This window comes from Fodinibius halophilus (assembly GCF_011059105.1).
GTDB classification, from domain to species: Bacteria; Bacteroidota; Rhodothermia; order Balneolales; family Balneolaceae; genus Fodinibius; species Fodinibius halophilus.
The window spans coordinates 1-57,671 of the sequence record NZ_JAALLS010000024.1 but is presented as its reverse complement, the minus strand read 5'-3'; the positions used below and the strand labels follow the sequence as shown (position 1 = coordinate 57,671).

Below are 57,671 nucleotides of genomic sequence, written 5' to 3'. Positions count from 1 at the left end.
TTCCTCCCTGGACTCCTCCTCGGAGCAACATGTCCAACAAACGACAGAACTTTTAACTGAGCAGGGTAAAACCATCATCCTTATTGCACACCGCTTAAGTACTGTCTTTCAAGCAGATAAGATCTGTGTGCTGGATGAAGGGAAAATTGTGGAACAAGGCACCCATCAAGAGCTTATGGAACAGGAAGATACCTATTATAAACTCTGGCAGAAACAGTTTCCCATTTTGAATGGAAAATCTTTATCTGAATTAGATCAAACCGTCAACTAAATATCATTTATATGTCACTCCGCACTTACTTGACCCGTATTCGACGTCTCGATGCAATGATACGCCGTAAAAGCACTGGCCCACCGGAAGAACTTGCAAACAAGTTAGATATATCGGAGCGCTGGCTGTATAAGTTTTTACGAGAGTTGAAAGAAGAGTTTGACTGCCCCATCACCTACGATCACTATCGAGAAAGCTATATATATGAAGAGAAAGGAAAAATTATTGTAGGATTTGAAAACATTTCAGAGGACCAACAAAGAAAGGTTGGAGGAGGTTTTTTAAGAAAAATAGGTCGCTGTATTTATTTATTCAGTAAGGGCTATAAACTTTAAGTCGAGCCATCAAGAGATGGCTTATTAACTCTACATTAATTAAAATTGGTGAATACTATGGATAATTTAAATGAGATGGGATTATCCCCAGTCAGTAAAAATCAATTAAAATATACAAATGGCGGTCTTATATTAGTAAATGCCGAGCTTACAAAAGCCCTGCTAAAACCTTTAGTAGGAGCATATCAAAGAGGATATGATGAAGCGCAAAATAATTGTGATTGTGAAAGTTAAACTTTAACCCAAAAACTTTTAATGTCATGGATTATCCAAATCTAAACCTAGAGAAGTTAAATCAATCCGAAATAAAGAACATAAATGGTGGAGGACCCTTACTCGCTGCAGCTGGTGTAGCTATAGGAGTCGCAAGTTTAGCTGCCGGAGCTTATGCCACAGCTATGTCAGCAGCCAGTAATGCGGGATATGCGGATGGCAAAGCTGATTGCCTCCCGCCTCCTTGTACTGAATAATTAACTTATTTTAAATTAGGTAAGTTACATTAATTTTGAAAGGCTTTGTGAACCCACAAAGTTTTCCTATTCGGACTCAAACTTTTAAAAGTGTATTCCTTGCGCTTATAATTTGAGCTGGGTTTTCAAAGCTTTTCTTTAATATTTTTTCTATGGAGATACACCTTAGCCATCAATATCTTTTTATAATCACATTTAGCTCTGTTATCATATTTTTTGTTCTCCATGTCATTGAACAAATGGATGATAAAACAAGTAAGCTGTCATATGTTATCTTTGTTATCCTGTTAGCATTATTCCTGCTGTTAATATATGAGGTTATTTGGTGGTTTGTTATTCCAAATATTAATTACTATAAAGGCTGAAAAAATAGAAGAATATCGGGATACCACAGAAAAGAGCCAAAATGAAGAGATGAACAGTGGTCGTTAATATTGCCGAAACAGTCAAAGATATAGGTGATGACGTCAAATAGTTTGGATAAATTGGAAATAATGGTCCAATTTAAATTCTTCTCAAGTAGTAATGAGTTCAGGCTCATTACCAATTTTTTTAAGTCGGGCTAAATGTTGAAACATTACTAATGTTTCAACATACCTTTCACAAAAATTCAATAAATACAAAAGGTTATTGAATAGTTCGGAATAGCAAAATAACCTCTTCTAAAAACAAAAGATTAGTGTGAAGTCTATGAAGGTATTGGAAACTGTTTATTTAATCATGAAAGCTGCTTTTATGGCCTTCTTTTTCATGTATATAATAGCCGTAGTATGGATTATTCCATTTGATATTTTACTACCGCAACATTTTGATGAATCGATTGCACCCACTACTCTCTTGGGGCGTGTGATAGTAGGGATAGGTTTTCTGGTGTCTTTTCTTGCCGTTACATTATATATTCATCAGTATCAAAAGGATTTAAAATCATTATTTTCTTCCTCTCCCTTAAATTGGAAAGCCAAATTGAAGTGATTTGTTATCAGTTCCTTGCTTACATTCTTGGCTTTGACGATTATATTATCTATATCTATAACCTTGGATTTTATCGATTATCAGGCTACCGAGGGATACTTTCCTTTTACTCATCTTGTTCAAAGTTTAGAATTTACATTTTTTGCGGGAATCTTGACCTATTGCTTTTTGGCTTTAGCTGAAGAAATGGTATATCGAGGGCTAGTATTTCGCTACCTATTTAAAAATACATCACATCTACAATTTGCTCTTATTATTTCCTCTATTATTTTTTCTCTACTACATTTTAATAAGAGTCCTTTATTCTATATTACTGCATTCTTGATTGGTTATTTGTTAGCCCTAATATATTATCACTCAGGTTCTCTCCTTTACAGCATCAGCATTCACTGGTCTTATGACTTATTTATGTTCATAGGGAAAAATTTTCTTGATGATCATCTTAACATGCAATCACAAATAATAAGCGGATGGGGAGACTATTCTAACCTAATTAAAATCCCTTTTCTTATACTAATAATCTTAGCTATTCACATGTTTATGAAAAGAAATAAATCTATAGAAAAATGAAAGATCAGGCTATCACTTATATGAACAATTTATTCCAAAGTTCAATGACTAATTAAACGCCGTATTCAAGTGATTAATGCAACACAGTTGTGTTTTAGGGTTTATTGGATAGGGTAAGGTAATCAAATGTTACGAATCGGTCGAAAGTTCAAATACTGCTCAACGGTTTTGATGCGCTGGCGGGATACTTTTCCTAGATCTGTTCCCTGTGGCAAGAAACGCCTGATCACCCAAATAGGGTTTTATATGGTTCCTTTGTCCTGAGAAGTGTACGGGCGGGTAAAGTAAGTATCGGCCTGGAGGTCTTCGATAATATGCTGATGACGGTGGCACAATGATCTCCGAAATAGCCAGGAAAAGCCCTTATCGTTATCAAAGGTCAGAGTTTTTGATGAAAGCTGATGAATCTTGCCCAGTCGCTGGGAAATCCGGTCAACTATCCCTTCGGCCTGCCGGCTGGTAACTTTCTGGAAGGCCGTTGGCAGTGTGCCCCGAAAAATGGGGAAGCTTACAGTTCTAACAAAAAAATTATATCAGTGTATTTATTTATTCAGTCGCTCCCTTTTTCTTGATTGTGGATCTAATGCTTAGATCAAAATAGAGCAATAACTTAATCAAGAAATCATGGATAATTTAGATCACATGGAACTCGTAGAACTAGATGATGACACATTAACAGAAGTTGATGGAGGATTCATCGCTTTAACTATTCTAGGAGTTACTTATTCAGCCGCTACAGTAGCCGGAGCAATAGGTGCTGCAACAGCAGCAGGAGTTGCCGCAGGAGTCGCCGCTGCAGCCGCCTCTGATAAATAAGCATATAATTTCATTCATTTTAACACCTTTGTTTATGGAATTCTCAGAGTTCACGGCTCATACCATAGTACTTTCCTGTTATCTAGCATTAGTGGCAGGTATGGTCTTAGGTGTTATTACTGCTATCAAAACTGATAGCGACAAATAAACTATTCATAACTAATAATTTCTTTAACTATGGAAACAGCAGTAAAACAACACTCTACCTTTAATAATCTTGATGAATTCGGACTTACCGAATTAAACAACCAAGAAATCACTAATACCAATGGTGGTGAACCAGTAACACTTTCTGGTGCTGCAGCAGTAGCAGCAGGCGGAGCTATGGTAGCCGGAGCTTTTGTCGTAGGTGTCGCAATTGGTGTTGGCGTTTATTATGGTGTAAAAGCACTCACCAGTGATGAATAATTCATATTGGGTCTGTTATTTAACAGACCCATTTTTTTCTTTAACAACTAGTATTGAACATTCTATGTTGCATCTAAAAGAATAGAACGTTCAGCTAATTCCTATTAAAGAGTGTAAAGAGATTGATGGCAGTAACCCAATATCAACCCTTTTGATCACCAATTATTTATTTAACAACGATGATACCTCTGCTGCTACAGCCGATAAAGCAGGAGGAGCATCAGCCAGCGCTGGCTAAAAAACTAACACAGAAACCCAACGCTATGTCCACTGATAACAATTTTTTTATTCAAATAGGCCAACTTTTGTTCAAAAAAGAATCCAGAACAACTATACTATTCGGCGTTCTGTTGCTGGGAGTTATGGTTGGATTATTGAGTATCATACATATCGATAATCCGGAAGCTACATTAACAGATACCCTCCCCCTTTTCTTCGGTACTGTTATTCCAATTCTTATAATCATAAGAGGGTTTAAAAAAACCGCCTGAAATTAGCACCATCAGGTAGCATCTTTAAAATCTGGTTAAAGCTTATTTAGCAGTTCACAATTCTTAAAATTGTATTAGCCTGTTGCCCTCTGGAAGCTGAAAATATTAATAAGGGAATTCTTTTAAGATCCTCAAGCCACTCCATTAGAATTATTACCAGATCATATCACATCATACACTCAATAACTCCCTGTGTAATATTCCCCATTTTTCGGACCACTCAGAAGTGGAGGATTTGAACTAAGTTAGTAGTTCAAGAAGTGTTTTCTATCCCTGCAATTTGAGAAATCGACTGTGGCTATAATCGTATTTCCATTAAGTAGCTTTCTCACCTACTTCACCTAGCCTTATTAATATCAATAGCTCTAAGTGAATATTACTCTTGCCTATTAAACATGAAAATGGTTTGTGATTCGCTAAAACACGGTTATATAAATTGAGAGTATTCTTTTTTACCTTCACATAGTCAACTTTCAGAGGAGCCCACAATATTGTTTTGTATGAATGCCATACAAAAATATTACATTCGGAGTTTAAACTACTCAAAACATAGATTCATAGTTGAATTAGTAGCGATGAGTATAATCTTGAAACTGTTTTTGGGGGTTGTTTGGGGATTACTTGCCACAATAATTGATGTACCTTCTTTGTCAAAACAAAGTGTTTCTTATCAAAATGATAATATTGCTATTCTAATAATAGTTTTAGGCATCTTAGCTCCCCTTATCGAAACTTTTACTCAGTGGATACCGATCAAAATACTTAAAAAGGTTACTACTAATTATCTAATTATAATCTTTATCACAGCATTACTATTTGCCTCTCTTCATCTTTCCTATAGTCCGTTTTATGCAACGATGGTATTCCCCGTTGGCATTGTCTTGAGTTGGAGTTTCTACTGTAAATACAAAAAATCGTTACGAGAAGCTTTTTTAACAACATTTTTGATACATGCTTTTCATAACCTATTTACAATTAGTTTCATTATTCTATAGTGATAGTAAAGGGGGTTAAATAATACGGGCAAATAGGTAAAAGTTAAAAATTCTAGATTAGCTCTATAAAAAACCTTCAAACTAAGCATTATAAAAAAGACTGAACATACACCAACAGTTTAACTTCCGGGCCCCAAACCTTCTACCAAAAATCAGTGTTACGAATATTATTATTTTTTAATCCCACCCTATTTTTTAGATAAAGTACGCGAAACCTATAATTTTAGGTTCTATTATAAATCATCAAAAAATCAAAGGAGAAATAATGCTACGACATACCTTAACAGCGCTCACACTTTTGGTGCTACTGGCCGGCTTTTCTATGCAGCCAGCAAATGCACAATCATTGAGCGAATTCGAAGATAAAGTCACCGAATTTACCCTCGATAACGGCCTAACATTCATCGTTATTGAACGCCCGGTAGCACCGGTCGTAAGTTTTGCTACCTACGTTAATGTAGGCGGTGCCAACGAACCAGTCGGCCATACCGGAATGGCCCATATTTTTGAACATATGGCTTTTAAAGGCACCCATACCGTTGGTACTAACAACTGGGAAGCCGAAAAAAAAGCACTAAAAAAACTTGATAACACCTATCAACAGTGGCTGGACGAAAAATATGAGCCCGAGCCTGATACAGCCAAGATGAACAAGCTTTGGGACAAGTTTAAAAAGCTGCAAGAAAAAGCCGGTGAATATGTCGTTAATAACGAGTTTTCTCAGATAGTGGATCGTAACGGAGGTACCGGTATGAACGCTACTACCAATCAAGATCGGACTAATTACTTTTATAGCCTTCCGGAAAATCGCATGGAGTTGTGGTTTAGTCTGGAATCGGATCGATTCAAAAATCCCGTCTTCAGAGAGTTCTACAAAGAAAAAGAGGTAGTACGTGAAGAACGACGCATGCGTACAGAATCGCGCCCTGTCGGTCGCCTTTTTGAAGAATTTTCTGCCGTTGCCTATACCGCCCATCCATACGGACGGCCGACTCTCGGCTGGGATTCTGATATCACAGCAACCACCATGGAAGACGCACGAGAGTTCTACAACACCTATTATGTACCCAACAACATCACTTTTGCCATTGCCGGTGATGTTACTGTTGAAGAAGCTAAAAAGCTGGCCAACAAGTATTTTGGAGACCTAAAGGAAGGGCCCACTCCTCCGCCTGTTTATACCCAGGAACCGGAGCAACGTGGGGAACGTCGGTTCACTATCAAAGGGAAATCCCAACCCTTTTTACTGATGGGCTACCACACTGTTGCCCAAGATCACCCCGACGCAAAAGCCCTGGAACTTTTAGGATCAATATTAGCTAGTGGTCGCACATCTAAGCTATATAAACCACTTGTTGAGGAAAAGGAGATCGCACTGGGTTTCCAATTATTGAACGGAGTGCCCGGACAAAAGTATGAAAGCCTTTTTGCCCTTTTGGGAGTACCTAACAGGGGATTTAGTGCAGATACACTTGAAAGTGCAATACTGGAACAAATTGAAAAAATAAAAGAAGGGAATATTAGCCAGGAAGAGTTAGATCGTGTTCGTACCAAAGCACGTGCTAGTTTAATCAGAGGTATGGACTCAAATATGGGGCTCGCCAGTACCCTTGCCTCCGCAGAATCTATGCGCGGCGATTGGCGAAAAGTATTTACTGACTTAGAAAAACTTCAGGATGTCACTGTTGATGACGTCGTACGTGTTGCTAACGAATACTTGACAAAGGACAACCGCACTGTTGGGGCTATTGTCACTAAGTCTGAAAAGAAAAAAGAAGTGGCCGATGCCAACAAATAGTTCATCAATCCAACAAATATTGAACACTAAGTACCCTAAGATTATGAAGAAACTAAGTATATTATTTTTGCTGGTTGCATTTATTGCGTCCTGCACCGGTACCGAACAAACAGCTAAAAAAACATCAGGAGATTCCACTGATTCCCAAGAGCTCAGTGCTCACGAAAAACTTGAATTTCCAGAGTTAGATGAGTTTGAAAAACCTGAGGTAGAAACCTTTACGACTGAAAATGGTATTAAGTTCTTTTTGGTAGAAGATACAGAGCTTCCCCTTATCAACGTTAATGCTCGTATTCGTACCGGGGGAGTGCAAATACCCAATAAAAAAGCGGGCCTGGCCTCAGTAACCGGTTCGGTAATCCGTTCCGGAGGTACTGAAAATATCGCAGCTGACTCTCTGAATACCCTGCTCGAAAACAAAGCGGCCAGTATCGAAACCAGTATTGGTCTCTCCTCGGCACGGGCAAGCATGGGTGTACTCAAAAAAGATTTTGATACCCTGCTTCCGGTCTTTATTGATGTATTGACGAACCCGGCCTTTCCCAAAGACAAAATTGAACTGGCGAAGACACAACAGAAATCTGGAATATCACGTCGAAACGACAATACCCAGCAAATTGCTGTTAGGGAATTTATGCGCCTTATTTACGGTAAAGATTCAGTCTATGGCCGAAATACTGAATATGCTACCATCAATAATATTAAGCGAGAAGTTCTGGTAAACTTTCATGAGAATAACTTTGTGGCTGATAATATGATGTTAGGCGTTGTAGGAGACTTTAATGCTTCTGAAATGAAAAATAAACTTCGCAAAGCTTTTGCGGAGATACCGGCCGGCGATGAGAATGAGCTTGACTTCCCCGAAGTTGACTATAAGTATAAAAGTTCTATCAATTTCATCAATAAATCCGATGTTAACCAAAGTTTTGTTTTATTGGGTCATATTGGTGGAGTGCGTGACAATCCTGACTACCCGCAAATCCAGGTAATGAATCGCGTATTAAGTGGTGGATTCTCGGGACGCCTGATGCAAAAAGTACGTACCGAGATGGGACTTGCGTATGCAGTATTTGGTCAATATGGTATGAATAGTTTTTATCCCGGTGCATTTTATGCAGGGGTGCAAACCAAAAGCGCAACTACCGCTGAAGCTATTGATGCCATTATTAAGGAGATTGAGCGTCTGCAAAATGAGCCTATTACGAGGCAAGAGCTGCAAGATACCAAAGATCAAATTCTAAACTCTTCGGTATTTGAATATGACAGTTATGAAGAAGTACTGCGTAAGCAGATGTCCTACAACTACAGGGGACTGCCTAAAGATGCTTTTGAGCAGTACATCGAAGGAGTTAAAAACACCACTATTGAAGATGTACAAAAAGTAGCCCAAGAGTATCTCAAGCCTGACAAGTTGGAGATCCTGGTCGTAGGTAACAAAGAAGAAATTGGCGATCAGCTGCAAAAGTATGGTGATGTGAATAAAATCGACATCTCTATTCCAGAACCGGGCAGCGAACAGAAAGTGGTAGAAGGTGATACCCAAAAAGGCCAGCAACTACTTAATGCTATGGCTGATGCAGTCATCAAAGGGGATACTGAGCTCAATACCTTATCCCTAAAAGGGGAAGTAACTATGCGAGGACAGAAATTACCTGCTGAAGTTACCATCGATTACCCCGATGCTATTACACGGATCATTCAGGCCCCTATGGGTAAAATCAAAGTTGTCTATAAAGATGGATCAGGTACAATGAAGATCGGTGAACGGGAACGTCCACTGCCTGCACAAACAGCAAAGGCACTTAAACAATCGCTTAATAGTAGTTTCCTGGCCATTGCTCAAAATGTGAACAAAATGGATCCTAAATTCCTGGGAACAGAAGAAATTGACGGTACCACATACAATAAGGTCAATGTTTCTGTGGATGGGAAAAATATAAAACTGTTACTCAACCCATCAACAAGTTACCCGGATATTGTTCGATACAAGCAATTTAATCCCCAGCTGGGCAAGCAAGTAAATGTCGAACTCAAGCATTCTAATTGGAAGGTTAAGGACGGAGTCGCCTACCCTTACTTGGAGGTAACTATGCAAAGTGGTAAAAAGATGTCAGAAACGACCTATGAAAACCACGAAGTAAATAAATAGTAGTTCTACTTTTTCGAATCCAAGGCCGGAGCAATCCGGCCTTTTTTATTTTCTATATATTTTCATCTGAGTTTTTAAACTGCTAATATTGGCAATAATAAGAATGCTAACTCATCTTTTGTTATGCCGCTTTTTACGTGGGAAGAAAACACCCCCTCTCCCAATGAATATGGGGAATTTTATAAAGGATATATTGAACTGGTTACTGAGCCCAATGTTTTACAGGCCCTCATCAATCAAGGACAAAAAACGTATGCCTTTATGCAACAGCTTGCCCCTGAAGAGGCAGACTATCGTTACGAAGAAGGTAAATGGAGCGTTAAAGAAGTTATCGGACATCTTATTGATACCGAACGTATTATGGCGTACCGGGCTCTCAGCATAAGCCGTGGGGAAGAGCAATCACTGCCCGGCTACGACCAAGATGACTATGTGGAAAATGCCGATTTTGATAACCGCAGTATACAAAGTTTGTCTACAGAATATGATGCGCTTCGAAATGCTAATATTAGCCTGTTTAATAGTTTTGATAAGGAACAGACATTACGAAAAGGTACGGCCAATGGTGTAACGGTTTCAGTGCGGGCACTGGTTTACATTATTGCAGGCCATGAACAGCATCACCACAATATATTAAAAGATAGATATGGGTTTGACTCATCACTGCAAGACACCTAGAGCTGAGCTTCTGCTGTCTTCTCGCTGAACACTGCGCTTTCCCTTGTCTGTGAAAGTATATCTTCAACAATAGTCGCTGGATCTGCAATTTCATTTAGAGTAACCGGTTCGTTCTGTTCCAGCCACTTTTCCAATTTATCTTGCTGTTGGGTTAAGCCAGGCAAAGTAGTAGCCCCCAACTGTTTTAGCGCCGCAACGTTACATTCCTGCTCATATTGATTTCGGATGGGCACAGCCAGCAGTTTTTTTCCCAGGTACATCGCCTCAGAGCATGTTTCAAAACCCGCATTACAGATAATTCCCTCACAAGAGGCGAAACTATCCAGAAACTGCTGATGACTGATAGGATGGATCGAAACGTTTTTATCCTGATAATACTGATTGCAATGCGGCGAAAAGATATGCCAATCGACATGCCTAAACGGCGTAAAAACTTCTTGTAACACCTGATGGTGATATGCAGGCAAGTAAACGGTAATATGAGTAGATTTGTTGACCTGTAATTCCCGAATGGCCGATCGGATGAGGGGTGGCTCTATAAAATCATCATAGCGTCTAAAATGAAATCCTAACGTATTAACAGTGGGAGCGAAATGCTTTAATAGGGTCTCTGCTATTAACGACTTTTGTAACGGGCGCGGCGTTTGGGAAGATAAAAAGGCGGCTTGATGACTCAACCCCACTGCCGGCACACCTTCCAGCTTGGCCGACCAGGCTGATACCGGTTCATAATCACTTATAACCAGATCATAATCGGTAACTGATATTGACTGTACATCATTAATAAAACGAATGGGTCGAAAATCACGGAGGGTATCCAACACTGCAATCCCCCCGTTATTATCATATGAAAGACTTACTCCATACTTCTGATATTTAATATCTCCATCAATTGACAGCTTGTTGGTGTGCCCGCTGACCATTACATCCACCGATGCATGTTTTTGCAGTTCGGGGAGGATCTCGCGGGCCCTGCTGATATGCCCTTGGCCCGTACCCTGTATTCCATAAAGTATGTTCATCCTATTACTGCTACTTCTTTATAACGTTGGCGCACCGGTATGGTGACCGACTGTTCTTTGTCGATAAAATCATCTTCAGCGTATTTATACATCTCCCACTCTTTGCCATTATACTCGAGGGCCGTCAGGTTTTCTATCCAATCACCGGAATTCATATAGATGACTGATCCCTCCTCGTTTTCATACCCTTTAATTTTAGGCTGGTGGATATGCCCGCATATCACATAGTCGTATCCATTTTGGATAGCCAAATCCATGGCCGAAATTTCAAAATCATCAATAAACTGAACCGCTTTTTTAACGCTGTCTTTAATACGTTTGGAAAGAGAAATTTTGTCTTTGCCCATCTTTTTGAGCAGCCAATTTACGGCCCGATTTAACAGAATGAGCATATCATATCCTTTGCCCCCTATTTTGGCAACCCACCGGGTCTGCTTCATAGTGATATCAAAAATATCGCCATGGAAAATCCAACACTGCTCGCCATTGAGATTCAATACGAGCTTATCTTTGACGAACAGTGGCCCCAGTTGAAGGCTCGATATTTTTCGGATAACTTCGTCATGATTGCCGGTCAGATAATAGATATCTGTACCATTGGCCATCATGCTGAGAAAACACTTTACCACCTGCATATGCGACTCCGGCCAGTAGTATTTTTTGAAATTCCAGATATCAAAAATATCTCCGTTGAGCACCAGAATACGGGGTTCAATGGAGTTCAAGTACTGGGCTAGTTCTACGGCATGGCACCCTACCGTACCCAGATGCAAATCAGAAAGCACAACAATATCTACTGGTCGTTTATTTGTCATAGATGATCGCGGTTTTTCTTTAAGAAAGGGATCATATATTAACAGACCGTGGCCTAACTTTTAATTCTTAATAACATTTATGTTACCCTAGTTTGATCTGCCAGAGATAAGAGATCAAAACATGGCATCATCTTTTGTACATTATGTATGAATAAATACCGTCAATATTCATCCTTAAACCATTAGTACTATGTCAGCAGATTCCAATAAGAAAAAGATTGTACATGCTCATTTACCTGCGGATGAAGAGTTTACCACTACCCTTACCGCCGGCAGCCACGAACTTTTGGCCGATGAACCTACATCAGTAGAAGGGGGGAAAGATAAGGGCCCCGATCCATATGACTACCTGTTAATGTCGCTGGGCACCTGCACCGTTATGACGGTGAAGATGTATGCCAACAGAAAAGGCTGGGAGGTGGATGATATGTATATGGAGCTGCGCCATAATAAGCGACACGATGAGGATTGCGAAAACTGCGACGACCCGAAAAGTAAGATCGATGTCATTGAAAAGGAACTCATTATTGAAGGGGATTTCACCCAAAAACAACTGGACCGTATGCTGGATATCTCAAAAAAGTGTCCGGTACATCGTACGTTAATGAGCGATATGAAGATTAAGAGTTTTATAAGCCGAAAATAATTTCAACGAAATTATATAGCCATTCACCTTTCCGCCTGACGATGAATCATCAGGCTAAAAAGAAAAACCAAAGCCCACTTTAAGTAGGCTTTAAAAAGATGCTTAACCTACGGATTCATCCCTAGATAAAATAGCAGCAGACTCTTCCATGAAGAAAATTTTTGTAAGGATTTCTTTTCAAATCGATCATACTCTTAAAGGTCAACAAATCAAGAGTATGATATGAGCAATACTTATTCACAAATTTATATTCATCTTGTTTTCAGTACAAAATATCGAGCACCAAGCCTGAAACAAGATTTCGAGCATCAACTCCAATCTTATATCCGAGATCATGCTGAAGATCAGGAACTAAAAATATTAGCCATTGGTGGTACTCAAACTCACCTGCATATTTTATTAATTATGCCACCTAAATTTCCGGTCAGTAAAGCAGCTCAAATTATCAAAGGTAGTTCCTCAAGATGGCTCAACAAGTATCATTTTGATAAAGAAAAGTTCCGGTGGCAGAAAGGATATGGTGCTTTTAGCATTAACAAATCGCTGCTTCCGACCACCATCAATTATATCAAAAGGCAGAAAGAACACCATTCAGAAATAACGTATAAAGATGAATTCGCAGCTTTTTTAGATAAGCATGAGATTGATTATGATAATAGAAAGCTGTTCCCCTCTCCGCCTGAAGATGAAGCACCAGGCTAAGAAGAAAAACCAAAGCCCACTTTAAGTGGGCTTTAAAAAAGGTGCTTAGCCCACGGATTCATCCGTGAACTCAGTTTATTCCACAGCCTCCGGCTCTTGTCCATCAGCATAGGCATCCATCGGCACACAGCTGCACATCAGGTTTCGATCACCATAAGCATCATCCACACGGCTCACTGCCGGCCAGAATTTATCGAACCGGAGGAAGTCGAGGGGGAATATTGCCTTATCACGACTGTAGCCGTGATCCCAATCTTCTACCATCGCAACCCGCATAGTGTGGGGAGCATTTTTAAGTACATTATCCTCGGGATCCGCTTTTTCTTCTTCGATCTCCTGAATTTCTTCCCGAATAGCAATCATCGCCTCACAGAAACGGTCGAGCTCTTCTTTGGATTCGCTTTCTGTAGGTTCAACCATCAGCGTACCCGGCACCGGGAACGACATGGTAGGAGCATGAAATCCGTAATCCATTAACCGCTTCGCTACATCAATAGAACCAATATTGGCTGATTGTTTAAAGGGACGCAGATCCACAATAAATTCATGAGCAGTACGACCGTTCTTACCGGTATACAAGATCGAGTAATGATCTTTAAGCTGCTCTTTCAGGTAGTTTGCATTTAGTATGGCATACTCCGTTGCCTGTGTTAGTCCCTCGCCCCCCATCATTTTGATATAGGCATAGGAGATGGTAAGGATACTGGCACTACCCCATGGTGCTGCTGAAATAGCGGGAATACCATGCTCTCCCCCTGTTTCGATAACAGCATTGCCGGGCAAAAACGGTCCCAGTTCTTCAGTAGCAGCTATTGGTCCCATTCCCGGACCGCCACCGCCATGTGGAATACAAAATGTTTTATGGAGATTCAGGTGACAAACATCGGCCCCAATTTCTGCGGGACTTGTTAACCCTACCTGGGCGTTCATGTTGGCTCCATCCATATAAACGAGCCCGCCATTATCGTGGATAACCTGGCAGATCTCTTTAATATCTTCTTCAAACACCCCATGCGTGGATGGGTAAGTTACCATTAAGGCCGCAAGATTCTCTTTATTGGCCTCCACTTTTTCTCGCAGATCATCGAGATCAATATTACCATGTTCATCACATTTGGTAACTACGACTTCCATCCCGGCCATAACCGCACTGGCAGGATTTGTACCATGGGCAGAATCCGGTACGATAGTAACATTACGATGCTCTTCGCCGTGGTGCTTGTGATAAGCCCGAATCGTCATCAATCCTGAGAACTCTCCCTGCGCGCCGGAGTTGGGCTGCAGCGATACGGCCGGAAACCCAGTAATTGTTTTAAGCTGATCTTCAAACTTTTCAAAAAGTTCGTGATATCCTTGGGCCTGCTCTTCCGGGGCAAAAGGATGAATTTTACCAAACTCGGGCCAGGTCAGCGGTATCATTTCAGCCGTGGCATTGAGCTTCATCGTACACGAGCCGAGTGAAATCATGGAATGAACCAGCGATAGATCCTTATTCTCTAACTTTTTGAGATATCGAAGCATCTCATGCTCGGAGTGATACAAGTTGAAGACCGGGTGTTCCAGGTAACTGGACGTACGATTCAACACATCCGGGAAATCGACTTCAACTGACTTTGACAGAGCCGAAACGTCTACATCATTTTCGCTCTCTTTTAGAGTGGCAAAAATATCCAGTACCTGTTCTACGTGATCCAGGTCCTTAACTTCATCAAAAGAAATTCCTACTGCGGCCTCATCAAAATACCGGAAATTAAACTCCCGGTTCAAAGCAGCCTTTCGAAGCTCCTCTTTTTGCTGCTGGCTATCCAGTGCTATCTTTAAGGTATCAAAGTAGTGTTCGGTCTCAACATCAAAACCAAGCTTCGCCAGTCCTTTATCAGTAATTTTTGTCAACCCGTGAATTCGCTCTGCAATACGCCGTAACCCTTCCGGACCGTGATATACAGCATAAAAGCCAGCAATAACAGCTAACAGCACTTGGGCTGTACAAATATTGGAGGTCGCCTTTTCCCGACGGATATGCTGCTCCCGCGTTTGCAACGCCATTCGATATACAGGATTCTCCTCCGTATCCTGAGAAACCCCAATAATACGACCCGGAATCTTGCGCTTATACTTTTCGCGAGTGGCAAAATAAGCAGCATGTGGACCGCCATAGCCCATAGGCACTCCAAAACGTTGGGTAGATCCCACAACCACATCAGCTCCCATCTCGCCGGGAGGAGTAAGTAAGGTAAGGCTCAACAAGTCAGCAGCTACAACCGCTTTTACCCCGTTTTCGTGTGCTGCTTCAATAAGGTTAGTATAATCTTCTACTGAACCATCCGTAGCCGGATATTGTAACAGGATTCCAAAAAGTTCTTCATCAGTAACATCGAGCTCATTATGATCTCCGACAACCACTTCAATATCCAGTGGCTCTGCACGTCCCTCTACAACTTCTATTGTTTGAGGATGACACTTTTCAGACACAAAAAACTTCTCTGCCTTCTTTCGTTTTGCTCCTCGCCGGGTAGAATAGAGCATCGACATCCCTTCAGCGGCAGCTGTACCTTCATCCAGCAGCGAAGCATTGGCAAGTTCACGTCCTGTTAAATCGGAGACCAGTGTTTGGAAATTAATTAATGCTTCCAAACGCCCCTGTGCAATTTCGGCTTGGTATGGTGTATAGGCCGTGTACCAACCCGGATTTTCAAGAACATTCCGTAGAATTACATTGGGCGTTAACGTATCATGGTAGCCCATTCCAATAAACGACTCATGAATCTCATTTTTCGAAGCCAGCTTATTGAACTCTTCCAGGAACCGATACTCACTCATCGGCTCCTCAAGTCCAAACTCCTCACTAAGTCGTATTCCCTCGGGAATAGTTTCATCCATCAATTGTTCTAGTGACGAGGCATCGATAGCAGAAAGCATTTCTGCGCGTTGCTCTTCGTCGGGTCCTATATGGCGATGTAAAAAGCGTTCCTTATCAAAGTTGATGCTCATTGAAAGCAATGATTTAGTTTTAAAATCGTATTGGTTTGGGTAACAGTGAAGCAGCTGAAACCATTCTCTAAAAAAGAGATTTGTACTGCTTTATTTCACAGGAAAATCAAATGAAAGAAGGTAAGCAAAAACCGCTACAATAAACAGCCAATATCTTTACGAAAGATGGAGTATTACAGCATATTGGATTATATCTCTTTATAAATGTAAAAGAACGTAAGGGATGGGGATGAATCAGGCTCAGCGAAATTTTCAGCTTCATTTTCGTCCCAAATTTCACTTACTTGACCACAAATTACACATTAAAACCTGTTCCTATGAAAAAAGCGATTTCTCTTGCCATCACTCTCTGCTTTATAGCCCTTATTACGGTACCGACGTGGGCTCAAGACAGTTCGTATCAAATTGTTCTACAACCTTCAACGCTGAGCCTCGAGGTCGATGACACTACAACAATAAATGGCAGCATTCTGGATCCCGATGGAAACACCGTTCAGGATTCTGTTGCATTCTACTCACGCAACTCTAAAAGTGTTTCTGTCTCTTCTGATGGAAAACTGAAAGCATTAAAACCGGGAACTTTTGAAATCATTGCCTATGCCATGGCTCCAAATGATGACAGGCTCACCAAAAAATTAACGGTTGATGTTGCCTATCCCCCGGTTACGGACATCAAGTTTGTTAAGATGCCGAAAAAGGTATACACCAAAACCGCTCTCTCTGTAGCATACAAGATCACAGATGCTAAAGGATTTAACAGAGAAAATGTAGAGGTCGAATTCTCCTCTTCTAATAGCAATGTTGCTTATGTAGACCAATTTGAACGTTTACAATCTAAGAAACCGGGAACAACGACCATTACGGCCACTGCAAAAGAGGTGAGTGCAAGCTGGGAAGTTACCGTTATTGAAAACCCTGTAACTTCCATTACTCTGGATCATGAAAAGTCTCCGGTCCGAACTGGTGATGTCGTGCATTTTAAAGCGATCCCTAAAAATAAGAACGGAAAAGCAGTTAACGATGCTCCTGTGCAATATTCTTTTATCTCGCAAACCGATGACAATCTCGGCGAAGCGGCAGCCGGTCAAATTCAACCTGACGGCCGCTTTGTTGCCAATCAGCCGGGATTATATACCATCACCGCGAAATCCGGTTCTGCCGTATCAGAAAGTACCATCCGTGTTAATGCTCGCAATGTTCAACAAGAGCTACAAGTAGTTGGCAAAGGTATTATTAGTGACGTTCACACCTCTGACCTTTGGGTTTGGGAAGGAGTTGATGGAGGCGATTATGCTATTACCGGTACGTGGGGAGGCAATGGAGAGGCCTATTTTTGGGATGTCAGCGATCCGGCAAATATGTCCATCATAGATACCGTTACCGTTGATGCCCGAACGGTCAATGACGTAAAAATATCTAAAGACGGTCGTATTGGTGTGATTACACGCGAAGGGGCATCTGATCGCAAAAATGGAATTGTCATACTCGATGTTAGCGACCCGCACAATGTGAGTATTATTTCGGAATACACAAAAGGACTTACCGGTGGCGTGCACAATGCGTTTATTTATAAGGATCATGTTTTTGCCGTAAATAACGGACGCCGATATGATATTATCGATATCAGTGATCCCAAAAATCCAACAACAGTAAGCCGTTTTGAACTTGATACGCCCGGCCATTCCATTCATGATGTGTGGGTTGAAAACGGTATCGCTTATTCTTCGAATTGGGATGATGGTATTGTTGCTGTAGATGTGGGAAGTACCCCAGCGGCACAATCACCTGAACGACACAGCACCGGGGTGGGTTCCTTGGATAATCCCGTTAAACTGGGCAGTTACAGCTATCCCAGTGGATGGAATCACGCTGCGTTCCCTTTTAAAAGTCAATCTACGGATGACTTCTATGTTATCGCCGGCGATGAAGCCTTCCCCAATGGACTTAATATTGAAGACGGCCCTACCCAACCGGCCGGCTGGATACATTTTGTAAAATTTGAAGACGGATGGGATGCCCCCAAAGAAGTAGCGCGCTACCAAATTCCCGAAGCAGGCACCCATAACTTTTGGGTTAAAGACGACACGCTCTATATCGCTTACTATAATGCCGGACTCCGTATTGTCGATATCTCCGGTGAATTAATGGGCAACCTCTACGAACAAGGAAGAGAAATTGCCAAACATATTCCTACCCATCCCGAAGGCCGCATCTCCAATGCTGCAATGACCTGGGGGCCTCAACCCTATAAAGGATATATCTTTGTATCAGACTGGAACTCCGGTATCTGGGCTTATAAATTACAGGACAGTAATACACAAGGAACAAATTAAGCTTTAGCGATTTAATGGGCACAATAATCAGCCTTATTGTACCCATCATTACTTTCTCTCAGAATAATGTAACCATTATGAAGCTGATCAAATACAGTTCTATTTTTGTAGGAATTATTACCATTTTGGTAAATCCTCTCTGTGCTCAAACCTATCATGCCTATGTAGCTGCAGAATCTGATGACCAAGTTTACCAAATCGCTTTTAATGCTGAAACGGAAGAAGGATCTGTTAGCGATATTATTCCTGTAGGACAGTACCCGACCGAAACAGAAGGGCCCCACGGCATAAATGTGGGTCTTAAAGGAGAATATTGGTATCTCTCCATTGCGCATGGAACTCCCTACGGTTGGCTCTATAAATTTGAAACGGGGTCCAACAAATTTATAGATCGAACAGAACTGGGTATGTTCCCCGCCAGCCTGGAAACCTCAAAAGCAACAGGCCTGCTCTACGTGGTAAACTTTAACCTGCATGGCGATATGGAGCCCAGTACTGTTTCCGTTGTTGATCCGGAAGCAATGAGTGTAATAAAAAATATAAAAACGGGTATAATGCCTCACGGCTCTCGCATTACTGGCAACGGCAAATTCCAGTATCATGTATCGATGATGACCGATGAACTTATGGAGATTAATACCACAAATATGAAGCTTAGCCGTCGTTTGTCGTTATCTCAAAAAGATGACAATCTACCCCGTGTTAAGCCTACCTGGGCTGATCCGCATCCCCAAAAGAACCTGGTTTATGTAGCGGGCAACGGCTCTGATGAAATTATTGAAGTTGACACCGACAACTGGAAAATTCTCCGTCGTTTCGAAGCAGGAAAGGCGCCCTATAACCTGGAAGTCAGTAATAATGGAAAACACCTGGTCGCCAGCTATAAAGGAGAAGCAGCCACCGGCATATGGGATCTGGAATCAGGTGAAGAGGTGGCTAAAGTGGCTAACAGCCGAAAAGTCACTCACGGTGTTAGTATTACTCCCGACAGCAAATATGCATTTATTTCTGTAGAAGGCATTGGCGGACAAGCCGGATCGGTTGATGTTATTAACCTTAACACTCAGGAGCGCGCTGATGTCATAGAAGTAGGTAAACAAGCGGGCGGTATTATCTACTGGAAAACAACATCAAAGTAACAATCTTAATGGGACCTTTACAAAACCAGGCAGTCATCCTGAATGTAATGAAGGATCTCCCTCTCGACGGCAGCAGATGGATACTGGAGATTCTTCGACAAGCTCAGAATGACAAAATCAAAGGTTTTGCAAAGCCCTCTTAATACGGATTGAAAGCAATACATACTTAGCCCCGCCTAAACTTTACTTTTGATTTAGCTTACCTTTTCCTATTATTGCTGATCAAATTTTCACTGTCTAGTTAGTTAAAAGTAGCAATGTTCGAACTCTCAGAACTTAAAGATCTTTTTTACGGCCTGGGCCCCATAACTCAAAGCCTGATTGGCGGTACCTTCACCTATACTCTCACCGCTTTGGGAGCGGCCCTCGTATTTTTTACGAAGCGAGTAAATTACAAACTTCTTGATGCGATGATGGGCTTTGCCGCCGGCGTTATGATCGCCGCCAGCTTTTGGTCCCTGCTTGTGCCTTCTATTGATATGGCCGGTGCTCAAGGGATGATTGAATGGCTGCCTGCTGTTATTGGATTTTTAACCGGTGGTATCTTTCTTCGAATTTGTGATGCCTACCTACCTCACTTACATATTGGATTACCCGTAGAAGAAGCCGAAGGCGTACCCACTACCTGGCGCCGGGCGACATTACTAGTTTTGGCTATCACCTTGCACAATATACCCGAAGGATTAGCAATTGGCGTGCTTTTTGGAGCCGCTGCTTCCGGTATTGAAGCAGCAGGTGGGGCTACGGTAGCCAGTGCTGTTACCTTAGCTATAGGTATTGGTATTCAAAATTTTCCGGAAGGTACTGCCGTATCTATGCCCCTTCGCCGAGAAGGACTTTCGGTAGGTAAGAGTTTTTGGTATGGCCAACTTTCGGGTATTGTCGAACCTATATCAGCTGTTATAGGAGCTGCGGCGGTCTTATTAATTCAACCTTTGCTACCTTATGCTCTGGCCTTTGCTGCCGGTGCCATGATCTATGTTGTGGTAGAAGAGCTCATTCCCGAGTCACAGCATCGGGGCAATGCTGATATCGCTACCATTGGTACTATGGTTGGTTTTAGTGTTATGATGATTTTAGATGTTGCATTAGGATAATTAGTTTAAAACTTCCTATATTCGTATCCTTAATTTTCTTTATGGTAGAATTATACCACAATACTTTTGAGATAGTCTTAAGGAAAACGAATGAGTGAATCTATTCCAGAAAAAAATGTACTTATCGTAGAGGATGACATGATCATCTCTATGGTATTAGAACGAATGATCTTAAAGCTCGGGCACAATGTTCTAAACAAAGTGATAACCGGGCGAGATGCCATCGACAATGCCTTTGATCTCGAACCTGATCTTATTTTGATGGATATCCAGCTTAAGGATGATATCGATGGTATTTCTGCGATGCAGGAGATCAGGAAAGAGTCTGATGTGCATGTCATCTATATTACCGGTAATTCAGATCAATACAATCTATCCCGGGCCAAAAAAACAAATTTTGTAGACTATCTTATTAAGCCCATCCAGATGAGCCATCTCAAAAAGTCTATTCACAAGGCTTTTACATCTAACGGTTCGGAATAATTTTTTTCCCGCTCGCAATTTGTTTTATTACCCCTTACTAATTAGGACCACGGCTTAGGGTATAAACATAAAATGTCAGCAACTCGCATATCTTTTAAGGGCACAAGACAAGCAAAATTTTGCGCGTGAACTGAAGCAAAAGGTGAATGCCTATTTTGAAGAAAACAATATCTCAAAGCATGCAAATGCTCAAATGGTTGCCAAAACCATCATTTTGCTTACCTTCTACTTTGGAACATATGGGCTTATCATAAGTGGACAATTTGGGTTATGGGGCATGGCTCTTCTGTGTGTGCTGCTAGGCATAGGCATGGCAGGTATCGGCTTTTCAATATCCCATGATGCCTTGCACGGGGCCTACTCACCGAACAAGTATGTGAACCAAATACTGGGATATACCTTTGATATGTTGGGGGCCAACAGCTATATCTGGAAAATAACCCACAATATCATCCATCATACTTATACCAATATTTATGAACATGATGAAGATCTGGAAGTAGCTGCCTTTATTCGGTTGTCTCCCAATGCCGAATACAAACCGGTACACCGGGCCCAACATATACTCGCTTTTTTTGCCTATGGATTTGCCAGCCTTTTTTGGGCTTTTGTGAAAGACTACAAATACTTCCTGCAATCTAGCCTGGGGCCGTATGAAAACAAGACTCACCCTATTAAAGAATGGATTATCCTTTTTGTAACAAAAATCATGTATTACGGGTACATGCTTGTGCTACCCTACCTTTTGCTTCCCATTACGTGGTGGCAACTGGCTATAGGCTTTCTGATTTTCCAATTTACTTCTGGTATTATCCTGGGAGTTATTTTTCAGCTGGCCCATGTTGTGGAAGAGACCGAACACCCTACGGAAAATGAAGATGGAAATATCGAAAATGCATGGATGGTCCATCAGCTGGAAACGACTTCTAATTTTGCGCATGACAATCACCTGTTATGCTGGTATATCGGGGGACTTAATTATCAAATTGAACACCATCTCTTTCCAAAAGTGTGTAGCATTCACTATCCCGAAATCAGCCATATTGTTCGTGAAGTTGCAGAAAAGTATGATGTCCCCTATAACTACCACGAATCGTTGGGAATTGCCATTAAGTCGCATTACCAAACACTTAAAAAGTTTGGAAGCCCGGCTACGGCTTAAAAAACTGTTGCATTACTGCCCTGCCATTACTATTTAACATATATGTAAAAGACGAGTCGCTTTACCTTTTTCGTCTTTTGCTGCTCCGTTACATATTCAGCCGCAATACCGATTATAATCGGAAATAAAAGGAGGAATTATGGAAGCGAATTTATTAATGGCAGCATTTTCTGGTTTCATAGGGGCCGTCATACTCACCTTGCTAATCTATCTGCTCAAACTTTTTGGTTACGATCTGGATATCCCCTATCTCATTGGTTCTCGTTTTGTTGGAATCCAAAATAAAAGTCGAACATATACTGTGGGTGTAATAGCCCACCTTCTTATTGGGGCAGGATGGGGTGTTTTGTATGTCTTCTTAATAACTGCGATGGTTGTTACCCCCAACTGGCCCATCGGTATTTTATGGGGCTTTGGCCACGGTATCTTCGTGGGTTCGATGATGGGCATTCTTGCCGAAAACCATCCCCATATCGGTGAGGATAAAACAATTTCAGATCCGGGCATACTCGGTCGGCGATGGGGAGCGCTTATGCCTTACTTTATTCTTGGGCTACATGTTATCTTCGGTATAGTTACCCTGGCGATCTATCACAGCATCGTCTTTGCCCAGTAACAGTTACTCAATAGCTGACGGGGAATCTTCCTCATAACTGTCAGTTTCCAATGGCTGCTGAAGTTCATTATTACCATTAGACAACCAATGTTTATAGGTAGCTGCTTGTTTCTCTAATAGTTCCCGTACCTTAAATGAACGTCCCTGGTTACCGCTGGCTACATGAACAATCAGGTCCGACAGATCAAGCCGTGTCTGAAAAGGATTCTGTTTTATCTCTACAGCCTGTACCCGGTATTTTTTAATAATGGCTGTCGTTTTTTTCAACAACCGCCAGCTCAAAATGATGGTATCTTCTCCTGATTTCACTTCAGCATCACGATATTGCTGATATCCCAGTAGTAACATAAGCGGTAAAATAAGCCACGAGTAAACGCCATAAGGAACCATACTCCAAACTACGGCAATGATAATCAATGAAAGCCATACCATCCGCAACAGATATCTTCGCAATCCTTTTTTGCTGATTTGTACCCTTTTATCCACGGGTACATGATACTCCGGTATCACCTCATCTATAAAGGTACGCAGGCGCTGTTTGGAAATAAGAGGAAAAAGTGTGCTTGAATTCCCCTGATCTTCACCATAGCCTGCACTTTCAATCACGAGAGCTGCATACCCAAACGGTTGACGCAGAATGCCCTCCTTAACCTGTACTGCCTGAATACGATTGAAAGGAATAGTCAATTGCTTACGTTCGAAAAGCCCCTTGGATATGTGCAAATCATCTTCTCGTACCTCTACCTCAAAATCATAATAGGTAATAATGGTACTAACAAATGAGAGTACCCAGGCTGCCAAAACCATCCCCACAACAGAAATAGCCACAATAGAGAAAGAAGTGAAGTTAGGCAGGTGGGTTTCAATAAAACGAAGAATCTGTTCGTCAGATACAACCTGATCCAGCTGTGAAAAAACTGCACCCACTACTGAAAGAGCAACTCCCATTCGTCCAGACGTTGTAGCTGCAATAACAAGATCACGATTATCAAGGGTATAAGTTTTATTCGCTTTTTCTTCACCTGAGACTGTGGCAGTCTGCTGCTCGCTCCCTTGGCGTAGCAGTTTTTTTAGTTTCTCTGCCTCTTTTCGACTGATAGCGTTAATTTTTGCTTCTTTTGAACTACTTCCGGCTGTTTTTACCTCTACCGCTACCAGGCCAAATACCCGTTGAATCACTCCGGCTGTAATATCAATAACCTGTATACGATCGGAAGTTAAGTACAGTTTTTTGTGAACAAATACGCCCTGTTCAATCTTCAACTCTCCCTCGTTGACACTGAAACGAAAACGAAGCCATGAGATGCCCCCCCAGATTAGCAAAGCTATAAAAGTGCCAAATATCCAGTAGAGAGTATAATCTCCTTGTTTGCCTCCACTCCCTACAAAGATAAGAATCAAAATAGTAATGAAGTTAGCCTTAATAATATCGAAGGCATTGGCAAGAGCAGCAACCGGATGTTGGCGTTGTGCGTCAAACATCTTCTTTGGCAAGTCGGGCAAATTTTGAAATTCTATCGCGTACTATATCGGCAGTTTCTTCGTCCAGAGCCGGAATACGGTGTGTTGTAGCGGCCGTTGAAATCGTGACATCAGCCAGACCATAGGAACGCAAAATAGGTCCCTGTCGGGTATCGACATGCTGTACGCGCTTTACCGGTATTAAGGTGCGGGTGATAATAAAGATTCCGCTTTGAAGATCTACCTCATGTTCATCAACCTGGTAGTACCAGTGTTGCCAACGAATCTCCGGTAGAAAAAATATAATTAATCCCGACACAATAAGCAGTACTACAGAGATGCTCACGATTACCCATGTAGAAAAGCCCATTTCGTTGGGACTGAAGGTATTATAAATCCAAAAGAAGAGTGGCACTAATATAAAAAACAAACAAGCAATTGCCGTAGAGAGGCGCCATGCCTTAATAGCCGATTTTGATAATTTATGCTCGGGCGAAGTACGCATATATTATAAGATCTAAAATAATATTAACTACTAGAAAGCAGATACAAAAAAAGCCACAATAAAGTGGCTTTTCAATAAAAATCGGATAAAAATTATCCGTTATTTTTGATATCCTGGATTTCAAGACGTACTTCCTGGGAAAGCTTTCGCAGGTTTTGGAGCCCCTTACGAGTTCTGGTACCGGCTGCTTTGTTTCCTTTTTCGTAGAACTTTGTCATATCTTCTTCGACACCTTCTACGATATTTTTTAATTCATCAAATCGGCTCATTTTTTTATCCATTATGTTGTTGTTAAGAGGAAAGGACTTTCTTTCCCTTGAATGCTTTCATTCAAATAATAGGCCTAATGTAGCATATTCTACGTTAAAAGGCCGTAATTATTTTAATTTTCTTTGTTACCAATCTTCACATCCTTGGCATCGGGCACGGTGTACAGAATGGCAAGCCCCACTATAAATAGCAGAACGATAAAGCTCATGCCAATACGCTGGCTGCTAAACATGTAGGTTAACCACCCTACCAGAGGCGGGCCCAAAAATGCCGTTACTTTACCCGAAAGTGCCATAAGCCCAAACATCTCGTTTTGCAGATCGGGAGGAGAAACACGAGCCATATACGTACGACTTGCTGCCTGAACAGGACCTACAAAAATCCCTAAAGCCAATCCTAATCCCCAAAACCAGTTAAGTGTGGTCACTAATAATACCCCTGTTGTGGTAATAATCAATCCTACCAGGGCGAACATCATGGTCTTCTTACTTCCCAGCTTATCATCAAGCCATGCAAACAGAGCGGCACCAATACCGGCGGTTACATTTAAACCGATACCAAACATAAGCACATCGGTCTCATCCATATCAAAGGTGCCGGCGGCGTATATTCCTCCAAACGCAAATACCGTAGCCAGTGCATCAATAAAAATCATGCGTGCAATCAAAAAACGAACGATATGCCGATATTGTCTTACATTTTTAATGGTATTTACCAGCTGTTTCCAGCCCGACTTTGCCGCACCTAAAAAGGAGATTCCACTTTTGGGGCGATCTTTCGTAAACAGAAACATTGGAATAGAAAAGATAAAGTACCAAACAGCCACCAATATAAAGGTAGCCCGCACGTGTTCTGCTGATGCTTTTTCTAAGCCGAAAGGAGGGTTTTCAACATCCACAAATACGAACAGAGCCACTACCAAAGCGGCAAGTCCGCCGGCATACCCCAACCCCCAGGCCCAGCCCGACCATCGGCCCATGCGTTCTTTCGTAGCCAAATCGGGGAGCATAGCATTATAAAAAATGATTGCAAATTCAGAACCCACCGTACCCAGAAATACCAATGCGAGACCAAACATCGCGAACTCTTGTGATGGTTCTACCCACCACAGGCCTGCTGTGGCAAATATGCAGAGCAGCGAAAACCAGCCTATCCAGGGCTTTCTGCGCCCCAATTGATCGGCAACAGCGCCAATAAACGGTGCTGCCAGCGCTACTAACAGCCCGGCAGCCCCGATGGTATACCCCCATTGAGAGCTCCCAAGCGTATCGTTTTTGGCTACCGAGCCCATAAAATAAGTTGCAAACACAAACGTTTGTATGACCACAAAAAAGGCACTGTTGGCCCAATCATAAAGTGCCCACGAAAAGAGCCCGGCAAAAGAGTCGGGTGTTTTTTTAAACTTGTTCATCTGTCATTTTTATATAAAATTCATACCAAGTATGATTGGAATAATTGGGAAATGCAATTTGTTATAGCAAGCACATATCCATCGACTAAACTGACCGACTATTATGAAGTCTAAGCAACAAGATCTTATTTACATTTACGATTCTGATCATCAGAAAATTATTATGATTGATAGTGAAACCGGCGAACAGGTAGATAAAAAGGATGATCAAATTACCTCGATGCTCAAATACCTGCACCATGAAGGGCGGCAAATACTATTGCGGAAATTTGCTGTATGGTGTACCCGGCAGATCAACGATAAGCTCAAACCAATGCAGAAGAAGATCCTAGATCTGGCAGAAGAAGCTATCAGTCAAAAAGCCACAACCGAAGAGCTGGAGGAGTTATATAAAGAAACCGAAGGTGCTGCGGTGGCAACGGATTCTGTGGGTCTGCGACAAGGCAAAGAAAGTGCCCCGGCATACCTTGCTGCTCGTGAATGCATTAATCCCGACCCCCTGGAAGGTGCTATACAGGCTGCTCGTTTTCATCGTATTTGGAGTGAAATGCAACAGAAAGAGGATAGCAAAAAAGTTCTCAAAGAGGTAAAGGCAGAGGCAAAAAATGATACCATTATACAAGTAGAACAGCAACAAACAGATTATTTGCTTGATCTGATGAATCAATAATCAACAGGACGGCACTCAGGCGAGAATACCTTATTTATTTAGTGCAAAAGTAAATTTAAAAGCAGCACCACTCTCGCCATCAGTGATAATCTCTGTCTCTGCTTCCAGCTGTGTTGCAAATGTTTGTATCAGCATAGACCCTAGGGATTCGCCGGAACCAAAACTAAAATCGTCGGGCAGGCCCGGGCCGTTATCAGCTACCATCAGTTCAACCTTACCATTTATTTTTTTTAAGGATACCGTCAAGACGCCTTTTTGACCGGCTGTAAATGCATGTTTAAACGCATTTACAACCAGTTCATTCACAAGCAATCCGCAAGGAATTACGTGGTCGATATCAATATCAGCAGGTTCTAGATCAAATTTTAATTCCACGTCGCTACTGTATTCAGTAAACGTGCCATGGATCGCTTCCACAAGTTCGTGCAGGTAGTTATCCAGCTGAATATCAGATAGCGACTCCGTTTGGTACAGTTTATCGTGGATAAGCGCCATCGACTGAATACGCGACTGGCTATCCTTTAATACATCCTGTGCTTTTTCATCTTCCGTACTGTCCAGCTGTAATCCGATGAGACCGGATATTATGGATAAGTTATTTTTTACCCTGTGGTGAATTTCACGCAGAAGTACATCCTTTTCGTCCAGTGATTCCTGGATACGTTCCGTTTTGTGATCAACCTGCTGACGTAAGCTCACAATCCACGCCCCAATTGCCAATAAAATTACTACCAAAGCTCCAATACCTATAGAAAAGTAGTAGCGAGGAACACCGGCATATTCAAGTCCGGCAGGAGTTCGCAAATATATTGGATAATATATTGCCCCGGTCTTACTTCTATACCTTCCAAGTATTCCCTTCACCTGAACTTTATCTCCGATACTTAACAGTTCAAAGTCAAACTCATTGAATTGTTTATGGAAGTTGGACAAATAGATTACCAACGGTTCATCGATCGAACCTTCAGTCGACACCTCTAGGTATTTCCCATTATCAACTTTGCCTTTATCAATAATCTTTGCTGTTCCCCCTACCAGCATGCCGATATATTTTTCGGGCTTGTCAGCAACATCAGAGAATGAAACAGGTGTAAACGTTTTATCTACTTCGGAAAAAACTCTGTAAGACTCCACATATATCTCATTCATTCCGTCATAATTTTGCAACTCCCCGGTTACAACAAGACTATCTCCCACTTCAAATGAAGCCCCTATATCTTTACTAAAAAGGGGGAACCCGGTGTGCTCGTTTTGCAGAAAGGCTTTCAAATTATTGGTATGGATTTGACCCGAGGCCGTATTAACTATGCCGCCTACCGTTACGGTAGAGCCAAGATAGTCAAGCGTATCATCCTGGTTAGCGTCCATCCGCAGGGTAGAATATGACCACAAAGAATCACTCTTATTCTGAGACAACGCACTTTGTGAAAAACTCAACATCATTACCAGGTATAATAATGATACCTTAGCTGTCAGAAACAGTAAGCCACTATTATTCTGCAAATAATGTTTCATACTTTGAGAAATGAAGCAGAACAAAAGAAATAATCTCCTTAAAATACCTTTTTTAAAACCTAAACACTTTTTATTTCTTGCAAAGATACAAACTTTAGCCTGAAAACTATAACACATGTGGTACTATTTTTTGAACCTTTTATCATAAAACTCGTGTTACTATCCTCTAACCTATAACCAGAAAAAAGTTATGGCTAAAGATATACACTGTTTAGTTACGGGTGTCACCGGTTATATCGGCGGACGGTTGGTTCCCCGTTTACTTGAAAAAGGATACCGGGTTCGGGTACTCTCCCGGGATACCTCACGCCTGCAAGGCCGCCCATGGATCAATGAGGTTGAAGTCGTACAGGCCGATGTATTACAACCCCAAACACTGGGGCAAGCGTTCGAAAACATTGATGTCGCCTACTACCTTATCCACAGCATGAGCGGAAATAACAGTTCCGGCTTTCACAGTCGAGATATCCAAGCTGCCCGAAACTTTAGCCATGTAGCTGAAGAAGAGGAGGTCGAACGTATTATCTATCTGGGGGGGCTGGGAGATCCTGAAGATCAATTATCAGAACATCTCGCTTCAAGGCAGAAAACAGGACAAGTCCTGCATGATTCTAACGTATCAGTAACGGAATTTCGCGCTGCCGTTGTGGTGGGCTCGGGCAGCAAATCTTTCGAAATGATACGATACCTTACCGAACGCGTACCAATCATGATCTGCCCTTCGTGGGTATACAGTAAAGTTCAACCCATTGCAATTCGTGATGTGTTACAGTATTTAGTTTCAGTACTGGAAAAGCCGGAAACCAAAGATGAGATCATTGAAATCGGCGGCAACAGTGTTATTACCTATGGGGATATGATGCAGATATATGCCAAAATTAATGGTCTGAAACGCCTTCTTATCCCCGTTCCCGTATTAACCCCCTCACTTTCCTCGCATTGGGTGCACTGGATGACTCCTGTCCCTGCATCCCTGGCACGTCCTCTTATTGAAGGTCTCAAAAATGATGTTATTGTCAAGGATGACAAAGCAGCTAAACTATTTCCGGAAATCAATCCCCTGACCTATGAGAAAGCTGTAGAACTGGCAATGGTTCGTATCAATACTGAGGATGTAGAAACGACCTGGAATGATGCGCTTATCAGCAGCAAAGGAAATGAGAAGCCTGTTATGCTCAAGTCCAAACAGGGACTCAACATTGAACGTCGCATGCGAAAAGTTGAGGCGACACCACAGCAGGTCTTCGATACCTTCAGCAGCCTGGGCGGCGAAAAAGGGTGGCTTGCTTATGAATGGGCCTGGAAATTGCGCGGTATATTAGATCGATTAGTGGGAGGTGTAGGATTCCGGCGGGGACGACGTCATCCCACGGAGTTGCGTGTGGGCGATGCCCTCGACTTTTGGCGGGTAGAAGCCATAAAGCCGGGTCAGCTACTGCGACTGCGTGCGGAGATGAAAGTACCGGGCCGTGCCTGGCTGGAGTTTCAATCCCTCGCCCAGGAAGACGGGAAAACAAAATTAGTACAAACTGCGTATTTTGCCCCCAAAGGACTTCTGGGGCTGCTATACTGGTATGGTCTATATCCCCTGCATGCACTTATTTTTTCCAGTATGATCGACAACATTGCCGCAGAAACAACTTCCTCATAATAACATACTTCATATTTGAAAGCCCCTTTACCTTTTGTAGTTTAATAGCCGATAAAAATTTATGCTCTATTATAAAACATATCACAAAAGTGAAGACGCCGAATGGGTTGTGTTTGTACACGGTGCCGGTGGTAGCTCTTCTATCTGGTTTAAGCAGCTCAAGGCTTATAAAGAGGCGTTCAATGTATTGATGGTGGATCTGCGCGGCCATGGCAAATCGAAGGGCATGCTCCAGCAATATTATGAGGACGAATATTCTTTTAAGATGGCCAGCCAGGATATTATCGACGTTATCGATGATGCCGGTATCGAAAAGGCTCATTTCGTAGGCGTTTCTCTGGGTACTATTATCATACGAACAATCGGTGAAATGGAGCCCGACCGCGTACAATCGATGGTGATGTGTGGGGCCATTATGCGACTGAATATCCGGTCGCGCTTTCTTGTCTCGCTGGGACATCTTTTCAAAAAGGTGGTGCCTTTTATGTGGTTGTACAAACTCTTTGCCTGGATCATCTTGCCTCGAAAACGCCACTCCGAATCCCGTAATTTGTTTATCCGGGAGGCAAAGAAACTCTATAAAAAAGAGTTTATGAAATGGTTTAATATGACCCATGAAGTCAATCCACTGCTAAAGTATTTCCGTGAAAAAGAGCTGGAAATACCTACACTTTATGTGATGGGCAGCGAAGACTACCTGTTTCTGCCCCCTATTAAGAAGATGGTTGACGACCACAAGGAATCGGTCTTAAAGGTCGTGAAGAAATGCGGACATGTGGTGAATGTAGAACAGCCTGATACTTTTAATAAGGTCTCCCTCAACTTCCTTAAGTCCGGTAGCCTGTCGCCCCAAGGTTGAACAATATGGCACGAGCGAGACGCTCGTGCCATTGGTTACCAATAATTCTTTGAAACTAACCTTGGCGTCAAGGTTAAAAGGGAGCCAAGTATATACAGATGATATTTCTCACCACCTTTCGGCGGTTCGAAATGACTTATGGAGAATTGGCTGCTCGAAATCACCAATCCCCCCCCAATCAATAGATAGCGCGAGCGTCTCTCTATACAATATAGGAATTGATCATTCTCCTGCACCTCCTCCAAGGAGGAACGCCGTGTTAAAAAATTCAGTCGCCGAACTCCCGATCTTACTTAGTTGCTTTTCACTCAAAAAAACACCCCTCCCGCTACGCGGGGCTCCCCTCAAGGGGAGATAAGTAACGGTTTACAGTCCTTCCTCACCTAATTGCCATTCACACAGTCACTCTTTATAAAACCTCTCCCTATACCTGTCGGAACAACCGATTTCAGAATTTTCAGGCGGTTACTTTTTCATCACTGAAAAAACAAACTAAATATTCTCAACGCCTGTCATCGCGAGCGCAGTGAAACGTAGCGCGGCGATCTCCAAGATATAGCTCCTAATAGTTTGAAGGTTTCCCTTCAGATACTACGCGATCCTGTTCAGGGAGATTACTTCTTCGGCAAGCCTCCTCCCCGTAGAACGGGGCACAGCGTAATGACATTGCTTTTACTTTTGAAAAACGTTTCCCTCCCTGAACTTTTAGGGAGGGAAAAGGGTGGGTCAATAATTGTTGCCACGAGCGGGCCCTCGCTCCAGACAAAGCAAAACAAGGATTTCGCACTACGTTCGAAATGACTCCTAGATTTAAAAATAAGTATCCCTCACCATAACTCCCCAAAGTCATCTAGAGCCGTTGGCTGGCGTACCGACTCAACACAACAGTTTTTACCGCTACGCCTTTTCTATTACTTCTTCTACGTCTCTTCGCTCAGAATAGGGCATCGTATCAGAATAGCCGAAACGAATGAGCATCAAAGGAGTTAACCCCACTAAATTAAGCCGGTATGCCAGGGCCTCACGTATCTTTGGTTCTTCACACGGCATATTAACGTGAGCATGACTAATTCCCAACTTAGTGGCCGTAAGAGCAAAACGCTGGAAAGCACGTCCCAGGCGAACCCAGTGAGTGATATTGTTATGAGTAACTGCAAAAAGCATTAAGCCGGCAGAGGCATCAATCAGCTGTGACCACCGCCGGGCTTCACTTTTCGCTGAAATAAGATGCTTCATTAGTGTTGTCCCAACAAAAGAAGGCATACTGGGCAGCCCCAAACATTTTGCACGTAAGCCGTCTCCTTCTAGCTTTGCATTCTGATCAGAAAAGCGTGTCCACTGCAACAGCTCTTCGATAAATTTACGATCCTCGAACTGCTTACTACTGGCGGATAGAATAAACGGCTTAATCTCTTTCATCTCTCGTTTACCGACAAATGTTAAGACTTCTACTCCCCTGAAATCAAAAGAGTTCTCTAACGCTTGCAGCTCTTCTTGAGGTACTTCTTTATCTTCATATTTATTCCTCCTGGTTTGACGTATTTTGATAGCATCCACTAACTCATCAACCTCAATAGTGGAATCTCGTTTTAACGCAACGGATATATAATCCCTATCCTCTTTCGATCGCATTACCGTTATGCGGGGACGTAATCCCATAGAAGTCGCAGCAATAGCTATATTTTCGGCGGCACACCCTAAGCTTATAAATAGTTCGTGGTGGTCACTGTCTACAACCGGCATTGCACGATCGAAATCAGGATAAATACGAATTTCGCCCTCTTTAAGTGAAAAGAGCCACGGTTGGGTATTATGTCCGGAAGGTGCTTGTATGCCGTATTCTACCAATCTTTCAAGGGTTATTGAATTAATCATAGTCTTATTTTTTTAATGGATTCACAGGTAATTGAATGATAGATTCAATGCTAAACAGCAACATTGCTATCCCCACCGAACCGTAAATCAGTTGCAGAGGTGGATTAGGGTGATAACCGATCATCAAAATTTCTACCCCTATCCAAATTATAAGAGCCCCGCTTAACAAAAGGGCACCATAACTACCCCAGGGATATCTTTTGATGAGACCATATAATACTATTGTGGGATAGATGCCGAGCACTGTAAGAAGAATTGCTCCGGGAATGCTATAATCACTGAAGGGGGAAGATTCCAGTAGATTCAACGGCATCTGAAGGGTAGCTCCCGACGGATCCCAAACTAATGCTCCACCTCCGTATAGTCCACTCACGGCTTGGAAAAAAACCAAGAACATAAGGATATAAAGGCTTAGAAAACCACTATCATTATTTTTTTCCATAACGAATCCTCCTTTCACTTTGATATCGTTTTTCGGATTGATCCGGCATTCTCTTTTACTATTGAAATAACTGTGCCAAAGGTATTATCAGCCCCTAAAAAGCAACGAAGACCATATAACAGAAATGGATACCGCCTTAAATCTTGCACTCATGCTACTCTCTTTGCAACCCTGCAATAGTTATTTGAATATTTTTCCCGTTGATAATTATTGAATTAATGCTACTTTCTACTTGAGTCATTCACTCCCAGAAAATTGATAACCTATGAACACGACCTTTTCGACCTTTATACTACTCATTCTATTTTTCATAACCGCTCCACTCAAAGCCCAGGATGCTTCTGCGGATGCAGTGATCGATGACCTTTACAACACGATCTCATTTAGTCCCGATAATGACCCGGACTACGATGCTTTCGAAACGCTCTTTACCCAAAACAGCAGATTAATCAGCGTGGGAGATACCAGCTCGGTAACACTGACACCGGCTGATTATAAAAAAGCGATGCTCCGACAGCGTGAGGAAGGCAAAATTATTGCTTTCAAAGAATATGAACTGCATCGCAAAACGGAACAGTACGGTCCTATCTTGCACCTGTTCAGTACCTACCAAGCGGAGTTGCAAACCCCCGATGGTGATACCATCCTCCGGGGCATCAATGGCATACAGATGATGAAAAAGGATGGGCAGTGGAAGGTAGTTTCTTTAATATGGCACGAAGAAGATAAGGCCCATCCACTTCCCAAGAAATACCTCCCTGAAGAAAAATAGCTACAGCTAGCCTAGCAGGTAATTGAGTACCGCATCCCAATCGTGAAAAGGGGCTTTGCCATACTGGATATGTTCGCCTTCGAAGTCTTCTGCTCCGTTGGCGGTACGATCGTCGATCAGGTAATCTCCTTTGTTGAGATGCTTGTTGTGACTTAGAATCAGCCGTTTGTAGCCGACCTCGGGCAGGTGCCGCTGTACCCACTTGACTTTGTCGATCCAGGCCGTGGGATTGCCCCAGGGTGCTGTAGATAGAATATAGGTATCGTAATGGTTGCTTAAGGCCCGGAAGCCCTCAATGGCTCCATCAATGGGAGGCAGATCGCTAAAGAAGTTGGGAATTTCATCAAGATCGCCCTCGTACTCTTTTTTGAGCTCTTCGGAGAGCTGCTCTACGCCCCAGGGGAAATCCACAAGGACGTTATCCATATCTACATATACAATTTCCATCTGATTGATCTGTTTCTTTTCTGGTCTGTTGCCTTATAATAAGGAATAACAAACAGCGACTCTATTTCAATTGTTTTTGTTCTGATGAGATCTGCTTTTAAAACCAAGGGGGGATATCACTTTTCAATAAAGTACTTAATTCTCTGGTCCTGCTACCCAACAAACGGATGAGTTTCTCTCCCCCTTTTCGGCGGTTCGAAATGACTCATGGGCTATTTGCTGTTCTATACTATCAACTTTCCCGGACAAACTTGTACCAGTATCGGGATATATTCGTTCCGACGCAAAGCATCGGAACGAGATCGAAAAGTATCTTTTTAGATGCTACGCACACCTACGCTAGGGGGAAGCCCTTGGCGTAGGTATGACTTCGGTGCACTTCGCAAACCTATTCAAGGAATCCTTTGACTTCACTCCGTTACGTTCGGGATGGTACTGCTTTTATAAGGTTTTCAATTGGGGAGATTGGTGCTTTATAAACAGATAAATGGTATCATCCCCCTTACCCCCTTCTGATTACACCCAACGCCTTTCATTCAGATAATGCCCGAAGGGGGACTTTTTCTTGCCCTTCAACACAACTCGGAAAAGGAATCCCTCCTCGAGGAGGGTGGGCAATTCGTGGGTTTCGAATTGGTCGGGAGGTGTTCCGTTCTCGAAAATAGCTCTATGATATATGCCCCCTTTAGATACTACGCGAACTTGTTCAGGGAGATCCCTCGGCTTCACTCCGTTGCGCTCGGGATGACTGCTTTTATAAGGTTTTCAATTTTGGAGATTGGTGCTTCATAAACAGATAAATGGTATCATCCTCTAAACGAGCAGATGTTTCAAAGGACCATCAAATGCTCCCGCAGAATGTTCGGAGCCGGGTTCAGAATTCACAGCCGGTAACTTTTATCCTGTTTTTTGGTCGATCAAAAAACGGGAGCATACAAGATCAATGCTACCATCTTTTTCCACCTTTTGGCTTGATCCAAAAGGCTCGTAAAAAATCAAGACTAAGAATTGTGGATCAACTCCGGTCTGCAGTATGCGCGTATTTTGATGGTCCTCTCACAAGGAGAAACCGTTTCACCGAAGATCACCGGTACAAAATACACACCCGCATACTTTGACCTTCGTTCACAATTCTAATGCCGTTTGGGAAAACCATTTAGAGATGGGCGATTTCAAAATCAGGGGGGGGGGCAATACTATGCTCCCAGTACCTTTTTTGGTGTTTCCAGCTTTGCTGGTGCGCCTACCGGGGGATCGTCACTGAAAAATGAACCTGCCCTTCCTGGCAAATTCGTCCCGACGCAGAGCTCAACTATGCTAAAGTGCTAATCTGCCGGAGTTTCTAACGCAGGTAGGCTTCGTTGAACAAGGCATCCGAACGAGATCGAAAAGTATCTTTTTAGATACTACGCGAACTTGTTCAGGGAGATCCCTCGGCTTCACTCCGTTGCGCTCGGGATGACACTGCTTTTATTAATACTCATAATACTCAAACAACAACGCTCGTCATTGCGAGGAGTGCCGTGGGTTAGCGGTACGACGTGGCAATCTCCCTGAAACGATTTATTAGTGTGTAGAAGGTTATCCTTTAGCTACTACGCTAGCTCATAAAGGGAGACTGCGAGCGGAGTGGAACACAGCGGGGTCAGCCGGTTGGTTTATGGAGACTCTCCTGTTGTTAATAGCTGCCTAAGAAAAGATAATCTCTGTGGTTTTACGATAGCCATTGCAACCCACCCCGCTCCGCCTGCCGGCCGAGCACCTCTCCCGTGGAGGGGGCTATTACGGAATATAATTTAGAAAACTGCTGAAATTTGGTATTTCACCGGATAGTATTAGGGCTGATAGCCTCAGCGAAAAGGCTACTTAACCAAATAACAGGCACTACGAAATCCCCTCTGGGGTGGGCTTCCGGCGGTTGCCCGGAAGGTCGGGGTGTGTTTAGTAGAGATGACTGGAATTGCAACAAAAAAGTGGAATTGCCCTTCAACGGCTAAATTAAGGGACTAAAATCACCTTGCCGATATTCTTGCGCTCCTCGATATAGCGATGCGCATCGCCCACCTCATCAAAAGTAAAGGTTGTATCCACATGGGGCCTCAGCCATCCCTCTTCTACCCCTTCCAACAGCTTATTAACCCAGACATTCGCCTTTTCCGGTTCATGCCACAGGTGCCCCAGGTTAACGCCAAAAACACCTCTGTTTTTATTAAGCAACGGTAACGGATGATAAAACGGCATCTGCACTACCGTCTTTAGCATATTCCACATCGCCTTGATACCGCCCGAACTACTGTCACTGGCCGTGGAAATCCCAAACATCCCCAGCCGACCGGTCGCCCGAAGTGCCTTATAGCTGCGCTTCCACTCCTTACCGCCCAACGGATCCGTAATGAGCTCTACGCCCCTGTCGTCGGTAAGTGCCATAAGCTCTTCGAACCAATCCTTATTGCGATAATCAATTGCATAATCCAGTCCGCGCTCTCGCAAAAAGTCGTGTTTGCGACGACTTGCCGTACCGTAGGTGGTGGCCCCGATATGCTGGGCAATATCCAGGGCTGCAATCCCCACGCCGCCGCCCACATTGTGGATCAAAATAGATTCATAAGACTGCAGCGAACCCATCACCTCGATCAGCAGATAGGCCGTAATGTAGTTTACCGGGATCGCCGCCGCATCCACAAAAGAAAGAGATTCCGGCTTCTCAAACACCTGGTTGGGCTTCACGGCCACCTGCTCGGCCTGTCCCCCAAAACGAGAAGTAGCGATTACCTCTTTGCCAATCCAATCTTCGCGGATGCTGTCGCCGACCTCCCGCACCGTGCCCGATACCTCATAGCCCATCACGCAAGGCTTCGACGGTCCATCCGGGTACTGTCCCTTACGGGCCAGGATATCCGCAAAATTAAGCCCCGAAGCCTTTACCTCTATTATCAGCTCATCAGCCTTGGGCACAAGATCGGGAGATTCCTGAACTTCCAGAACATCATAACTGCCGTTTGCCGTATTAACAATTTGTCTCATAGTAAGTCGTCTGCCTGTATGTTGATTAAGGGTACCCAAAAATCCTGATAAAAGTATGGAACCCAGTCTTCGGTTATGGATATATAAACATTAGCAAAACCTATGATTATTATTAGGAAACGCTATAGTAGCGCTCTCCTTTTTTGCATAGTTTCTGCTACTCAAAAGAAATAATTACCCCATTAAATACCAAGCTATTATTAGATTTATGAGAAGAAGTACCATCATTATTTTTGCATCAGTAACGCTACTGTTTATCAGTGCCTGCAGCAACAGCTCAGGGCCGACAGACCGCAATCTAAAAACTATTATTGGCCAGGTTAAGGCCCCCGATAACAGTACCCCCGTCGAAGGAGCTACCGTTTATATCGGCAAACCGATGTCTGACTCCAGCGGCAAAGAAAAAGCCGTACCCTCAACAACCATTCAAACCTCCCCCACAGATAAAGACTGCCCAAAGCCCGAAGTCGAACATACCGCTTACACCTGTACCAAGGCCGACGGCCGCTTTGAGTTCGAAGCCGATATCGATCCCTCAAAAAGTGAAGTGGAGCTGAAAATTTTCAAAGGCCAATTTTACTTCACCCAAACTGTGGATCTGGGCTCAGGCGATACCTCTGAGGCCGGCACCATCAACATATCCACCGACGATATTGATATCGCTGTAGTGGCCTCTACCTTCGACCGCATGCAGGATGTACTGGCCAAGGTAGGCTTCGGCGAAGTCTATACTGATGAAAATCACGCCAACTATGGCAAGCTAAAACGGGGCACCGAAACGTTTGACCTGTACCACAGCCCATCTTCCCTTGGCGGCGACTATCCCCTGATGGGTAAACTCTTTGAAGATGGGGACGGCAACGGCCAGGCCGACATCCACAACTACGATATCGTTTTTCTTAACTGTGGAGTCTCCGATGAATATATTCAACAATATAAGTCACACCGCCACAAACACGCCCAATCTGCTCAATCGAGCAATCCCCAGCTAAGCAAAGCACAAATTTCGACCATCCGTAACTATGTAGAACAGGGCGGTATGTTGTATGCCACCGACCTGGCCTACAACTACGTGGAACAGGTCTTCCCCTCCTACCTCGACTTTCTGGGTTCTCCCGACACCCCGGCCGATGAAGCAGAAATACTGGGGGTTGCTTCCAAAGGTACGGCCGATATTGAAGTACCCGCCGAGCTGCTGGATGCCAACATGAAAACGTGGCTACAAAATGTTGAATGCGCCAACGGCCCCTGCCTGGAAGAGGGACAACCGCTGACGATCAAAGGTTTTATGCCGATATGGGTTGTACTCAACGGCAAACACGAGTCTTCAAATGCCAACATTTGGGTTAAAGGACCGGTAGAATGGAGCGACGGTTCAGGTGTAAAGCCACTGACAGCAACCTTCGGAGTAGGAAGTGGAAAAGTAGTTTTCAGCTCATACCACACCATCGAAGAGGAACACTCCCATAAATTGCGTCCCCAGGAACGGATATTGCAATACCTCGTTTTTGAATAACCCAACTTTCAACAGACCGGGAGTGATCCACCACCAAGAGGTCACTCCCGCTTATCGTCATGATTCCCGCCTTTTCTTTTGTATCTTTGGCTCGCTTTTTCATGCAATTTATCACCGTTTAACAGCTACGTATTTTTAGATGGCCGCCTCATCACCCTTTGAACAAAATTCGACTGCCAAAAACATCCTGCTTATTGCCGGCATTGTTCTGATTGCCGTAAACCTGCGTCCCGCCCTGGCTGGCGTAGGCCCCTTGATCGGGACCATTCGTGAGGCCACCGGCCTTTCCAATACCCTTTTGGGATTACTGACCACCCTGCCCCTGATCGCCTTTGGCGTGCTCTCCACGCTGACGCCCCTTTTTACGCGCAGGTTGGGCATTGAGGGTACCCTGGCCCTAGCAATGGGCTTGCTTTCCGGCGGGATATTACTGCGAGTTGTGCCCGGCAACCTGGCCCTTTTCGGCGGAACCCTGCTGTTGGGTATTGCCATCGCTTTTGGCAACGTGCTGCTGCCCAGCCTGGTCAAGCGCGACTTCCCCAACCACACCGGCATTATGACGAGCGTTTATTCCAGCATGCTGGGCCTTGGCGCTACCCTGGCTGCCGGCGTTAGCGTACCCTTGGCCCACGATTTGGGATTGGGCTGGCGATGGTCGCTGGGGGGATGGGCAGCGCTTTCGATATTGGCTTTTGTGATCTGGCTGCCCCAGCTTAAAAACCTGACCCTGCCCAGCCAAGACCGCAGTTTTATAAAGGCGATGAAGGACCTGGGCGGCTCTAAGATAGCCTGGCAGGTAGCCCTGTTTATGGGACTGCAATCACTGGCTTTTTATGTGATTTTGGCGTGGCTGCCCGAGATCCTGCAAGACCGCGGCCTCGATGCCAGCACTGCCGGCTGGATGCTCTCGCTCTCCCAAGGGATGGGCGTGGTAGGCACCATCTTGATTCCCGTCTGGGCTGAGAAGATCAGCGACCAGCGCATACTGGTCTGGATACTGATGATCTGCGAAGCCGTAAGCCTGGTGGGACTGATGCTGCCCAATGCCTTTTTAGTTGGATTATGGGCCTCCCTCATCGGCCTGGCGCTGGGCGGCAGCTTTGGACTGGCCCTGCTGTTTATTGTACTGCGTGCCCACGACAGCGAAACCGCCACCGAACTTTCCGGGATGGCTCAGTCTATCGGCTACCTGCTGGCCGCTGTGGGACCGACCCTTTTTGGTGCCCTCCACGACCTCACCCACGCCTGGTTTGTGCCGCTGCTCTTCCTGTTTGTGATCCTGGTTGCCAAGCTGATCTTCGGCCTCGGCGCCGGCCGCCCGCAAGAGGTGAAGTAAGCTACTGCCAAGAATGTTATGTCAACATATTATAGCACACTTCTGCAGCATAATATGCGCTATAATATTCTATTTTGCCCTTAGCAGCCTTTTATACAACTTATATCACTGAACAATAATATTGTTATACAATTACCTGATTGCGATAATCATAGTTATGCACAATAAACAATTTTAGATATGTTATACTTTGCCTATGGGTCCAACTTGCTAACCAGTCGGTTAAAAAAACGAGTGCCTTCCGCTTCAAAACTTAATAATGCATTACTTCCTGATTATTCACTCACATTTAATAAGAAAAGCAAAGATGGTTCAGGTAAATGCAGTATAATTCCAAATGCAGGGTCAGTAGTGCATGGCGTTATTTTTGAAATTGATGAGAATGAGAAATATCGTCTCGACCGAGCAGAAGGTCTCGGTTTTGGATATAATGAGGAAGAGATTACAGTATATGTCGGGGAAAAACCAATTGATACTTTTACATACATAGCCTCTAAATCTCATACAGATAATTCTTTATCCCTCTACCATTGGTACAAAACTCTTGTACTAGAAGGTGCAAGAGAACATTCTCTCCCAGAAGATTATATTGGTAAAATTCAAAAAGTAAGCTCTGTTATAGACCAAGATGAGGAACGAAGAAATAGCGTGTAAGCAGACCTTAATTAATTTATAAAAAGGCGTCAAGATGTTAAGAATTGATAATGAGCACATCAAAAAACTGGATGAAAAACAATTAACCATTCTTTGTAAAAAATTGCTTCGTGCAGAGGCTATCTCGTTTGGAATTAGGCTGGGAAGTGCAAATGGTTCTTTGAATATAAAAGCTTCAGATGGAGGAAAGGATGTTAGTATAAAATGGGATAAAAGTAAGTGTGAACACACAGATTATTTACCATCAAACAACGTACTATTTCAATGTAAAGCTACAAATATGCCTCCTAGTAAATGCAGAGGAGAAATTCTTAACACAGAAGGAAATGAAGTCGTGGAAGAGGTAGATACTTTGTTTAAAGATGGTGGTACTTACATACTTTTTTGTACTCATGATCACCAAAGAAGTAAACAAAAAGAAGCATTCTTTGACGATTTGGATTCTGTTTCTGCTAATTATGATAAAACACCAGAAATAGAAATAATGAATGCTTCTGAGATTTCAGATTGGGTCAATAATTATCCTTCTGCGATATCATATGTATTAAAATGCAATCAGCTTATTAGCCCTGTTGGATTAAAAATTTTCAATCAATTTACTGACATAACTCATGGACAACCTGAATTTGTATCGAATTCCAAGACAAACCTTATAATTAACAAGATTCATGATACTATTAGAAATCAAAAAAATATTCTAAGATTAGTAGGTTTATCAGGTTTAGGAAAAACTCGCATTGCAATTGAGTGTTTAAATCTGGGAACTGATGAAGATGAACTCAAACAATTTAGATCAATATCTTGCTATATAAAGTGCAGAAAAGATAAAGAAGGACAGATCATTGATTTTATTAATCAACTCTTAATTAATAAACAAGCCGCTTTCATCATAGTAGACGAATGCCCATCTCATATTCATAGAGAGATATCTCAAATTGTCAATTCCCCGGATTCTAAGTTATCAGTATTAACAATTGATTATGAGTTTGATCAGATTTCAAACGCTGATATTATTAAGCTCGAACCATCTGACCTACAGGATATCGTCAAGCAGATACTCAAAAATAGATTTCAAACCTCACTTCGGGATTTTGAGCTTGACAGAATTGCAAAATTTGCCCAAGGGTTCCCTCAAATTGCAGTTCTTATAGCTGAATCTAGAATTGCAGATGATATTCGGGTTGGGACTTTAAATGATGATATGATTAAAGAAAGGTTAATATATGGGCGTGAGGTCTCAGAAAACCAAATCAAATATGAAGTTTTGAGGGCCTGTTCAATTTTCGAGTATATTGGATTTACTGAAGATAAATCTGAGCAAGCAAAATATGTAGCAAATCATGTATGCGGTGATAGGATCACTTATGAATTATTTTATGAAGAGTGTGAAAAGTTTAGGAAAAGAGGAATTATAGAAACAAGAGGTGATTATATACGAGTCCGTCCTTTGCCCTTGGCAATTAGTTTGGCTGCAGAGTGGTGGGAATCAACACCACCTGATAAAATAACAGAGATTATTAGTGAAGTTACTACAAATGGCTTGGGCGAATCAATTTGTGGACAACTTTCAAAGCTTCATTTTGTAGATAAAGCAAAAGAAAGAGTCAGTGAATTATGTGAGGATGATGCCCCTTTTGGAAAAGCGAAAGTTCTGACTAGTGTACAGGGTTCACGGCTCTTTCGCGAATTAGTAAATGTGAACCCTGAAGCAACATCAAAATCTTTATATCGAGCTTTATCAAATTTAAAAATTGCTGATTATGAAGAAATCAAAGGCGATGTACGGAGAAATCTAGTTTGGGCATTAAGTGACTTGATTTTTTATGAGATATCTTTTTTTGAGTCTGCTGAATTACTCATGAATTTAGCTGTTGCGGAAAATGAACCTTATTCAAATAATGCTAAAGGTGTATTTAAACAAATATTTAAAGTTGCACTCTCAGGTACAAAACTTCCGCCACTATCTAGATTAAGTATTTTAGAAAAGGCTTTAGAAAAAAACTCAAAACGTTACACTGAGTTAGTCATCAATTCCCTTGGTGCAGCTTTACAAACAAGGAATTTTACGGGGCAGGTTAGGTCAGTTGGGCCAATTGTTGATAGAACCTCTCAAGAGTGGTATCCCGGTACCAAAGAAAAAATTGAAGAGAGCTTTGAATATTGGGAAAGTTGTTTAGATCTATTAGTCAGAATATCAAAAGAAGACAATGATTTTATTGAAATCGTTAAAAGTGAAGTTGCAATTCATACTAGATCGTTATTTAACGTTAATGATAGGATTGTAGAAAAGTTGTACCACACAATAAAAAAGTTAAATAATTTATCGGATAATATTTGGACAGATGTTTTTCAGGCACTATTAGATGTTAAACGCTATGACCAGGAAGAACTGAATGAAAATAAATTGAGTAAGCTTGATAGTCTAATAAGGGTTATTGAGCCAACTGATTTTAAAGATAAAATCCAATTTTACGTAAGCACACCAGTACACGATCACGAAAAAGAAGAAGATGGTAATTATGTTGATTTGACATTAGAAAGAGTAAAAGACCTTGGCAAAGAAATTATTGAGGAAAATATCGAGATCGTATCGCTTTTACCTGACCTCTTAGCTGGAGAACAACGATATGGGTTTCAGTTTGGAAATAAGATTGGGGAACTGGTTAATTTTGACCTAAAATTTATTGATGTATGTGTAGAAAAATTAGGAAAAGTAGATAATCCTAATCCATTATTTTTAGCAGGATATATTAGTGCTAAAAATAATAAAAAGGCTTCCTATTCTATTCAAAAAATCATTAATGATAAAAATGCAAGAGATCTACTTGTTTTCTTTATTTGTGCTCTAGATGAAGTCAAGACTGAACATTTAAAAATGATGATAAATGCGATAGAGCAATATCATATTGATACAAAAGATTTGCACAGATTTTCTTATGGGCGAAAACTAGAGTCGTTAAGTATGAGCGACTTAAAGTGGTTCTTAAATTCAATTGCTAGCCTAGGTGAGAAGGAATCATCGCTTGCATTGAAAATACTATATATGCAAGTATTTAATGACGAAGAAAAACTTCAATCCTTGCAGAACTTTATTTTAAATTTCTTTCTAACCTATAATCCCAAACCATCAGAAAGCAGAATAGATGGTGCCGATGGTCATACATGGTCAGAATTGGTAACAAAGCTTCTTAATAAGAATATCAATAAAGAATTTCCTGATTATGTATACAATACTATAATTGACATATGTTCGGATACGGATACATATTTATCATTAGACCATTATTTAACTAAAGTATTCAGAGTCTTATTAAATCGATATCATGAAGTTATTTGGCCAAAACTTAGTGATTACTTATTGAATGTAGAGGGTGTAGAGTATTTAAACATTAGAAGAGTTATTGGAATTGATGCTGTTGGATTTGGTAGAGGTAAGGGATTGGAAAATGAGAAAAGTATTCTTGAGGAGGAAATCCCAAAAGAGAAGTTAATTGAATGGTGCAACAAGAACCCTGATTCAGCGCCAATATTCTTAGCTAGTATCATTCCTGTTTATAAGGAAGAGAACAAGAAAATTACATTAAGTGATTGGGCTCTCTATTTGATAGACAACTTTGGAACAAACAAAAAAGTTTTAGCTGAAATCGGATCAAACTTCAGCTCATTTTCTTGGACTGGTAGCGTTGTCAGCTATTATAAAATTCAGAAGAATGTTTTAGAATCGCTTACAACTCACCAAATATCAGAAGTGAGAAAATGGTCAAAAGACAGGATAGATTGGCTTGATAAAGCAATAGTTCAGGAAAACAAAAGGGATGAAGAAAGAGAACTTGGTATATATTAATGTATCTAAAATAGTTTCACTTACATCTTCACAGTGTTGTGCATAACAAGCAAATTAAGCGGACGTGGTACAAACTTAGGTTACTTTCTCTGCCATTGCTGTTATAATTCTGTGTTTTAAATTGAATAACTAATCACCACGCCGCTTATTTGCCGGGCCGTTAGGTAAACTTAAAATCTATTCGAAGTGGAAAAAATTTTTGAACATTTTGATAAAACCCCTAAAACCCCAATTTATCACTATACATCTCAAAAAGGATTAATCGGAATTGTTCTTAACAAAGAAATTTGGGCATCTAAAATTCAATATCTAAATGATTCCACAGAGTTTAGGCATGCTTATTACCTTCTACAGAAGAGGTTGGGTACTGAATTCAGATCTATAGACGACAAATTTATTAATGGATTGAAAAATTCTGCTGATGGCTCAAAGCATATAAACATATTTGCTGCATCATTCTCAGAAAACGGAGATCTATTAAGTCAATGGAGAGCCTATTGCCCAGACTCTGGCGGTTACAATATTGGGTTTAATCATTCAGATTTAGAATGGTTGCTAAACAGTTATAACTTAGAAATTGTACCTTGTATATATGAAGAAGAAAAACAATTCCTACTGATTGATGAATTGATCAACCACTTTCTGACGAAATATCAAAATGATCAAATATCAGATTGGATGGATTTTTTGGATGATTTTAAATCTGAGTTCATAAGATTAGCACCAGTTTTAAAACATCCGTCCTTCAGGGAAGAAAAAGAATGGAGAATTGTTTCAAGACCTGTAAGCTATTATAACGAAGAAGTAGATTATAGACCTGGAGAATCTATGATTATACCATACTATAAAATGAGATTAGCCAGTTCAGATGATAATTTTAGTTTTCACAAAATTAATATTGGACCAACTCCACACAAGAAATTAGCTGAACATTCTGTAATGGGCTTACTATTCAAATCAGGCCATTTTAATTCAACTGCGAATCATCAAATGATAGATAAAAGCAAAATACCTTATAGAACTTGGTAGAATAAATAAAGTTTACCTAATCCCTTCAAAAAGGAAAATGTCAAGCAGCTAGTCCTCACCTACCTTAGCATCGTATTACTCCAATAAATCCTTGGTTCAAACCTATACCCCGCTCTGCGGGGCAGGTCTGGCAACCGGTTTCGGTGATCACGCACAGATTACCTGTTCACCAAAGTACAGCCTACGTAGCTTTCTACTTCGGTCTCTTACGCACCATAGCTTCAGCGACGGGGCGCGTAGTGGGCCGTAAGGTCGTTATCTAGGCTTGCAATTATCAATTCAGCTAATCGTTGTTTTTCTGTGTAATGGTTACGATACTACAGATAGAGTTTAATTCAATCCTACAGTTATGGAAAAAGCAGTATTAAAAAAAGAAATCGAAAATATGCTTGACGACCTTCCTGATGATGCCAATTGGGATGATTTGATGTATAAAATTTATGTACGTCAATCTATTGAGCAAGGACTGGAAGATTCAAAGGCTGGCCGAACTGTTTCACACGAGGACATCAAGAAGAAATACCAGCCCGCTAAATGAGAATTATTTGGACAGAGAAAGCCGAAAAACAACTTGACCAAATTTTTGAGTATATAGCTGCTGATTCTTCTCTTTATGCTTATCGCATAGTAGGACAAATAATTGAGGCAGCTGAAAATCTCCCACCTCACCCTCGAAAAGGTCGCAAGGTTCCAGAATATGAGCGAGAAGATATTCGAGAAGTATTTCATCATCCCTATCGCATTATCTATTTACTAAAAGAAGATACAATAGAAATACTCAGTGTAATTCATGGAGCACGTTTATTACCAGAAGATCCCAAGTAGCAGTGGGCGTAACCAGGCACTTCAACGCGTTTATGCATTAGAAGGTCAACTCACTCCGTACTTCTCCTTTAGTCTTATTTGAGCGGTTGCTAGGACACCTGCTATTGGATAATTTCGTACTACTTTTGACTTCCATTTCCCCATCCCCGATGTACGAGATTGCTTTTGTAAGAGGAGATGAATCTTGTCCAGGCGTTTATCTGAGACTGACCCCCTTCCATTTATTAGTTAATCTTTCGTTTTAAAATTAATTCGACATTCCGGGACCTGTCGGTTATGCGCAATGTCGTTATACAACCGATGCTTTAATTCATTTTTTTTGATCAATAGAAAAATGCATCAGTTTTAGTTAAGTTTGTTGTAGTAAGTAATTAATCGACAATTATGGCAACAAAAATAGATCTTAAAACTGAACAGCTCCAACAGCTTTACAAAAAGTATAATGTGAAGGAGCTATATCTCTTTGGATCAGCCACTACTGATAATTTTTCTGAAGACAGCGATCTTGATTTTATCGTCAAATTTGATCGTCAAGGATTTGAAGGGGGCGTTTGACCAATTCATTGATTTTAAGCAAGAACTTGAGCAAATCTATGGGCGTTCTGTTGACTTGTATCATCTGAAAAAGTTTAGGAATTCAATTTTTCAGAAAGAAGTTGAACGCTCCAAAGAACTTCTGTATGCCGCATAAAACAAGAAAGCTGCTTCTTGACATTAGCCTTTGCTGCCAGGAAATTTTAGACTTTATTGGCGGCAAAAGCTTCAAAGATTTTCAGGAAGATCGCATGCTTCAGCGTGCTATCGAAAGAGAGTTCGAAATCATTGGCGAAGCACTGCACAGATTGTCCCGAATTGAAGAAGCAACGCTTGCCGAGAAAATTCCTGAATATCGAAAAATTATCGACTTTAGGAACATTATCGCTCATGGGTTATGATATCATTGACGAAGCTGCTATGTGATATTTTGCCGTAAATCGGGTTCCAAAATTGTTAGATAAGGTCGAAGATTATTAGTCCCTAAACAAATTTTAACTATTTCTACTACGGTCTGGCTGTATACCCCCTTCAAAAAGGAAAATGTCAATCCGCCGGCTGGCGGACTCACCTACCTTAGCATCGTATTACTCCAATAAATCCTTGGTTCAAACCTATACCCCGCTCTTCGGGGCAGGTCTGGAAACCGGTTTCGATGGCAAAATTCAGGTACCTACCGGTTTGTTTTTCTAGGTGCCAAATAGTAAACTGCAATCGCATTCACACCAACCCATACGCCGGTTAAGTGCAATGTCATTATACCGCCTCCACAATACATTACAGACATGATTCATATCGCTCTGCACTTTATAGTGCCCCCGCTGGTCGCACTCACGTTCTTCCATAGCCGCTGGCGCAATGCGACGGTGATCATGATTGCAACAATGCTTGTGGATGCAGACCACTTGCTGGCTGACCCGATCTACGATTCCATTCGGTGCTCCATCGGTTTTCATCCGTTGCACACCATCCCCGCCATCGTGATCTACGCCTTTCTGTTCATTCTTCCTCTCATTATGAGGCGGAAAGCTGACGGTCAGGATTGGCATCCCACCGCTCGTGTACTACACTTAATCGGTCTTGGGCTGCTAATCCACATGGCGCTCGACTGGATCGACTGCCTGGTTTAACATGCGACGGGGGGAAACCGCAGATCGAGTAGCGAGAAAACTTTGTAACTATTTACTTTAAAAAGAGTATATCAGCTAGGAGACCTTTCTACTTTCTAAACCAATATTATTAATGCTTGCAAATACAATTCCATGGGAAAAATAATTTTTGTTCTATCATTAGTCCTTTTCGTTAATTTCTCAGCAAAAGGTCAGGAGACGTCAACATATTATTGCCCTCCTTGCAATTGCCAAGCCCATGAAACTAATGAACATTTTAAAGAGAACGGTACCTGCCCCTATTGTGGAATGAGCTTAGTACAAGCTCACAATTCAATGGATCCATCTATACCGTATCAACAGCTATTAGAATACGAAGGCAAATATGAATACGTCTCTGGATCAACATTAAAAATCATGGCATCGCCAATGGATACTACGCTATATGCGGTTATAGACAAGGCTAAATATCCGTTGTATCATGTAAAAGATGATAGCTTCACTAATATTGATGATACGCCAGTTATTTTTCAGAGAAACGATCAGGGCAATATCAATGGCTATACGGTTAATGGACAGTTGTTTGAACTGATTACAACCGATATTGAAAAATTGGTGATGTATCCTCGTAAAGAGTTGTTTAATCACCCTGAGGACTACACCTATCAAATCCCCAAAAGAACGAACGATGGCTTAGAAGTCGAGAATATCAATAATGCTTTTGAAACCCCCGAACGTATCAAAGAAATGGTTAAGCAAACTATTAAAGGTAACTATCCCGATGTTCACAGTATATTGATTTATAAAGACAACACCTTGGTACTTGAAGAATATTTTTATGGATATGACATAAACACTCAACATCAACTACGTTCAGCAACAAAGGCATTCATCGGATCACTTGTAGGCTTGGCCATAGAAGCAGCTGCGATCGGTAGCGAGCAGGATCAACTCTTGCCTTATTTTAAGGATAAATACAAGAGCTTTGATCATATGAGCCAGCGAAAAAGAAGCATTACCATTCAGGACTTTTTAACTTATCGTCATGGCCTGGATTGTGAAAACAACAATCCGGAAAGTGAGGGAAATGAGCAGCAAATGATGGAAAGTGCCGACTGGGTAAAATACACGCTCGATCTTCCAGTAGTTCATCAGCCCGGAGAAGTATCATCTTATTGCACGGGAGCAGCATTAACCTTGGGACGGCTTGTTGAGCTTGCAACGGACAAACCCCTGGAAGAGTTTGCTGATAAACATCTCTTTAAGCCTATGAATATCACCAACTACGACTGGCGGTTTGACCCTGATTCCACAAGCCGACAAACGTTTAGTCAAATGTACCTTCAACCGCGAGACCTTGTTAAGCTCGCAACGATGTATATGAATGGTGGAAAATGGCAAGGTAAGCAAGTTCTTCCTGAAAACTGGGTACGGAAAACATTTGAAGAATACACTTCCGAATTTGGCTACTTATGGGAACACAAATATGTTGTTATAGATGGCAAACAATACAATTCCTACATGGCATCGGGTAATGGAGGTCAAAAAATAAATATTTGGCCTGACTACAATATGATCACAGTTTTTACCGGAGGGAATTATAATTCATATGAACTGTATGGAAAAAGCACTCCTCCGAATCAAATGATCCCGAAATATATATTACCAGCACTTGATTGAATTGGTATAAACCAGCCGCTTCAACTCGGACCTTGATAGCCGGGGCACGGCGTGCCTCGGCCCACCTGCGCCAAGATTTCGGTGGGCAGGCCTATGCTCGTTTTGTTTTCTTGCTGTCAAATAGTAAACTGTAATTGTATTCATAAGAGACCGTACGCACCTTATGCCCAAGTCGACAGGTACCTTCATTTTTCTTGCAATAATTCCCTTCCCTTTTTAGTTTCATATAGAAACCATAACGAAACTAATCTGTTATGCCTAGTATCACCGTAAAAAACATTCCAGAAGAAATTTACGATCGAGTCCGTAAGCAGGCCAAAGCTCATCACCGTAGTATCAACAGTGAAATTATTGCCTGTTTAGAACAAACCGTCAAACCTCAACAGGTTTCTACTGACGATATCTTGCAAGAAGCACGTCGATTACGTAAAAAAGTAAAAGGGAGCCTTTCTTCCGAAGAAATTGAATCCGCCATTAATCAGGATCGTCCATGATCGTTGTTGATACTAATATCCTTGCTCACTTTTGGCTTCCATCAGATTCAACAGAACTTTGTGACCAGCTCTATCAAAAAGATCCACAATGGGTCGCCCCTATTCTTTGGCGGAGTGAATTTCGAAATGTAGTAACGCTATATTTACGAAAAGAGCTGATCGATTTAGCAGAAGCGTTACTGATTATGGAGAAGGCTGAACTTCAAATGAAAGATCAACAATTTCAGGTGAATTCAGTCCAAGTTCTGCAGCATGTCAGCCAATCGACCTGTTCATCCTACGATTGTGAATTTGTTAGCTTAGCCAAGGATCTGGATCTCGAATTGATTACCACGGACAAAAAACTTCTTCGGGAATTTCCAGCATTAACCAAACATCCAGAAAAAGTAATCGAATCGTAAGTTTTGTCCCCCCCTTTAAAACGGAAATTATCAAGCAGACCCCGTAGGACGGGGCAGGTCTGGCAACCGGTTTGGGGGATCACGCTCGGACTGCATGCCTTCTGGGCAGCCTTGATGCCGGGCGGTTGAAACCGCCTGCTATTCGTTAAGCTTCCTTAAGGGAGCTTCTTGGTTAGCGAGATGCTTCAGCATCCAGCGTACACACGGGTGCGGTGCCTTGTCCCCCCTCCATCTTATAATTACTCTTTCATTTGCAAACAATTTCAACACTCAAGCGCCTGCACTTATGTACAATGTTGTTATCAGTCTCGGTAAATTCGCAGCGGTAACTGCGTTGCTATCTGATTGAAGTCTTTATCGTTATGTAGCAACTCCACTTCGTGTTCGATGCACCAACTTCCGATGAGCATATCTACAGTTTTTCGAATAGTTACGCCTTTCGACCGAAGAAAACGAAAATTAGATGCTGCTTTTATAGCCAGCGGTTTTCCTCCGAGATGAACACAATCTAGCGGATCAAGCGCTTGTTTGGCTAATCTAAACTCTTTGTCACTATCGAAACCTTGTAAAATTTCGGTGAGAATAATATCTCCCACAAGGATTGACTGTTCAGAAAGGATCCGGTCAAGATTTTCGGTTTGCTTATTTTCTACGCCATTGAAATAATCGACCCATACACTGGTATCTACTAAAATCACTTCTCGTCATTCCTCATATCCTCTAAATCACCTTTCCAGTGCAATTTCCCGCGCAAGTTTTTGATATTTTCTTGCTTTTTACGCTGGACTAACAATTTCAAGCCTTCTTCCACAGCATCTTTTTTCGTTTTTAATTGACTCACCCTCAAGGCTTCATCCATCAAGTCGTCATCAATCACTACATTCGTTCGCATAATTGTACCGATTTAGTCAATGTGTATTTTTTATTAACCTATACACATAACTACTAAATTCCTAACTTTATTGTACACCTACCCCCTTCACAAAGGAAAACATAGAACGGGGCAAACTAGTCCTCACCTGCCTTGGGATCGTATTTGTCCAATAAATCCTTGGTCCAAACCTGTTCCCCTCTGCGGGGAGAATCTGGCAACCGGTTTGGGTGATTATGCTCGGATTCCCTGTTCACCAAAGTACAGCCTACGTAGCTTCTACTTAGGTCTCTTACGCTCCATAGCTTCAGCGACGGGGAGCGTAGTAGGCCTTTAGCGTCGGTGAACCTGCCCGTTTTGTTTTCTTACTGCCAAATAGTAAACTGCAATTGCATTCACAAGAGACCGTGCGCCGGCTAAGGGCAAGGTCGTTACAGGGCTTAGACTGCATTCCTCAAAAAAAACTCTCATCCTTCAACCAGGGAAAAGTTAAAATGAAAGCTTTTACAAAATATATATATGGTGGGCCAGAAATTCTTCAATTGGAAGAAGTAGAAAAGCCTACTTTGAAAGACGATCATATTCTGGTTAATGTTATTGCCAATTCAGCGAATCCTGCCGATTGGCATATTCTTAGGGGAAAACCTTTTTTTGCTCGATTCTCTTTCGGGCTGTTCCAGCCAAAAGAAAAAATCCCGGGAGCGGACTTTGCCGGCATTGTGGAAGAAGTCGGGAATAATGTAGAGTATTTTAACATTGGAGACCGTGTATTTGGAACGACATCCACAGGCGGGGCTTTTGCTGAATATATTTGTGTGCCAGCAAATGTTTGTGGTCTCATGCCGCAAGGAATAGATTTTCCTGAAATGGCATCCGTGCCCATAGCCGGGGTGACCGCCTTACAAGCGCTCACCACCCATGGAAACCTCAACAAAGGAGAATCAGTTTTGATTAACGGTTCATCAGGAGGGGTCGGTCATTTTACGGTTCAAATTGCGAAGGCCTATGGAGCGAAAGTAACGGGTGTCTGTTCAAGTAAAAGTGTTGATTTTGTAAAAACGCTGGGTGCAGACCAAGTCATTGCCTATGACAAACAAAATATTCATCAACATGATGAAGAATACGACCTCATTATTGATGCCCATGGAAATCTTACCCATAAAGACTACGCACGTATGGGACAGCGCGGGGTTATGGTAGGCTTCACAACGATGGGTAACATGGTTTCGGTTCTTTTAAAAAATGCTTTCAGCAACTACCCGTTGGCCCTGTTTACCGCTGAAGCGAACACCGCTGATTTAGAGACATTAGCAACTTTGATCAAGGAGGGTAAAATTAACGTTAATATTGAGAAGACCTATCCCTATAAAGAAATACCTGAAGCCATCAGCTATATTGAAGACATGCATACGAAAGGAAAAGTAGCAATGGTTTGGAAAAGTATTGATAACTGAAAGGCTATTGATACCTTTAAACTTAAAACGTCCTATAATCTGTACATTCAAGCGGACGCACTCCCCTTCCCTGCCTGTTTTGTTTTTCTGGGTGCCAAATAGTAAACTGCAATCAACTTTCACAAAAATACACCCACTGGTTACGTACAGGATCGTTATACCAATGTTGATCCATATTTAGAATAATGAACAGACTACTAATCATATCGACACTGATCGTTTTAATTTCTTGTGACCAATCGAGAAAATCTGGCCATTCAAAAAATCAGCATGACGAGAAAGAAATTCCATCAGCCAAAATTGTGTCTTTAAAAACCCACAATGAAACCAAGGAAGTAGAACAGTTAGAGAGCTTTGAATATCCCGCCCTTGATTTTAAATCGCCAAAAGAACAGTCAGATTCTTTACAAGCATTCATGGAAAGAGCTACAAACCCAGCTTCAACAAACCGACAGAAATGGAAACTTAAGTTTTTCTGTGCTTTTCCCAATTCCTTTAATAGGATGCAGTTAATTTTTGGTTTTGACAACGAGAAAGGTGCTGCTCCACTTTATTCTACAGACAATACAACTCGGGACTACTTAGACAAAGGGATATTTAGTGATGTGATCGGTTATTTTAGTGACCTAAAGTCGATACCAGACACAGCTTATTACAAGAAATACATTGCTATCAATATTGATGGCAAGTGGAAAGCTGACAATATTAGTAATGCTTTTGGCTTTCATCATAAGATACTTAATGATACAGAAGACGTTTGTTCAGTATTATCACAGTATGATGCCAGCCAAATAAGAACTGTCTTTCGGTTCATTTTTGATGGACCACATCCAAAGAACGACTACAACAAGAAATTATACAAAAATCTCAAATCGAAAATTGACAGCCAGGACAAAAGGCTAAGTCGATTATTGACGGAATCCTACGAAAACTTAATGACTGAAGATGACGGACATGGTCATTAAAAGAAGTAGAAATAGACACAAAAACCTTTTCCAAAAATGACACCCTTCCGCAACACATCTATTGTCCTTATCGCAATTTTAGCAATTGGGTGTGGCGAACCTGCGTATTATCAAAAAGTAGAAACTAATCCCAAATGGTGGCAGTTAAAGAGGAATTCTCTAAAAAAGTTTATTCTGCTGACCAACTTGGGACAATAGACTATGCTGATCACAAAAAATTTGCCCTTCCATATAACCAGCGCTTTAACTCGAATCTTGCTATCTGGGTTCCAGGCCCTTGTTCCTTGCTCGCTTCCTATTTTATAGTTACTCTTTCAACTGTAAACAATTGCAACATCTTGGCGCCTGCCGCTTATCATCTATAAAGGCAACGGTACACCCCATGAGTGATTCAAATATAGAAATCGACGAGAGTCAACTTGTTTCGCCTCCTACTTTTATTCAAAGAGTGAAACATACTGTCTATGCAATAATTTTGGGCGCAGTTCTTGTTCAAATGGTTTCCTTTTATGGTGCAGCTAAAAGTGGGACTTTTGTACCTGGTTCAATCGTAATCCATTTCGATAACTTCTACTTTTGGGGATATTTAGCAATTTGTGGCGTACTGGGATGGATTGCCGGACAGAACTTTTTAGAATGGCTAAAAGTAAAAATGGAATTTTGGAAATTTTGGTAGTTCCCGGCTGGAACAAGTTGTCCTTTGTGGTATAAAAGTTGGGACAATTAGCGTTGGAATTGTAGCTATTTATATGGTGATAAAAGTTTTACTGACGAAAGGTTAACAAAATTCAACTACTTTTTAGAGGGCTTTGCAAAACCTTTGATTTCGTCATTCTGAGCTTGTCGAAGAATCTCCAGCATCCATCTGCTGCCGTTGAAAGGGAGATCCTTCATTACATTCAGGATGACTGCCTGGTTTTGCAAAGGTCCCTTTTAATGGTTTATACCCACGCTTCGATACTACTGGATATGTATTTCTTTCCAGATTCTCGAGAAAAAGCAAATTGGCAAACGTCCGATTAGTCAACTTAAAACCTGGCAACTTTACCTCCCCTCTTCAAAAAGGAAAATGGCATGCAGCTCTCCCAGAATGGGACAGGTTTTATTAGTCACGGTAGGATTACTACTGGTTTTAATTTTTAGGCATCAAACAATAAACTACGATACCGCCAACAATACAATAGCAACACTCCTTTTTAAAGAGGACTGGTTTGTAAACTACTATTGAGAGCAGATGAAAAAATCACTATTCCTCATATTCAGTCTATTGGTCTTTCCCCAATCGATGACGGCTCAACATAGCATAAGTGGATATATTGTATCCCTTGAAACGGCCAGGCCCATAACAGATGCTACTGTCTTTCTGAAAGACAAATATAACCTGCCTTTTGATAATCCGGACTCTTTAAAAGCAACAACCGATTCCACCGGCTTCTATCGCATAGGCGGAATACAGGAAGGCACTTATATTATAAGTACCTGGACAACCTATCGTGCAATGGATCAGCGGTATGCTATGGTATTAGCATCGGACAGAATTGAGGTCGATCGTAATTTGTCTATAGACTTTGTTTTTTCAGAGATCGCTTTTAAATACAGACTCGATTATAAGTTTCGAAAACGGGCAGCATTTAAGTCAAAGAAAGCAGCTAAAGCATTTTTAGATACGGTGCAAAAAAGAAATGTCGACCTAATAGCCCGCCGGGCAACCTCCCCCAAAATATATATTGATTCCAAAAGAGATACACTACTTACCTGGCTGATCAAAAATATAAGTGATCAACAACAGTAATAGAAAATATCGGTTTAAAATTGGAACAGAAGTCCAATAGGCATAGAATGCTACCAATAAGAACATACCAAACTGTCTACTTAGAGCGAGATCTGTAATCACCACCCATTCCGATCAATTTATCTGGCTTCTTCTTTCTTCTATAATTATCTATTATTCAGTGACTACTTGTGAAAATACACATCAAAGTTGCAAAGTTATTATATCCAACTATTAAATCTACAGGATCATGAATAGCATACAACAGGAATTTATAGCAAACAGGAAAAAACTTTATGTGGTGGTTGTTGTCAGCGCTCTGCTGATGTTTGGGATCGTGTATCTGTTGGAAATGAACATGGTGGGATTGGTGCCCGGGTTGGCGCTGGTGCTTGCCACAATCGGACTATCCATTTGGGGGGTAACTAGCTTTTGGAGATGTCCTTCGTGCAACGGACATCTTGGCAAACTCTATATTGGGCTTGACCATCCCAAGTACTGCCCGGGATGCGGGGTTGAACTTATTGAACAAGATTGATGCCCTATTGCTGCCGAGCCAGACAAAAAAAGGTTACATAGCCCCAACCAACTACGGCCGATTGTCAGAAAGCCCTGTTTTTTCTTGCCCGAAATCTCAAATATGATTACCCTTGCAAACATTAATACGATTATCATTCTAACTGCTATTTTCAGCACCTGATAAATACCCGCTTTAACAATCCCTTGCATGAATTCAAACGAACTTATAGCGCACCTTAACCGATTGGAAAATTGGCTTGAAGAAAGTAAATCCCGGTACCATCTTCTACCCTTACGGATGGGCGGCTACCTGCTCTTAATAATTACGTTACTGTTCAGCAATCTGCTTGCCGTTATACGATGGCCGGTGGTATCCCTAAAACGCTTATTCACCGGCAAAGCTAGTCAGGCCAACGAGCAAATAGATTCAAACAGAGTCAATGAGGTGAATGCTCAACAACTAGAACAAGCCATGAAAAGTCCCGGTCCGGTACTTATAGACTTTTGGGCCGAATGGTGTGGCCCCTGCATTATGATGAATACCCCTTTAAAAAAACTGGCCGCCTCTAACGAGATCAACTGTGCTATTGTAAAAGTTGATACCGTGAAGCATAAAAAGTTAGCTGACGAATATAATGTAAAAGGTCTGCCAACTCTGCTTCTTGTAAAAGACGGAGAGGAATTAAAACGCTATGCCGGGGCGCTCTCCTATCACGAGTTAAAGGAGTTTGTTAATCAATAATTACAATAGGTTTAATAGTTTTCCTATCTGGCTGAACTTGCTACATTTTGGTGGACACCCAGTTAA

The 57,671-nt window shown here is 41.8% G+C and carries 60 protein-coding genes (1 of these 60 running past the window's edge); 45 read left to right on the top strand and 15 right to left on the bottom strand.

Features of this window, described 5'->3' with window-relative positions; genetic code table 11:
- The 12 genes from G3569_RS15475 to G3569_RS15420 form a co-directional block, all read left to right on the top strand.
- Positions 1 to 271: the end of a peptidase domain-containing ABC transporter gene (locus G3569_RS15475; RefSeq protein WP_165270828.1), read on the top strand. 1,934 nt of this gene lie to the left of the window's left edge; 271 of the gene's 2,205 nt are visible here — the last part of the coding sequence; its start codon lies off the left edge, out of view; its stop codon occupies positions 269 to 271.
- Positions 272 to 282: 11 nt separating this feature from the next.
- A complete protein-coding gene (locus G3569_RS15470; RefSeq protein WP_165270826.1) occupies positions 283 to 606 on the top strand; it encodes a hypothetical protein in 324 nt (107 codons plus the stop codon).
- A gap of 57 nt (positions 607 to 663) precedes the next feature.
- On the top strand, positions 664 to 840 hold the full coding sequence (locus G3569_RS15465) for a hypothetical protein (protein WP_165270824.1): 177 nt from the start codon (positions 664 to 666) through the stop codon (positions 838 to 840).
- Between the two features lie 26 nt (positions 841 to 866).
- The gene (locus G3569_RS15460) at positions 867 to 1,076 is read left to right on the top strand and encodes a class IIb bacteriocin, lactobin A/cerein 7B family (RefSeq protein ID WP_165270822.1); all 210 of its coding nucleotides are present in this window, start codon (positions 867 to 869) and stop codon (positions 1,074 to 1,076) included.
- Positions 1,077 to 1,796: 720 nt separating this feature from the next.
- A complete protein-coding gene (locus G3569_RS15455) occupies positions 1,797 to 2,048 on the top strand; it encodes a hypothetical protein (RefSeq protein ID WP_165270820.1) in 252 nt (83 codons plus the stop codon).
- Between the two features lie 15 nt (positions 2,049 to 2,063).
- The gene (locus G3569_RS18995; RefSeq protein ID WP_350356572.1) at positions 2,064 to 2,618 is read left to right on the top strand and encodes a CPBP family intramembrane glutamic endopeptidase; all 555 of its coding nucleotides are present in this window, start codon (positions 2,064 to 2,066) and stop codon (positions 2,616 to 2,618) included.
- A 642-nt stretch (positions 2,619 to 3,260) separates the two neighbouring features.
- Positions 3,261 to 3,434, top strand: a complete 174-nt coding sequence (locus tag G3569_RS15445) for a class IIb bacteriocin, lactobin A/cerein 7B family (RefSeq protein ID WP_165270816.1) — start codon at positions 3,261 to 3,263, stop codon at positions 3,432 to 3,434.
- Between the two features lie 177 nt (positions 3,435 to 3,611).
- Positions 3,612 to 3,842 carry a hypothetical protein gene (locus G3569_RS15440; RefSeq protein ID WP_165270814.1) on the top strand — a complete coding sequence of 77 codons (231 nt, stop codon included), beginning with the start codon at positions 3,612 to 3,614 and terminating at the stop codon, positions 3,840 to 3,842.
- A 991-nt stretch (positions 3,843 to 4,833) separates the two neighbouring features.
- The gene (locus G3569_RS18990; RefSeq protein WP_165270812.1) at positions 4,834 to 5,328 is read left to right on the top strand and encodes a CPBP family intramembrane glutamic endopeptidase; all 495 of its coding nucleotides are present in this window, start codon (positions 4,834 to 4,836) and stop codon (positions 5,326 to 5,328) included.
- A 265-nt stretch (positions 5,329 to 5,593) separates the two neighbouring features.
- Positions 5,594 to 7,126 carry a M16 family metallopeptidase gene (locus tag G3569_RS15430; RefSeq protein ID WP_205720237.1) on the top strand — a complete coding sequence of 511 codons (1,533 nt, stop codon included), beginning with the start codon at positions 5,594 to 5,596 and terminating at the stop codon, positions 7,124 to 7,126.
- 43 nt (positions 7,127 to 7,169) lie between these two features.
- Positions 7,170 to 9,275, top strand: a complete 2,106-nt coding sequence (locus G3569_RS15425) for a M16 family metallopeptidase (RefSeq protein WP_165270810.1) — start codon at positions 7,170 to 7,172, stop codon at positions 9,273 to 9,275.
- A gap of 123 nt (positions 9,276 to 9,398) precedes the next feature.
- Entirely contained in the window at positions 9,399 to 9,953 is a 555-nt protein-coding gene (locus G3569_RS15420; protein WP_165270808.1) for a DinB family protein, read from the top strand.
- Here G3569_RS15420 and G3569_RS15415 read toward each other — a convergent pair.
- Together G3569_RS15415 and G3569_RS15410 are read right to left on the bottom strand one after the other, a co-directional pair.
- Positions 9,950 to 10,975: a glycosyltransferase family protein gene (locus G3569_RS15415; RefSeq protein ID WP_165270806.1), complete on the bottom strand. Its 1,026-nt coding sequence runs from the start codon at positions 10,973 to 10,975 to the stop codon at positions 9,950 to 9,952. The genes G3569_RS15420 and G3569_RS15415 overlap by 4 nt on opposite strands.
- Positions 10,972 to 11,790: a UDP-2,3-diacylglucosamine diphosphatase gene (locus G3569_RS15410; RefSeq protein WP_165270804.1), complete on the bottom strand. Its 819-nt coding sequence runs from the start codon at positions 11,788 to 11,790 to the stop codon at positions 10,972 to 10,974. The genes G3569_RS15415 and G3569_RS15410 overlap by 4 nt, the downstream gene beginning before the upstream one ends.
- Before the next feature lie 190 nt (positions 11,791 to 11,980).
- Here G3569_RS15410 and G3569_RS15405 point away from each other — a divergent pair, with 190 nt between their 5' ends.
- Complete coding sequence (locus tag G3569_RS15405) at positions 11,981 to 12,436, top strand: OsmC family protein (protein WP_165270802.1); 456 nt, start codon at positions 11,981 to 11,983, stop codon at positions 12,434 to 12,436.
- Positions 12,437 to 12,658: 222 nt separating this feature from the next.
- Complete coding sequence (tnpA, locus tag G3569_RS15400) at positions 12,659 to 13,138, top strand: IS200/IS605 family transposase (RefSeq protein ID WP_165270800.1); 480 nt, start codon at positions 12,659 to 12,661, stop codon at positions 13,136 to 13,138.
- Between the two features lie 75 nt (positions 13,139 to 13,213).
- On the opposite strand, the gene gcvP is transcribed toward tnpA, so the two are convergent.
- A complete protein-coding gene (gcvP, locus tag G3569_RS15395; protein ID WP_165270798.1) occupies positions 13,214 to 16,129 on the bottom strand; it encodes an aminomethyl-transferring glycine dehydrogenase in 2,916 nt (971 codons plus the stop codon).
- A 317-nt stretch (positions 16,130 to 16,446) separates the two neighbouring features.
- On the opposite strand from gcvP, the gene G3569_RS15390 reads away from it, so the two are divergent.
- From G3569_RS15390 to G3569_RS15365, 7 genes are all read left to right on the top strand, one after another.
- Entirely contained in the window at positions 16,447 to 18,462 is a 2,016-nt protein-coding gene (locus G3569_RS15390; RefSeq protein ID WP_165270796.1) for an Ig-like domain-containing protein, read from the top strand.
- 77 nt (positions 18,463 to 18,539) lie between these two features.
- Positions 18,540 to 19,601, top strand: a complete 1,062-nt coding sequence (locus tag G3569_RS15385) for a YncE family protein (protein WP_165270794.1) — start codon at positions 18,540 to 18,542, stop codon at positions 19,599 to 19,601.
- An 8-nt stretch (positions 19,602 to 19,609) separates the two neighbouring features.
- Entirely contained in the window at positions 19,610 to 19,744 is a 135-nt protein-coding gene (locus tag G3569_RS18835) for a hypothetical protein (RefSeq protein WP_276611359.1), read from the top strand.
- 114 nt (positions 19,745 to 19,858) lie between these two features.
- Entirely contained in the window at positions 19,859 to 20,698 is an 840-nt protein-coding gene (locus G3569_RS15380) for a ZIP family metal transporter (protein ID WP_165270792.1), read from the top strand.
- Between the two features lie 90 nt (positions 20,699 to 20,788).
- Positions 20,789 to 21,181 carry a response regulator gene (locus G3569_RS15375; RefSeq protein ID WP_165270790.1) on the top strand — a complete coding sequence of 131 codons (393 nt, stop codon included), beginning with the start codon at positions 20,789 to 20,791 and terminating at the stop codon, positions 21,179 to 21,181.
- A 142-nt stretch (positions 21,182 to 21,323) separates the two neighbouring features.
- Positions 21,324 to 22,343: a fatty acid desaturase family protein gene (locus G3569_RS15370; RefSeq protein WP_350356571.1), complete on the top strand. Its 1,020-nt coding sequence runs from the start codon at positions 21,324 to 21,326 to the stop codon at positions 22,341 to 22,343.
- 139 nt (positions 22,344 to 22,482) lie between these two features.
- Positions 22,483 to 22,959, top strand: a complete 477-nt coding sequence (locus tag G3569_RS15365; protein ID WP_165270788.1) for a hypothetical protein — start codon at positions 22,483 to 22,485, stop codon at positions 22,957 to 22,959.
- A 3-nt stretch (positions 22,960 to 22,962) separates the two neighbouring features.
- Here G3569_RS15365 and G3569_RS15360 read toward each other — a convergent pair whose 3' ends face one another.
- From G3569_RS15360 to G3569_RS15345, 4 genes are all read right to left on the bottom strand, one after another.
- On the bottom strand, positions 22,963 to 24,441 hold the full coding sequence (locus G3569_RS15360) for a PH domain-containing protein (protein WP_165270786.1): 1,479 nt from the start codon (positions 24,439 to 24,441) through the stop codon (positions 22,963 to 22,965).
- The gene (locus G3569_RS15355; protein WP_165270784.1) at positions 24,434 to 24,925 is read right to left on the bottom strand and encodes a PH domain-containing protein; all 492 of its coding nucleotides are present in this window, start codon (positions 24,923 to 24,925) and stop codon (positions 24,434 to 24,436) included. The genes G3569_RS15360 and G3569_RS15355 overlap by 8 nt, the downstream gene beginning before the upstream one ends.
- A 92-nt stretch (positions 24,926 to 25,017) precedes the next feature.
- On the bottom strand, positions 25,018 to 25,194 hold the full coding sequence (locus tag G3569_RS15350) for a histone H1 (protein WP_165270860.1): 177 nt from the start codon (positions 25,192 to 25,194) through the stop codon (positions 25,018 to 25,020).
- Between the two features lie 113 nt (positions 25,195 to 25,307).
- Positions 25,308 to 26,606 carry an MFS transporter gene (locus G3569_RS15345; RefSeq protein WP_165270782.1) on the bottom strand — a complete coding sequence of 433 codons (1,299 nt, stop codon included), beginning with the start codon at positions 26,604 to 26,606 and terminating at the stop codon, positions 25,308 to 25,310.
- 103 nt (positions 26,607 to 26,709) lie between these two features.
- Between G3569_RS15345 and G3569_RS15340 the strand changes: the two genes are divergently transcribed.
- Positions 26,710 to 27,276 carry a hypothetical protein gene (locus G3569_RS15340; RefSeq protein WP_165270780.1) on the top strand — a complete coding sequence of 189 codons (567 nt, stop codon included), beginning with the start codon at positions 26,710 to 26,712 and terminating at the stop codon, positions 27,274 to 27,276.
- A 30-nt stretch (positions 27,277 to 27,306) separates the two neighbouring features.
- Here the strand turns inward: G3569_RS15340 and G3569_RS15335 are convergent, their stop codons facing one another.
- Positions 27,307 to 28,791, bottom strand: a complete 1,485-nt coding sequence (locus G3569_RS15335) for a sensor histidine kinase (protein WP_165270778.1) — start codon at positions 28,789 to 28,791, stop codon at positions 27,307 to 27,309.
- Positions 28,792 to 28,981: 190 nt separating this feature from the next.
- Here G3569_RS15335 and G3569_RS15330 point away from each other — a divergent pair, with 190 nt between their 5' ends.
- Both G3569_RS15330 and G3569_RS15325 read left to right on the top strand, forming a co-directional pair.
- On the top strand, positions 28,982 to 30,442 hold the full coding sequence (locus tag G3569_RS15330) for an SDR family oxidoreductase (RefSeq protein ID WP_165270776.1): 1,461 nt from the start codon (positions 28,982 to 28,984) through the stop codon (positions 30,440 to 30,442).
- Between the two features lie 61 nt (positions 30,443 to 30,503).
- On the top strand, positions 30,504 to 31,301 hold the full coding sequence (locus G3569_RS15325; RefSeq protein WP_165270774.1) for an alpha/beta fold hydrolase: 798 nt from the start codon (positions 30,504 to 30,506) through the stop codon (positions 31,299 to 31,301).
- 897 nt (positions 31,302 to 32,198) lie between these two features.
- Here the strand turns inward: G3569_RS15325 and G3569_RS15320 are convergent.
- Together G3569_RS15320 and G3569_RS15315 are read right to left on the bottom strand one after the other, a co-directional pair.
- Positions 32,199 to 33,176, bottom strand: coding sequence for an Acg family FMN-binding oxidoreductase (locus G3569_RS15320; RefSeq protein ID WP_165270772.1), 978 nt, complete (start codon positions 33,174 to 33,176; stop codon positions 32,199 to 32,201).
- A gap of 4 nt (positions 33,177 to 33,180) precedes the next feature.
- Positions 33,181 to 33,618 carry a hypothetical protein gene (locus G3569_RS15315; RefSeq protein WP_165270770.1) on the bottom strand — a complete coding sequence of 146 codons (438 nt, stop codon included), beginning with the start codon at positions 33,616 to 33,618 and terminating at the stop codon, positions 33,181 to 33,183.
- Positions 33,619 to 33,883: 265 nt separating this feature from the next.
- Here G3569_RS15315 and G3569_RS15310 point away from each other — a divergent pair, with 265 nt between their 5' ends.
- Positions 33,884 to 34,390 (top strand): hypothetical protein, encoded by a 507-nt coding sequence (locus G3569_RS15310; RefSeq protein ID WP_165270768.1) that lies wholly within the window; start codon positions 33,884 to 33,886, stop codon positions 34,388 to 34,390.
- 6 nt (positions 34,391 to 34,396) lie between these two features.
- On the opposite strand, the gene G3569_RS15305 is transcribed toward G3569_RS15310, so the two are convergent.
- Both G3569_RS15305 and G3569_RS15300 read right to left on the bottom strand, forming a co-directional pair.
- The gene (locus G3569_RS15305; protein ID WP_165270766.1) at positions 34,397 to 34,837 is read right to left on the bottom strand and encodes a 5' nucleotidase, NT5C type; all 441 of its coding nucleotides are present in this window, start codon (positions 34,835 to 34,837) and stop codon (positions 34,397 to 34,399) included.
- A 1,998-nt stretch (positions 34,838 to 36,835) separates the two neighbouring features.
- The gene (locus G3569_RS15300; protein WP_165270764.1) at positions 36,836 to 37,861 is read right to left on the bottom strand and encodes a zinc-binding dehydrogenase; all 1,026 of its coding nucleotides are present in this window, start codon (positions 37,859 to 37,861) and stop codon (positions 36,836 to 36,838) included.
- Positions 37,862 to 38,069: 208 nt separating this feature from the next.
- On the opposite strand from G3569_RS15300, the gene G3569_RS15295 reads away from it, so the two are divergent.
- The 14 genes from G3569_RS15295 (at position 38,070) to G3569_RS15235 (ending at position 51,283) form a co-directional block, all read left to right on the top strand.
- On the top strand, positions 38,070 to 39,377 hold the full coding sequence (locus G3569_RS15295) for a hypothetical protein (protein ID WP_165270762.1): 1,308 nt from the start codon (positions 38,070 to 38,072) through the stop codon (positions 39,375 to 39,377).
- Between the two features lie 139 nt (positions 39,378 to 39,516).
- The gene (locus G3569_RS15290) at positions 39,517 to 40,713 is read left to right on the top strand and encodes a CynX/NimT family MFS transporter (protein ID WP_165270760.1); all 1,197 of its coding nucleotides are present in this window, start codon (positions 39,517 to 39,519) and stop codon (positions 40,711 to 40,713) included.
- Positions 40,714 to 40,893: 180 nt separating this feature from the next.
- A complete protein-coding gene (locus tag G3569_RS15285) occupies positions 40,894 to 41,367 on the top strand; it encodes a gamma-glutamylcyclotransferase family protein (protein ID WP_165270758.1) in 474 nt (157 codons plus the stop codon).
- A gap of 34 nt (positions 41,368 to 41,401) precedes the next feature.
- Positions 41,402 to 45,211 carry a hypothetical protein gene (locus tag G3569_RS15280; RefSeq protein ID WP_165270756.1) on the top strand — a complete coding sequence of 1,270 codons (3,810 nt, stop codon included), beginning with the start codon at positions 41,402 to 41,404 and terminating at the stop codon, positions 45,209 to 45,211.
- A gap of 186 nt (positions 45,212 to 45,397) precedes the next feature.
- On the top strand, positions 45,398 to 46,240 hold the full coding sequence (locus tag G3569_RS15275) for a DUF2971 domain-containing protein (RefSeq protein ID WP_165270754.1): 843 nt from the start codon (positions 45,398 to 45,400) through the stop codon (positions 46,238 to 46,240).
- Positions 46,241 to 46,589: 349 nt separating this feature from the next.
- Positions 46,590 to 46,778 (top strand): hypothetical protein, encoded by a 189-nt coding sequence (locus tag G3569_RS15270; RefSeq protein ID WP_165270752.1) that lies wholly within the window; start codon positions 46,590 to 46,592, stop codon positions 46,776 to 46,778.
- The gene (locus G3569_RS15265; RefSeq protein ID WP_165270750.1) at positions 46,775 to 47,065 is read left to right on the top strand and encodes a type II toxin-antitoxin system RelE/ParE family toxin; all 291 of its coding nucleotides are present in this window, start codon (positions 46,775 to 46,777) and stop codon (positions 47,063 to 47,065) included. The genes G3569_RS15270 and G3569_RS15265 overlap by 4 nt, the downstream gene beginning before the upstream one ends.
- A 384-nt stretch (positions 47,066 to 47,449) precedes the next feature.
- Entirely contained in the window at positions 47,450 to 47,620 is a 171-nt protein-coding gene (locus G3569_RS15260) for a nucleotidyltransferase family protein (protein ID WP_165270748.1), read from the top strand.
- Positions 47,621 to 47,745: 125 nt separating this feature from the next.
- Complete coding sequence (locus G3569_RS15255) at positions 47,746 to 48,000, top strand: HepT-like ribonuclease domain-containing protein (protein WP_165270746.1); 255 nt, start codon at positions 47,746 to 47,748, stop codon at positions 47,998 to 48,000.
- 384 nt (positions 48,001 to 48,384) lie between these two features.
- Positions 48,385 to 48,729, top strand: coding sequence for a DUF6122 family protein (locus tag G3569_RS15250; protein ID WP_165270744.1), 345 nt, complete (start codon positions 48,385 to 48,387; stop codon positions 48,727 to 48,729).
- A 315-nt stretch (positions 48,730 to 49,044) separates the two neighbouring features.
- Positions 49,045 to 50,388, top strand: a complete 1,344-nt coding sequence (locus tag G3569_RS15245; protein WP_205720236.1) for a serine hydrolase domain-containing protein — start codon at positions 49,045 to 49,047, stop codon at positions 50,386 to 50,388.
- Positions 50,385 to 50,522, top strand: coding sequence for a hypothetical protein (locus G3569_RS18440; RefSeq protein ID WP_205720235.1), 138 nt, complete (start codon positions 50,385 to 50,387; stop codon positions 50,520 to 50,522). The genes G3569_RS15245 and G3569_RS18440 overlap by 4 nt, the downstream gene beginning before the upstream one ends.
- A gap of 120 nt (positions 50,523 to 50,642) precedes the next feature.
- Positions 50,643 to 50,882, top strand: coding sequence for a FitA-like ribbon-helix-helix domain-containing protein (locus G3569_RS15240; RefSeq protein WP_165270742.1), 240 nt, complete (start codon positions 50,643 to 50,645; stop codon positions 50,880 to 50,882).
- The gene (locus tag G3569_RS15235; protein WP_165270740.1) at positions 50,879 to 51,283 is read left to right on the top strand and encodes a type II toxin-antitoxin system VapC family toxin; all 405 of its coding nucleotides are present in this window, start codon (positions 50,879 to 50,881) and stop codon (positions 51,281 to 51,283) included. Before G3569_RS15240 ends, G3569_RS15235 begins: the two co-directional genes overlap by 4 nt.
- Before the next feature lie 302 nt (positions 51,284 to 51,585).
- Here the strand turns inward: G3569_RS15235 and vapC are convergent, their stop codons facing one another.
- Positions 51,586 to 51,981 carry a type II toxin-antitoxin system VapC family toxin gene (vapC, locus tag G3569_RS15230; RefSeq protein WP_165270738.1) on the bottom strand — a complete coding sequence of 132 codons (396 nt, stop codon included), beginning with the start codon at positions 51,979 to 51,981 and terminating at the stop codon, positions 51,586 to 51,588.
- Positions 51,978 to 52,175: a type II toxin-antitoxin system VapB family antitoxin gene (locus G3569_RS15225; protein ID WP_165270736.1), complete on the bottom strand. Its 198-nt coding sequence runs from the start codon at positions 52,173 to 52,175 to the stop codon at positions 51,978 to 51,980. Before G3569_RS15225 ends, vapC begins: the two co-directional genes overlap by 4 nt.
- Positions 52,176 to 52,648: 473 nt before the next feature.
- Here G3569_RS15225 and G3569_RS15220 point away from each other — a divergent pair, with 473 nt between their 5' ends.
- From G3569_RS15220 to G3569_RS15210, 3 genes are all read left to right on the top strand, one after another.
- Entirely contained in the window at positions 52,649 to 53,608 is a 960-nt protein-coding gene (locus tag G3569_RS15220; RefSeq protein ID WP_165270734.1) for an NAD(P)-dependent alcohol dehydrogenase, read from the top strand.
- Positions 53,609 to 53,793: 185 nt separating this feature from the next.
- Positions 53,794 to 54,573 carry a hypothetical protein gene (locus tag G3569_RS15215; RefSeq protein ID WP_165270732.1) on the top strand — a complete coding sequence of 260 codons (780 nt, stop codon included), beginning with the start codon at positions 53,794 to 53,796 and terminating at the stop codon, positions 54,571 to 54,573.
- 382 nt (positions 54,574 to 54,955) lie between these two features.
- Positions 54,956 to 55,249: a hypothetical protein gene (locus tag G3569_RS15210; protein ID WP_165270730.1), complete on the top strand. Its 294-nt coding sequence runs from the start codon at positions 54,956 to 54,958 to the stop codon at positions 55,247 to 55,249.
- A gap of 116 nt (positions 55,250 to 55,365) precedes the next feature.
- On the opposite strand, the gene G3569_RS18830 is transcribed toward G3569_RS15210, so the two are convergent.
- Positions 55,366 to 55,497 carry a hypothetical protein gene (locus G3569_RS18830; RefSeq protein ID WP_276611358.1) on the bottom strand — a complete coding sequence of 44 codons (132 nt, stop codon included), beginning with the start codon at positions 55,495 to 55,497 and terminating at the stop codon, positions 55,366 to 55,368.
- Positions 55,498 to 55,807: 310 nt separating this feature from the next.
- Here G3569_RS18830 and G3569_RS15205 point away from each other — a divergent pair, with 310 nt between their 5' ends.
- The 3 genes from G3569_RS15205 (at position 55,808) to G3569_RS15195 (ending at position 57,605) form a co-directional block, all read left to right on the top strand.
- Positions 55,808 to 56,365: a peptidase associated/transthyretin-like domain-containing protein gene (locus tag G3569_RS15205; protein ID WP_165270728.1), complete on the top strand. Its 558-nt coding sequence runs from the start codon at positions 55,808 to 55,810 to the stop codon at positions 56,363 to 56,365.
- A 229-nt stretch (positions 56,366 to 56,594) separates the two neighbouring features.
- Positions 56,595 to 56,882 (top strand): hypothetical protein, encoded by a 288-nt coding sequence (locus G3569_RS15200; protein ID WP_165270726.1) that lies wholly within the window; start codon positions 56,595 to 56,597, stop codon positions 56,880 to 56,882.
- A 189-nt stretch (positions 56,883 to 57,071) separates the two neighbouring features.
- Entirely contained in the window at positions 57,072 to 57,605 is a 534-nt protein-coding gene (locus tag G3569_RS15195; RefSeq protein ID WP_205720234.1) for a thioredoxin family protein, read from the top strand.
- The last annotated feature ends 66 nt before the right edge of the window (positions 57,606 to 57,671 follow it).

Coding starts and splice junctions, on each gene's coding strand:
- G3569_RS15470 (WP_165270826.1), top strand. CDS start 283: ATGTCACTCCGCACTTACTTGACCCGTATTCGACGTCTCGATGCAATG.
- G3569_RS15465 (WP_165270824.1), top strand. CDS start 664: ATGGATAATTTAAATGAGATGGGATTATCCCCAGTCAGTAAAAATCAA.
- G3569_RS15460 (WP_165270822.1), top strand. CDS start 867: ATGGATTATCCAAATCTAAACCTAGAGAAGTTAAATCAATCCGAAATA.
- G3569_RS15455 (WP_165270820.1), top strand. CDS start 1,797: ATGAAAGCTGCTTTTATGGCCTTCTTTTTCATGTATATAATAGCCGTA.
- G3569_RS15445 (WP_165270816.1), top strand. CDS start 3,261: ATGGAACTCGTAGAACTAGATGATGACACATTAACAGAAGTTGATGGA.
- G3569_RS15440 (WP_165270814.1), top strand. CDS start 3,612: ATGGAAACAGCAGTAAAACAACACTCTACCTTTAATAATCTTGATGAA.
- G3569_RS18990 (WP_165270812.1), top strand. CDS start 4,834: ATGAATGCCATACAAAAATATTACATTCGGAGTTTAAACTACTCAAAA.
- G3569_RS15430 (WP_205720237.1), top strand. CDS start 5,594: ATGCTACGACATACCTTAACAGCGCTCACACTTTTGGTGCTACTGGCC.
- G3569_RS15425 (WP_165270810.1), top strand. CDS start 7,170: ATGAAGAAACTAAGTATATTATTTTTGCTGGTTGCATTTATTGCGTCC.
- G3569_RS15420 (WP_165270808.1), top strand. CDS start 9,399: ATGCCGCTTTTTACGTGGGAAGAAAACACCCCCTCTCCCAATGAATAT.
- G3569_RS15415 (WP_165270806.1), bottom strand. CDS start 10,975: ATGAACATACTTTATGGAATACAGGGTACGGGCCAAGGGCATATCAGC.
- G3569_RS15410 (WP_165270804.1), bottom strand. CDS start 11,790: ATGACAAATAAACGACCAGTAGATATTGTTGTGCTTTCTGATTTGCAT.
- G3569_RS15405 (WP_165270802.1), top strand. CDS start 11,981: ATGTCAGCAGATTCCAATAAGAAAAAGATTGTACATGCTCATTTACCT.
- tnpA (WP_165270800.1), top strand. CDS start 12,659: ATGAGCAATACTTATTCACAAATTTATATTCATCTTGTTTTCAGTACA.
- gcvP (WP_165270798.1), bottom strand. CDS start 16,129: ATGAGCATCAACTTTGATAAGGAACGCTTTTTACATCGCCATATAGGA.
- G3569_RS15390 (WP_165270796.1), top strand. CDS start 16,447: ATGAAAAAAGCGATTTCTCTTGCCATCACTCTCTGCTTTATAGCCCTT.
- G3569_RS15385 (WP_165270794.1), top strand. CDS start 18,540: ATGAAGCTGATCAAATACAGTTCTATTTTTGTAGGAATTATTACCATT.
- G3569_RS18835 (WP_276611359.1), top strand. CDS start 19,610: ATGGGACCTTTACAAAACCAGGCAGTCATCCTGAATGTAATGAAGGAT.
- G3569_RS15380 (WP_165270792.1), top strand. CDS start 19,859: ATGTTCGAACTCTCAGAACTTAAAGATCTTTTTTACGGCCTGGGCCCC.
- G3569_RS15375 (WP_165270790.1), top strand. CDS start 20,789: ATGAGTGAATCTATTCCAGAAAAAAATGTACTTATCGTAGAGGATGAC.
- G3569_RS15365 (WP_165270788.1), top strand. CDS start 22,483: ATGGAAGCGAATTTATTAATGGCAGCATTTTCTGGTTTCATAGGGGCC.
- G3569_RS15360 (WP_165270786.1), bottom strand. CDS start 24,441: ATGTTTGACGCACAACGCCAACATCCGGTTGCTGCTCTTGCCAATGCC.
- G3569_RS15355 (WP_165270784.1), bottom strand. CDS start 24,925: ATGCGTACTTCGCCCGAGCATAAATTATCAAAATCGGCTATTAAGGCA.
- G3569_RS15350 (WP_165270860.1), bottom strand. CDS start 25,194: ATGAGCCGATTTGATGAATTAAAAAATATCGTAGAAGGTGTCGAAGAA.
- G3569_RS15345 (WP_165270782.1), bottom strand. CDS start 26,606: ATGAACAAGTTTAAAAAAACACCCGACTCTTTTGCCGGGCTCTTTTCG.
- G3569_RS15340 (WP_165270780.1), top strand. CDS start 26,710: ATGAAGTCTAAGCAACAAGATCTTATTTACATTTACGATTCTGATCAT.
- G3569_RS15335 (WP_165270778.1), bottom strand. CDS start 28,791: ATGAAACATTATTTGCAGAATAATAGTGGCTTACTGTTTCTGACAGCT.
- G3569_RS15330 (WP_165270776.1), top strand. CDS start 28,982: ATGGCTAAAGATATACACTGTTTAGTTACGGGTGTCACCGGTTATATC.
- G3569_RS15325 (WP_165270774.1), top strand. CDS start 30,504: ATGCTCTATTATAAAACATATCACAAAAGTGAAGACGCCGAATGGGTT.
- G3569_RS15320 (WP_165270772.1), bottom strand. CDS start 33,176: ATGATTAATTCAATAACCCTTGAAAGATTGGTAGAATACGGCATACAA.
- G3569_RS15315 (WP_165270770.1), bottom strand. CDS start 33,618: ATGGAAAAAAATAATGATAGTGGTTTTCTAAGCCTTTATATCCTTATG.
- G3569_RS15310 (WP_165270768.1), top strand. CDS start 33,884: ATGAACACGACCTTTTCGACCTTTATACTACTCATTCTATTTTTCATA.
- G3569_RS15305 (WP_165270766.1), bottom strand. CDS start 34,837: ATGGAAATTGTATATGTAGATATGGATAACGTCCTTGTGGATTTCCCC.
- G3569_RS15300 (WP_165270764.1), bottom strand. CDS start 37,861: ATGAGACAAATTGTTAATACGGCAAACGGCAGTTATGATGTTCTGGAA.
- G3569_RS15295 (WP_165270762.1), top strand. CDS start 38,070: ATGAGAAGAAGTACCATCATTATTTTTGCATCAGTAACGCTACTGTTT.
- G3569_RS15290 (WP_165270760.1), top strand. CDS start 39,517: ATGGCCGCCTCATCACCCTTTGAACAAAATTCGACTGCCAAAAACATC.
- G3569_RS15285 (WP_165270758.1), top strand. CDS start 40,894: ATGTTATACTTTGCCTATGGGTCCAACTTGCTAACCAGTCGGTTAAAA.
- G3569_RS15280 (WP_165270756.1), top strand. CDS start 41,402: ATGTTAAGAATTGATAATGAGCACATCAAAAAACTGGATGAAAAACAA.
- G3569_RS15270 (WP_165270752.1), top strand. CDS start 46,590: ATGGAAAAAGCAGTATTAAAAAAAGAAATCGAAAATATGCTTGACGAC.
- G3569_RS15265 (WP_165270750.1), top strand. CDS start 46,775: ATGAGAATTATTTGGACAGAGAAAGCCGAAAAACAACTTGACCAAATT.
- G3569_RS15260 (WP_165270748.1), top strand. CDS start 47,450: ATGGCAACAAAAATAGATCTTAAAACTGAACAGCTCCAACAGCTTTAC.
- G3569_RS15255 (WP_165270746.1), top strand. CDS start 47,746: ATGCCGCATAAAACAAGAAAGCTGCTTCTTGACATTAGCCTTTGCTGC.
- G3569_RS15250 (WP_165270744.1), top strand. CDS start 48,385: ATGATTCATATCGCTCTGCACTTTATAGTGCCCCCGCTGGTCGCACTC.
- G3569_RS15245 (WP_205720236.1), top strand. CDS start 49,045: ATGGATCCATCTATACCGTATCAACAGCTATTAGAATACGAAGGCAAA.
- G3569_RS15240 (WP_165270742.1), top strand. CDS start 50,643: ATGCCTAGTATCACCGTAAAAAACATTCCAGAAGAAATTTACGATCGA.
- G3569_RS15235 (WP_165270740.1), top strand. CDS start 50,879: ATGATCGTTGTTGATACTAATATCCTTGCTCACTTTTGGCTTCCATCA.
- G3569_RS15225 (WP_165270736.1), bottom strand. CDS start 52,175: ATGCGAACGAATGTAGTGATTGATGACGACTTGATGGATGAAGCCTTG.
- G3569_RS15220 (WP_165270734.1), top strand. CDS start 52,649: ATGAAAGCTTTTACAAAATATATATATGGTGGGCCAGAAATTCTTCAA.
- G3569_RS15215 (WP_165270732.1), top strand. CDS start 53,794: ATGAACAGACTACTAATCATATCGACACTGATCGTTTTAATTTCTTGT.
- G3569_RS15210 (WP_165270730.1), top strand. CDS start 54,956: ATGAGTGATTCAAATATAGAAATCGACGAGAGTCAACTTGTTTCGCCT.
- G3569_RS15205 (WP_165270728.1), top strand. CDS start 55,808: ATGAAAAAATCACTATTCCTCATATTCAGTCTATTGGTCTTTCCCCAA.
- G3569_RS15200 (WP_165270726.1), top strand. CDS start 56,595: ATGAATAGCATACAACAGGAATTTATAGCAAACAGGAAAAAACTTTAT.
- G3569_RS15195 (WP_205720234.1), top strand. CDS start 57,072: ATGAATTCAAACGAACTTATAGCGCACCTTAACCGATTGGAAAATTGG.